The organism is Halobaculum saliterrae (assembly GCF_009831625.1).
Taxonomy (GTDB): domain Archaea; phylum Halobacteriota; class Halobacteria; order Halobacteriales; family Haloferacaceae; genus Halobaculum; species Halobaculum saliterrae.
The window spans coordinates 1-52551 of record NZ_WUUS01000010.1 but is presented as its reverse complement, the minus strand read 5'-3'; the positions used below and the strand labels follow the sequence as shown (position 1 = coordinate 52551).

Annotated in this window: 66 protein-coding genes, 1 tRNA gene and 1 pseudogene (1 of these 68 only partly in view); 22 read left to right on the top strand and 46 right to left on the bottom strand. The window is 70.6% G+C overall.

Features of this window, described 5'->3' with window-relative positions; all coding sequences use genetic code 11:
* The 9 genes from GRX01_RS15185 to GRX01_RS15145 form a co-directional block, all read left to right on the top strand.
* Positions 1–550 carry the 3' portion of a methionine synthase gene (locus GRX01_RS15185; protein WP_159669445.1) on the top strand. 533 nt of this gene lie to the left of the window's left edge, so the window shows 550 of its 1083 coding nt (coding positions 534–1083); its start codon lies beyond the left edge, outside the window; its stop codon occupies positions 548–550.
* Positions 551–798: 248 nt separating this feature from the next.
* Positions 799–1323 (top strand): BGTF surface domain-containing protein, encoded by a 525-nt coding sequence (locus tag GRX01_RS15180; RefSeq protein WP_159669442.1) that lies wholly within the window; start codon positions 799–801, stop codon positions 1321–1323.
* Positions 1324–1438: 115 nt separating this feature from the next.
* A complete protein-coding gene (locus tag GRX01_RS15175; protein ID WP_159669423.1) occupies positions 1439–1837 on the top strand; it encodes a DUF7522 family protein in 399 nt (132 codons plus the stop codon).
* Between the two features lie 107 nt (positions 1838–1944).
* Positions 1945–2682, top strand: a complete 738-nt coding sequence (locus GRX01_RS15170) for an enoyl-CoA hydratase-related protein (RefSeq protein ID WP_159669420.1) — start codon at positions 1945–1947, stop codon at positions 2680–2682.
* Between the two features lie 88 nt (positions 2683–2770).
* On the top strand, positions 2771–3772 hold the full coding sequence (locus GRX01_RS15165) for a ribose 1,5-bisphosphate isomerase (protein WP_159669417.1): 1002 nt from the start codon (positions 2771–2773) through the stop codon (positions 3770–3772).
* Positions 3769–4746 carry a carbohydrate kinase family protein gene (locus tag GRX01_RS15160; RefSeq protein ID WP_159669414.1) on the top strand — a complete coding sequence of 326 codons (978 nt, stop codon included), beginning with the start codon at positions 3769–3771 and terminating at the stop codon, positions 4744–4746. The genes GRX01_RS15165 and GRX01_RS15160 overlap by 4 nt, the downstream gene beginning before the upstream one ends.
* A gap of 141 nt (positions 4747–4887) precedes the next feature.
* On the top strand, positions 4888–6432 hold the full coding sequence (locus GRX01_RS15155; RefSeq protein ID WP_159669755.1) for an acyl-CoA carboxylase subunit beta: 1545 nt from the start codon (positions 4888–4890) through the stop codon (positions 6430–6432).
* A 1-nt stretch (position 6433) separates the two neighbouring features.
* Positions 6434–6715 (top strand): acc operon protein, encoded by a 282-nt coding sequence (locus GRX01_RS15150; protein ID WP_159669411.1) that lies wholly within the window; start codon positions 6434–6436, stop codon positions 6713–6715.
* A gap of 150 nt (positions 6716–6865) precedes the next feature.
* Complete coding sequence (locus tag GRX01_RS15145) at positions 6866–8728, top strand: acetyl-CoA carboxylase biotin carboxylase subunit (protein ID WP_159669408.1); 1863 nt, start codon at positions 6866–6868, stop codon at positions 8726–8728.
* Between the two features lie 26 nt (positions 8729–8754).
* On the opposite strand, the gene GRX01_RS15140 is transcribed toward GRX01_RS15145, so the two are convergent.
* The 11 genes from GRX01_RS15140 to GRX01_RS15095 form a co-directional block, all read right to left on the bottom strand.
* The gene (locus tag GRX01_RS15140; protein WP_159669405.1) at positions 8755–9858 is read right to left on the bottom strand and encodes a DUF63 family protein; all 1104 of its coding nucleotides are present in this window, start codon (positions 9856–9858) and stop codon (positions 8755–8757) included.
* A gap of 97 nt (positions 9859–9955) precedes the next feature.
* Positions 9956–10150 (bottom strand): 30S ribosomal protein S17e, encoded by a 195-nt coding sequence (locus GRX01_RS15135; protein WP_159669402.1) that lies wholly within the window; start codon positions 10148–10150, stop codon positions 9956–9958.
* 64 nt (positions 10151–10214) lie between these two features.
* A complete protein-coding gene (locus tag GRX01_RS15130; protein ID WP_394351394.1) occupies positions 10215–10973 on the bottom strand; it encodes a DUF447 domain-containing protein in 759 nt (252 codons plus the stop codon).
* Positions 10970–11863: a triphosphoribosyl-dephospho-CoA synthase gene (locus tag GRX01_RS19230; RefSeq protein ID WP_321168144.1), complete on the bottom strand. Its 894-nt coding sequence runs from the start codon at positions 11861–11863 to the stop codon at positions 10970–10972. The genes GRX01_RS15130 and GRX01_RS19230 overlap by 4 nt, the downstream gene beginning before the upstream one ends.
* Positions 11860–12654: a dihydropyrimidine dehydrogenase gene (locus tag GRX01_RS19225; RefSeq protein ID WP_321168159.1), complete on the bottom strand. Its 795-nt coding sequence runs from the start codon at positions 12652–12654 to the stop codon at positions 11860–11862. The genes GRX01_RS19230 and GRX01_RS19225 overlap by 4 nt, the downstream gene beginning before the upstream one ends.
* A 107-nt stretch (positions 12655–12761) precedes the next feature.
* Positions 12762–13754, bottom strand: coding sequence for a 2-phospho-L-lactate transferase (gene cofD, locus GRX01_RS15120; RefSeq protein ID WP_159669396.1), 993 nt, complete (start codon positions 13752–13754; stop codon positions 12762–12764).
* Between the two features lie 194 nt (positions 13755–13948).
* Positions 13949–14419, bottom strand: a complete 471-nt coding sequence (ndk, locus tag GRX01_RS15115; protein ID WP_159669393.1) for a nucleoside-diphosphate kinase — start codon at positions 14417–14419, stop codon at positions 13949–13951.
* Entirely contained in the window at positions 14416–14592 is a 177-nt protein-coding gene (locus GRX01_RS15110) for a 50S ribosomal protein L24e (protein WP_159669390.1), read from the bottom strand. Before GRX01_RS15110 ends, ndk begins: the two co-directional genes overlap by 4 nt.
* Before the next feature lie 4 nt (positions 14593–14596).
* Entirely contained in the window at positions 14597–14821 is a 225-nt protein-coding gene (locus GRX01_RS15105; protein ID WP_159669387.1) for a 30S ribosomal protein S28e, read from the bottom strand.
* A gap of 6 nt (positions 14822–14827) precedes the next feature.
* Positions 14828–15190: a 50S ribosomal protein L7Ae gene (rpl7ae, locus tag GRX01_RS15100; protein WP_159669356.1), complete on the bottom strand. Its 363-nt coding sequence runs from the start codon at positions 15188–15190 to the stop codon at positions 14828–14830.
* Between the two features lie 209 nt (positions 15191–15399).
* Positions 15400–16074: a cyclase family protein gene (locus GRX01_RS15095; RefSeq protein ID WP_159669354.1), complete on the bottom strand. Its 675-nt coding sequence runs from the start codon at positions 16072–16074 to the stop codon at positions 15400–15402.
* 101 nt (positions 16075–16175) lie between these two features.
* Here GRX01_RS15095 and GRX01_RS18930 point away from each other — a divergent pair, with 101 nt between their 5' ends.
* Positions 16176–16340, top strand: a complete 165-nt coding sequence (locus GRX01_RS18930; RefSeq protein ID WP_201289619.1) for a hypothetical protein — start codon at positions 16176–16178, stop codon at positions 16338–16340.
* A 1-nt stretch (position 16341) separates the two neighbouring features.
* Here the strand turns inward: GRX01_RS18930 and GRX01_RS15090 are convergent, their stop codons facing one another.
* From GRX01_RS15090 to GRX01_RS15065, 6 genes are all read right to left on the bottom strand, one after another.
* A complete protein-coding gene (locus GRX01_RS15090) occupies positions 16342–17076 on the bottom strand; it encodes a GNAT family N-acetyltransferase (RefSeq protein ID WP_159669351.1) in 735 nt (244 codons plus the stop codon).
* Between the two features lie 89 nt (positions 17077–17165).
* The gene (locus GRX01_RS15085) at positions 17166–17528 is read right to left on the bottom strand and encodes a hypothetical protein (RefSeq protein WP_159669340.1); all 363 of its coding nucleotides are present in this window, start codon (positions 17526–17528) and stop codon (positions 17166–17168) included.
* 7 nt (positions 17529–17535) lie between these two features.
* Entirely contained in the window at positions 17536–19242 is a 1707-nt protein-coding gene (locus GRX01_RS15080; RefSeq protein WP_159669337.1) for an FAD-dependent monooxygenase, read from the bottom strand.
* Positions 19235–20998 carry an electron transfer flavoprotein subunit alpha/FixB family protein gene (locus GRX01_RS15075; RefSeq protein WP_159669334.1) on the bottom strand — a complete coding sequence of 588 codons (1764 nt, stop codon included), beginning with the start codon at positions 20996–20998 and terminating at the stop codon, positions 19235–19237. The genes GRX01_RS15080 and GRX01_RS15075 overlap by 8 nt, the downstream gene beginning before the upstream one ends.
* A gap of 2 nt (positions 20999–21000) precedes the next feature.
* Positions 21001–21852 (bottom strand): electron transfer flavoprotein subunit beta/FixA family protein, encoded by an 852-nt coding sequence (locus tag GRX01_RS15070; RefSeq protein ID WP_159669749.1) that lies wholly within the window; start codon positions 21850–21852, stop codon positions 21001–21003.
* Between the two features lie 119 nt (positions 21853–21971).
* On the bottom strand, positions 21972–22301 hold the full coding sequence (locus tag GRX01_RS15065) for a 4Fe-4S dicluster domain-containing protein (RefSeq protein ID WP_159669331.1): 330 nt from the start codon (positions 22299–22301) through the stop codon (positions 21972–21974).
* 96 nt (positions 22302–22397) lie between these two features.
* On the opposite strand from GRX01_RS15065, the gene tmcA reads away from it, so the two are divergent.
* Positions 22398–24695, top strand: coding sequence for a tRNA(Met) cytidine acetyltransferase TmcA (gene tmcA / locus GRX01_RS15060; protein ID WP_159669328.1), 2298 nt, complete (start codon positions 22398–22400; stop codon positions 24693–24695).
* A 55-nt stretch (positions 24696–24750) separates the two neighbouring features.
* Positions 24751–25242, top strand: a complete 492-nt coding sequence (locus tag GRX01_RS15055; RefSeq protein ID WP_159669325.1) for a DUF456 domain-containing protein — start codon at positions 24751–24753, stop codon at positions 25240–25242.
* 33 nt (positions 25243–25275) lie between these two features.
* On the opposite strand, the gene GRX01_RS15050 is transcribed toward GRX01_RS15055, so the two are convergent.
* From GRX01_RS15050 to GRX01_RS15005, 10 genes are all read right to left on the bottom strand, one after another.
* The gene (locus GRX01_RS15050; RefSeq protein ID WP_159669322.1) at positions 25276–26121 is read right to left on the bottom strand and encodes a BKACE family enzyme; all 846 of its coding nucleotides are present in this window, start codon (positions 26119–26121) and stop codon (positions 25276–25278) included.
* Positions 26118–26312: a hypothetical protein gene (locus GRX01_RS15045; RefSeq protein WP_159669319.1), complete on the bottom strand. Its 195-nt coding sequence runs from the start codon at positions 26310–26312 to the stop codon at positions 26118–26120. Before GRX01_RS15045 ends, GRX01_RS15050 begins: the two co-directional genes overlap by 4 nt.
* Before the next feature lie 102 nt (positions 26313–26414).
* Positions 26415–26810 carry a dehydratase gene (locus GRX01_RS15040; RefSeq protein ID WP_159669317.1) on the bottom strand — a complete coding sequence of 132 codons (396 nt, stop codon included), beginning with the start codon at positions 26808–26810 and terminating at the stop codon, positions 26415–26417.
* A gap of 37 nt (positions 26811–26847) precedes the next feature.
* Entirely contained in the window at positions 26848–27945 is a 1098-nt protein-coding gene (locus GRX01_RS15035) for an amidohydrolase family protein (protein WP_159669314.1), read from the bottom strand.
* Positions 27942–29189: an HD domain-containing protein gene (locus GRX01_RS15030; protein ID WP_159669312.1), complete on the bottom strand. Its 1248-nt coding sequence runs from the start codon at positions 29187–29189 to the stop codon at positions 27942–27944. Before GRX01_RS15030 ends, GRX01_RS15035 begins: the two co-directional genes overlap by 4 nt.
* A 100-nt stretch (positions 29190–29289) precedes the next feature.
* Entirely contained in the window at positions 29290–30465 is a 1176-nt protein-coding gene (locus GRX01_RS15025) for an HD domain-containing protein (RefSeq protein WP_159669309.1), read from the bottom strand.
* Between the two features lie 177 nt (positions 30466–30642).
* Positions 30643–30978: a HalOD1 output domain-containing protein gene (locus tag GRX01_RS15020; RefSeq protein WP_201289618.1), complete on the bottom strand. Its 336-nt coding sequence runs from the start codon at positions 30976–30978 to the stop codon at positions 30643–30645.
* A gap of 95 nt (positions 30979–31073) precedes the next feature.
* The gene (locus GRX01_RS15015; RefSeq protein WP_159669306.1) at positions 31074–31718 is read right to left on the bottom strand and encodes a helix-turn-helix domain-containing protein; all 645 of its coding nucleotides are present in this window, start codon (positions 31716–31718) and stop codon (positions 31074–31076) included.
* A 212-nt stretch (positions 31719–31930) separates the two neighbouring features.
* On the bottom strand, positions 31931–32380 hold the full coding sequence (locus tag GRX01_RS15010; protein WP_159669304.1) for an Lrp/AsnC family transcriptional regulator: 450 nt from the start codon (positions 32378–32380) through the stop codon (positions 31931–31933).
* Between the two features lie 74 nt (positions 32381–32454).
* Positions 32455–33276 carry an inositol monophosphatase family protein gene (locus tag GRX01_RS15005; RefSeq protein ID WP_159669301.1) on the bottom strand — a complete coding sequence of 274 codons (822 nt, stop codon included), beginning with the start codon at positions 33274–33276 and terminating at the stop codon, positions 32455–32457.
* A 235-nt stretch (positions 33277–33511) separates the two neighbouring features.
* On the opposite strand from GRX01_RS15005, the gene GRX01_RS15000 reads away from it, so the two are divergent.
* Both GRX01_RS15000 and GRX01_RS14995 read left to right on the top strand, forming a co-directional pair.
* The gene (locus tag GRX01_RS15000) at positions 33512–33829 is read left to right on the top strand and encodes a hypothetical protein (RefSeq protein WP_321168143.1); all 318 of its coding nucleotides are present in this window, start codon (positions 33512–33514) and stop codon (positions 33827–33829) included.
* 147 nt (positions 33830–33976) lie between these two features.
* Positions 33977–34228, top strand: a complete 252-nt coding sequence (locus GRX01_RS14995) for a hypothetical protein (RefSeq protein ID WP_159669299.1) — start codon at positions 33977–33979, stop codon at positions 34226–34228.
* Between the two features lie 135 nt (positions 34229–34363).
* Here the strand turns inward: GRX01_RS14995 and GRX01_RS14990 are convergent, their stop codons facing one another.
* The 3 genes from GRX01_RS14990 to GRX01_RS14980 form a co-directional block, all read right to left on the bottom strand.
* Positions 34364–34633, bottom strand: a complete 270-nt coding sequence (locus GRX01_RS14990) for a hypothetical protein (RefSeq protein ID WP_159669296.1) — start codon at positions 34631–34633, stop codon at positions 34364–34366.
* A 252-nt stretch (positions 34634–34885) separates the two neighbouring features.
* Positions 34886–34969: transfer RNA gene (locus GRX01_RS14985), tRNA-Leu, on the bottom strand.
* Between the two features lie 99 nt (positions 34970–35068).
* On the bottom strand, positions 35069–35266 hold the full coding sequence (locus GRX01_RS14980) for a hypothetical protein (RefSeq protein ID WP_159669294.1): 198 nt from the start codon (positions 35264–35266) through the stop codon (positions 35069–35071).
* Positions 35267–35469: 203 nt separating this feature from the next.
* Here GRX01_RS14980 and GRX01_RS14975 point away from each other — a divergent pair, with 203 nt between their 5' ends.
* The 3 genes from GRX01_RS14975 (at position 35470) to GRX01_RS14965 (ending at position 38065) form a co-directional block, all read left to right on the top strand.
* A complete protein-coding gene (locus GRX01_RS14975; RefSeq protein WP_159669291.1) occupies positions 35470–35955 on the top strand; it encodes a DUF309 domain-containing protein in 486 nt (161 codons plus the stop codon).
* A 108-nt stretch (positions 35956–36063) separates the two neighbouring features.
* Positions 36064–37158 (top strand): M42 family metallopeptidase, encoded by a 1095-nt coding sequence (locus GRX01_RS14970; protein WP_159669288.1) that lies wholly within the window; start codon positions 36064–36066, stop codon positions 37156–37158.
* A gap of 52 nt (positions 37159–37210) precedes the next feature.
* A complete protein-coding gene (locus tag GRX01_RS14965) occupies positions 37211–38065 on the top strand; it encodes a succinylglutamate desuccinylase/aspartoacylase domain-containing protein (protein ID WP_159669286.1) in 855 nt (284 codons plus the stop codon).
* A gap of 18 nt (positions 38066–38083) precedes the next feature.
* Here the strand turns inward: GRX01_RS14965 and GRX01_RS14960 are convergent, their stop codons facing one another.
* Entirely contained in the window at positions 38084–38356 is a 273-nt protein-coding gene (locus GRX01_RS14960; RefSeq protein ID WP_159669283.1) for a hypothetical protein, read from the bottom strand.
* 133 nt (positions 38357–38489) lie between these two features.
* Here GRX01_RS14960 and GRX01_RS14955 point away from each other — a divergent pair, with 133 nt between their 5' ends.
* On the top strand, positions 38490–39554 hold the full coding sequence (locus GRX01_RS14955) for a M20/M25/M40 family metallo-hydrolase (RefSeq protein ID WP_159669281.1): 1065 nt from the start codon (positions 38490–38492) through the stop codon (positions 39552–39554).
* A 77-nt stretch (positions 39555–39631) separates the two neighbouring features.
* Here GRX01_RS14955 and GRX01_RS18925 read toward each other — a convergent pair whose 3' ends face one another.
* From GRX01_RS18925 to GRX01_RS14945, 3 genes are all read right to left on the bottom strand, one after another.
* On the bottom strand, positions 39632–39796 hold the full coding sequence (locus tag GRX01_RS18925) for a hypothetical protein (RefSeq protein ID WP_201289617.1): 165 nt from the start codon (positions 39794–39796) through the stop codon (positions 39632–39634).
* Positions 39797–39911: 115 nt separating this feature from the next.
* Positions 39912–40949, bottom strand: a complete 1038-nt coding sequence (trmB, locus tag GRX01_RS14950) for an HTH-type sugar sensing transcriptional regulator TrmB (protein ID WP_159669278.1) — start codon at positions 40947–40949, stop codon at positions 39912–39914.
* Positions 40950–41055: 106 nt separating this feature from the next.
* The gene (locus GRX01_RS14945) at positions 41056–41904 is read right to left on the bottom strand and encodes a proteasome assembly chaperone family protein (protein WP_159669276.1); all 849 of its coding nucleotides are present in this window, start codon (positions 41902–41904) and stop codon (positions 41056–41058) included.
* A 129-nt stretch (positions 41905–42033) separates the two neighbouring features.
* On the opposite strand from GRX01_RS14945, the gene GRX01_RS14940 reads away from it, so the two are divergent.
* Entirely contained in the window at positions 42034–43092 is a 1059-nt protein-coding gene (locus tag GRX01_RS14940) for a mechanosensitive ion channel family protein (RefSeq protein WP_159669273.1), read from the top strand.
* 13 nt (positions 43093–43105) lie between these two features.
* Here the strand turns inward: GRX01_RS14940 and GRX01_RS14935 are convergent, their stop codons facing one another.
* The 8 genes from GRX01_RS14935 to hisD form a co-directional block, all read right to left on the bottom strand.
* Positions 43106–43306, bottom strand: a complete 201-nt coding sequence (locus tag GRX01_RS14935; RefSeq protein WP_159669270.1) for a dodecin — start codon at positions 43304–43306, stop codon at positions 43106–43108.
* A 121-nt stretch (positions 43307–43427) separates the two neighbouring features.
* Positions 43428–44102 (bottom strand): hypothetical protein, encoded by a 675-nt coding sequence (locus GRX01_RS14930; protein WP_321168142.1) that lies wholly within the window; start codon positions 44100–44102, stop codon positions 43428–43430.
* On the bottom strand, positions 44099–44737 hold the full coding sequence (locus tag GRX01_RS14925) for a hypothetical protein (protein ID WP_159669267.1): 639 nt from the start codon (positions 44735–44737) through the stop codon (positions 44099–44101). The genes GRX01_RS14930 and GRX01_RS14925 overlap by 4 nt, the downstream gene beginning before the upstream one ends.
* Positions 44738–44811: 74 nt before the next feature.
* Positions 44812–45807, bottom strand: coding sequence for a metal-dependent hydrolase (locus GRX01_RS14920; protein ID WP_159669265.1), 996 nt, complete (start codon positions 45805–45807; stop codon positions 44812–44814).
* Between the two features lie 122 nt (positions 45808–45929).
* A complete protein-coding gene (locus tag GRX01_RS14915) occupies positions 45930–46520 on the bottom strand; it encodes a mechanosensitive ion channel domain-containing protein (protein WP_159669262.1) in 591 nt (196 codons plus the stop codon).
* An 83-nt stretch (positions 46521–46603) separates the two neighbouring features.
* Positions 46604–46846 (bottom strand): DUF5816 domain-containing protein, encoded by a 243-nt coding sequence (locus GRX01_RS14910; protein WP_159669260.1) that lies wholly within the window; start codon positions 46844–46846, stop codon positions 46604–46606.
* A gap of 151 nt (positions 46847–46997) precedes the next feature.
* Positions 46998–47366 carry a HesB/IscA family protein gene (locus tag GRX01_RS14905; protein ID WP_159669258.1) on the bottom strand — a complete coding sequence of 123 codons (369 nt, stop codon included), beginning with the start codon at positions 47364–47366 and terminating at the stop codon, positions 46998–47000.
* A gap of 106 nt (positions 47367–47472) precedes the next feature.
* A complete protein-coding gene (gene hisD / locus GRX01_RS14900; protein WP_159669255.1) occupies positions 47473–48753 on the bottom strand; it encodes a histidinol dehydrogenase in 1281 nt (426 codons plus the stop codon).
* 72 nt (positions 48754–48825) lie between these two features.
* On the opposite strand from hisD, the gene GRX01_RS14895 reads away from it, so the two are divergent.
* A complete protein-coding gene (locus GRX01_RS14895) occupies positions 48826–49461 on the top strand; it encodes an NUDIX domain-containing protein (protein ID WP_159669252.1) in 636 nt (211 codons plus the stop codon).
* 41 nt (positions 49462–49502) lie between these two features.
* On the opposite strand, the gene GRX01_RS14890 is transcribed toward GRX01_RS14895, so the two are convergent.
* Positions 49503–50270 (bottom strand): protein sorting system archaetidylserine synthase, encoded by a 768-nt coding sequence (locus tag GRX01_RS14890; RefSeq protein ID WP_159669249.1) that lies wholly within the window; start codon positions 50268–50270, stop codon positions 49503–49505.
* 99 nt (positions 50271–50369) lie between these two features.
* Here GRX01_RS14890 and GRX01_RS14885 point away from each other — a divergent pair, with 99 nt between their 5' ends.
* Positions 50370–50789, top strand: coding sequence for a cupredoxin domain-containing protein (locus GRX01_RS14885; RefSeq protein ID WP_159669246.1), 420 nt, complete (start codon positions 50370–50372; stop codon positions 50787–50789).
* Between the two features lie 118 nt (positions 50790–50907).
* Entirely contained in the window at positions 50908–51084 is a 177-nt protein-coding gene (locus GRX01_RS14880) for a hypothetical protein (protein WP_159669243.1), read from the top strand.
* A gap of 123 nt (positions 51085–51207) precedes the next feature.
* Here GRX01_RS14880 and GRX01_RS14875 read toward each other — a convergent pair whose 3' ends face one another.
* The 3 genes and pseudogenes from GRX01_RS14875 to GRX01_RS14865 all read right to left on the bottom strand — a co-directional run.
* Positions 51208–51849 carry a 30S ribosomal protein S3ae gene (locus GRX01_RS14875; protein WP_159669240.1) on the bottom strand — a complete coding sequence of 214 codons (642 nt, stop codon included), beginning with the start codon at positions 51847–51849 and terminating at the stop codon, positions 51208–51210.
* Entirely contained in the window at positions 51846–52226 is a 381-nt protein-coding gene (locus tag GRX01_RS14870) for a KEOPS complex subunit Pcc1 (protein WP_159669237.1), read from the bottom strand. The genes GRX01_RS14875 and GRX01_RS14870 overlap by 4 nt, the downstream gene beginning before the upstream one ends.
* A pseudogene (locus GRX01_RS14865) lies at positions 52223–52551 on the bottom strand (hypothetical protein); the annotation flags it as partial. The gene GRX01_RS14870 and the pseudogene GRX01_RS14865, both read right to left, overlap by 4 nt.

The following is a 52551-nucleotide window of genomic DNA, read 5'->3' as shown; positions in this document are numbered from 1 at the left end:
CGAGGAGGTCGAGAAGCTCGTCGAGGCGGGCGCCCGCTACATCCAGATCGACGAGCCCGCGCTGGCGACGACCCCGGACGACCACGCCATCGTCGGCGAGTGTCTCGAACGCATCGTCAGCGACATCGACGAGGAGGTCCGCATCGGCCTTCACGTGTGTTACGGGGACTACTCGCGCGTCTACCCCGAGGTCAACGAGTTCCCGATCGACGAGATCGACGTCGAACTCGCCAACGACGAGTACAAACAGATCGGCGTCTTCGCCGACGGGAACTTCCAGCCCGACCTCGCGCTGGGCGTCGTCGACGCCCACGTCGCCGACGTGGAGTCGGTCGAGCAGATCAAGGAGAACATCCAGCAGGGGCTCAAGGTCGTGCCGCCGGAGAAGCTGACGATCAGTCCGGACTGCGGCCTGAAGCTGCTTCCCCGGGAGGCCGCCTACGCGAAGATGGAGAACATGGTGCAGGCGGCCCGCGAGGTCGAGGCCGAACTCGACGCCGGCGAGATCGACGTGCCCGCCGTCGAGGACGTCGCGCCCGCAGACGACTGAGGCGAGCCGACTTCGCAGCCCGCGACCGAGGCGATCGAAGCGAGGCGACGGGAGAGCGACGACACTCCGGATGACGTGCCGGAGACGGCCGGGGAGCCCGCAAGGACAGGTGGGTTTCCCGAACCCACGTCCGTGACACGGGGGATGCGCGCTTGCAACTCCCAACGATCGTGTGCCGTGGTGACAAAAACGAGATTCGTCGTTACCGACCGGTTTAGGACATCGGCCGGTGCAGGGACTCACGTCGCATGTTGCCCTCCATCGACGGACGACTCGTGGTTATCGGCGTAGTACTACTCGCGGTTTCGGGCCTCGCCGGCGTCGCCGCCGGCGCGTCGGACGCGTCGCTGTCGACGGTGAACGAGACGGTCCGCGTTCACGCGGTCGAGGACGCGACGATCGAGGGGGCGACCGACCTCGACGCCGGCGAGACCGTCACGATCCGGGTACAGTCCACCGGTGACACCTCCCCCCGGTTCTTCAAGAGTGCCGACGTGGGCGTGGGCGAGAACGGGACGTTCGTCGGCGAGTTCGACCTCGCCGACCTGTCGTCCGGCGCCACCTTCAGCGTGAGCGTCACGCACGACGGCTCGTCGATCGCCGAGGCCGACGGGACGGTCGTCGCCGCCGACGTTCCGGTGACGGCCACGCCGACCGAGACGTCGACCGGGACACGGACCGAGACGAGCGGTCCCGGCTTCGGGGTGGCGACCGCCGCCGCGGCCCTGTGTGCTGGGGCGGGACTGGCTGCCCGTCGGCGTCGTCATCACTGACCGTCGACCGCGGGCTGACCCGAACGCGTTCCGAGCGGAACGGACGCGCCTCGACGGATTGTTCCGACCCGAGCGACGCGAAAGGTTTGAGTATCGTGGTGTGATACCATGTCACATGGATTCCGGGAACGGGGTCGCCTCCGCGGATCTCGATCGGCAGCTTCGACGATCGGCTCGCACGGCCGCGGGTGAACGGCTACGCAGTCTGACGTACTTCACCGACGACGACCACGAGCAGGTGTACCTCCGGTCGGATCTCGACGCGGACGCGGACCTCTCGGCGTTCGTCGACCGCGCCCGCGACGGGTTCGACGCCGCGGACGCGTACCGGGGAACGGAGCTCGGCGACTACCGCTACACGATCCGGCGGTTCGAACGGGGCTCGGTCGTTCGGGTGACGGCCGAGGAGGCGGGGGCGATCGCGACCGCCGAGGGGCTGACGGTCGAACGGTGTGAGGAGATCGCGAGCGCGCTGCACTCCGTGTTGGACGCTCCCGACTCGCGGGAGGCCTGAACCGGGCGCTGTCGTCGAAACGGACGGACGAGTCCCGCCGCAACGGTCGGTCGGGTCGACCTCGCCGTCGCGTCGTTTTTTGTCCCCGCTCCGCCGCACTCGGGGTCGTGATCCGATACGATCTGGACGGCGAGATCGCGACGGTGACGTTCGACCGCCCGGAGAAACGCAACGCCCTGACCCTCGACGGGCTCGCCGAGTTCCGAGAGGCGCTCGATCGCGGCGCCGAGGAGGCGCGCGCGATCGTGCTCAGGGGTGCCGGCGAGGCCTTCTGTGCCGGCGACGACATCGCGTCGGTCGCGGGGCTGGGCGACGACGTGGCGCCGGGAACGCTGGCGACCCGGCTGTACGACGCGCTGTTCGGTCCAGAGCAGGTCGAGGTCCCCGTGATCGCCGCTGTGGACGGGCCGGCGTACGGCGGCGGGTTCGAGGTCGTCGCCGCGGCGGATCTCGCGGTCGCCTCCGCCGACGCGACGTTCGCCCTGCCGGAGGCGACGATCGGGGCGTATCCACCGTACGCCGTCGCGCGCGTCGGGGAGGCGTGCGGCCGGAAGCGGCTGCTGGAACTCGCGCTCACCGGTGAGCCGATCGATGCCGCGACCGCCCGCGAGTGGGGGCTGTGCAATCGGGTCGTCGACGACGGGGAACTGGACGGCGCCGTCACGGAGCTGACCGAGGCGGTTTGTACTTCGCCCGCGCCGTCCGTGGCGCTGGTGAAACGGTACGTGCGGGCCGCATCGGCCGACCCGGACGAGCGCGCTCGGCTCGTCGAGGGGTTCTCGGCTGTCGCGGACGAGCCCGATTGTCTCGCCGCGGCCGAGCGGTTCCTCTCCGAGAGGGCGTGACCGCCCCGTTCGCTCGGGTCCCGGTACGGAGTTCCGCGTCGATCGATCACCCGACAACTGATAACCCGCCGTCGCCAACCGGGAGGGCATGACCAGCGACCCGCCGATCTCGGACTCGGTCGAGTCCACCGCAGCCGACATCGCCTCGATGGAGACCCGCGGCGCGGCGACTATCGCGGGCGCGGCCGCCGACGCTATCGCGGCGCAGGCCCGCGAGACGGCCGACGAGACCGCGGACCCCGAGGCGTTCGAACGGACGATGCGCCGCGCCGGTCGCCGGCTGTACGACACGCGGCCGACCGCGGTGTCGCTCCCGAACGCCCTCCGATACACGCTCGGCCGGATGGAGGGTGACGACGTGGACACCCTCCGCGACTCGGTGGTCGCGGCCACCACCGCCTTCACCGACCGCCTCGACCGCGCCCAGCGGGACCTCGGGCGTGTGGGCGCGAACCGCCTCCGCGACGGCGACACGGTGATGACCCACTGCCACTCGACCGACGCGCTCTCGTGTGTCGAGCACGCCGTCGAGCAGGGGAAGGACATCTCGGCGATCGTCAAGGAGACGCGCCCGCGGAACCAGGGGCACATCACCGCGGCCCAACTGCGCGAGTTGGGGGTCGACGTGACGCTGATCGTCGACTCGGCGGCCCGCCGGTACCTCGACGACGCCGATCACGTGGTCGTGGGCGCCGACTCCATCGCCGCCGACGGCGGCGTCGTCAACAAGATCGGCACCTCCGGGCTGGCCGTCAACGCCCGCGAGCGCGGCGTCCCGATCATGGTCGCGGCCCAGACGATCAAGCTCCACCCCGACACGCTCACGGGGCACACCGTCGAGATCGAGATGCGCGACGAGGCGGAGGTCATCGACGCCGACGCTCGCGAGGAGATCGGCGAGATCACCGTCGAGAACCCCGCCTTCGACGTGACGCCGCCGCGGTACGTCGACGCCATCGTCACCGAGTCGGGGCAGTTCCCGCCCGAGAGCATCGTCACGCTGATGCGCGAACTGTTCGGCGAGAGTGCGGACAGACCGTGGGAGGAGCCCGACGCGACGACGACCGATACGGCGGGGCCGACCGCATGAGCGGCGGCGGTCACGGCGGCGACGATCCCGACCGTATCGACGACGAGCCGTCGACTCCCGAACCGAGCGTGTTGTGCGTCGGCCACGTGAACTGGGACGTGACGCTGATCGTCGACCGGCTCCCCGCCCCGGACGGCGAGGTGAAGATCCGGCGTCGCCACCAAGCCGGCGGCGGCAGCGCGGCCAACGTCGCCGCCGTGCTCGCCGGACTCGACCTCGACGCGTCCCTGTTCGGCTCCGTCGGCGCCGACGAGTCGGGCGAGCTCGCCGAGCGGGAGCTGTCGGGCGCGGGCGTACGGACGCACCTCGTCGAGGCCGACGGCGAGACCGCGGTGAAGTACCTGATCGTCGACGCCGACGGCGAGGTGATGGTACTGTCGAACGAGGGGGCCAACGAGGCGTTCACCGCCGAGGACCTCCCCCCCGGCGCGCTGACGGAGGAGACGGACCACCTCCACCTGACGAACCAGCCGCCGGCGGTCGCCGCCGCGCTCGCCGCGCGCGCACGCGAGGGCGGGGCCACCGTGAGCGTCGCGCCCGGCCGCCAGTTCGCCGAGCGCGACTTCACCGAGGTGCTTTCGCGTGCGGATCTCGTCTTCTGTAACCGTCGGGAGGCGGCCGCGCTGCTCGACGAGGACGACGACGGCGCGACCGCCTACGGCGTGCTCCGGGAGGACGCGACGCTGGTCGTCACCCACGGCGGCGACGGCTCGGAGGCGCACGACAGGGGCGGGGACCGGACGATCGTCCACGACGGCTTCGACGCCGACGTGGTCGACACGACCGGCGCGGGCGACGCCTTCGCGGCGGGCTTCCTCGCGGCGCGACTCGACGGGGCGGAACTGGAGCGGGCGCTGGCGGTCGCGAACGCCTGCGGCGCCATCGCCGCGGGGGAGGTCGGCGCGCGCGTCGAGATCACGTGGGAGCGGATCGAGTCGGCGCTCGCCGCCGCCGCCGACGGCGGAACGCTGTAGTCGAGCGGCGGTCGATGCCGCCGAGACATCGGTCCCGGACGCCTGAGGGGACGTAGCCTGTTACGGAACCCCTAAGGGCCGCCTCGCCGCACAGTGCATCCAACCAATGACTGCTCCGACCCGAGGTGACCTGCCGTGACGATGGAGGACCGCATCGAGGAGCTCCGCGAGAAGCGTGCGGACGCCGAGAAGGGCGGCGGAGAGGCCCGGATCGAGGCCCAACACGAGAAGGGGAAGATGACCGCGCGCGAGCGGATCGACTACTTCCTCGACGACGGTACGTTCCACGAGTTCGACCAGTTCCGCACCCACGACACCCACAAGTTCGGGATGGAGGAGAAGCGGATCCGCGGCGACGGCGTCGTCACCGGGTACGGCGAGGTCAACGGGCGGAAGACGTTCGTGTTCGCCCACGACTTCACCGTCTTCGGCGGCTCGCTGGGCGAGGTGTTCGCCGAGAAGGTGTGCAAGGTGATGGACAAGGCGATGGACGTGGGCGCGCCGGTCGTCGGGCTCAACGACTCCGCCGGCGCGCGCATTCAGGAGGGCGTCGGCTCGCTCGCGGGCTACGCGGAGATCTTCCGGCGCAACACCGAGGCGTCGGGCGTCATCCCGCAGCTCTCGGGGATCATGGGGCCGTGTGCCGGCGGCGCGGTGTACTCCCCCGCCATCACGGACTTCACGTTCATGGTGAAGGAGTCGAGTCACATGTTCATCACCGGCCCGGACGTGATCAAGACCGTCACGGGCGAGGAGGTCACCTTCGAGGAACTCGGCGGGGCCCAGACCCACGCGAGCACCTCCGGCGTCGCGCACTTCGCGGAGGACTCCGAGGAGGAGGCGCTCGACGACATGCGTCGCCTGCTGTCGTATCTCCCGCAGAACAACGTCGAGGACCCGCCTCGCGTCGACCCGTGGGACGACCCCGACCGCCGAGACGAGGAGCTGACGGAGATCGTTCCCGACGAGCCACGCAAGCCCTACGACATCACGAACGTCGTCGACCGCGTCGTCGACGAGGGGTCCTTCTTCGAGACACACGCGGACTTCGCGAAGAACATCGTCACCGGGTTCGCCCGCCTCGACGGCCACTCGATCGGCGTCGTCGCGAACCAGCCCAGAGTCAACGCCGGAACGCTCGATATCGAGTCCTCCGAGAAGGGCGCCCGCTTCGTCCGCTTCTGTGACGCGTTCAACGTCCCGATCCTGACGTTCGTCGACGTGCCCGGCTTCATGCCCGGCACCGACCAGGAGCACAACGGGATCATTCGCCACGGCGCGAAGCTGCTGTACGCGTACTCGGAGGCGACCGTCCCGCTGCTGACCGTGATCACGCGCAAGGCGTACGGCGGCGCGTACGACGTGATGGCCTCGAAGCACATCGGCGGCGACGTGAACTACGCGTGGCCGACCGCGGAGATCGCGGTGATGGGTCCCAAGGGCGCGGTGAGCATCCTCTACGACGACGAACTGGAGGACGCCGACGACCCCGAGGCGAAGCGTCAGGAGCTGATCGACGAGTACCGCGAGGAGTTCGCCAACCCCTACACGGCCGCCGACAAGGGGTTCCTCGACGACGTGATCGAGCCGACGGAGACCCGCCCGCGACTCATCGACGACCTGGAGATGCTGCTGTCGAAGCGCGACTCGCTCCCGGACAAGAAACACGGCAACATCCCGATCTGAGATGGCTGACGACGACGAACCCGCGGTCGCCGAACGCCTGACGCTGCCCGACGACGCCGACGACGATGAGGCCGCGGCGATCCTCGCGGCCATCGGCGCGCACGTCCGCGACAGCGAGGCAGCCGCCGCGGCCGCGGCCGCCGAGGACGGCGAGGAGACGTGGGACGGCAAGCGCTGGGCGTTCGCCGGTCGACTCGAGGCGCTGGGCGGTCGAGGCGCACGCGTCCCCCGGGGCGCGCCCACCGACGCGTGGACTGCCAGCGGGCGGACGGACCGGTTCTAAGCGGCAACCTGGAGCGCCGCTCGGCGTCCGTCGACGCCGGAATCGTACTCGTGGTCGAGTAGTAGTTCCGCCAGCGTCGGCTTTCTCGCCCTCGTGGCCCATTCCGAACCGACGGTTTGAGTAGACGGCCTGCGGAAGGACCTCGCAAGAATGACCGAAACCACTCCGTTCGACAAGGTGCTCGTCGCCAACCGCGGGGAGATCGCGGTGCGCGTGATGCGCGCGTGCGAGGAGCTCGGCATCGACACGGTCGCGGTGTACTCCGAGGCCGACAAGCACGGCGGTCACGTCCGCTACGCCGACGAGGCGTACAACGTCGGCCCGGCCCGCGCGGCCGACTCCTACCTCGACCAGGACGCGATCGTGGAGGCCGCCCGGAAGGCCGACGCCGACGCGATCCACCCCGGATACGGCTTCCTCGCTGAGAACGCCGACTTCGCGGCGAAGGTCGCCGACGCGGAGGGCATCACGTGGGTCGGCCCGGACGCCGAGGCGATGGAGTCGCTCGGCGAGAAGACGAAGGCCCGGAAGATCATGGACGAGGCGGACGTGCCCATCGTGCCGGGGACGACCGACCCCGTCACGGAGGTGGCGGAGGTCACCGACTTCGGCGACGAGTACGGCTACCCGGTCGCGATCAAGGCCGAGGGCGGCGGCGGCGGTCGCGGGATGAAGGTCGTCCAGTCCGCCGACGAGGCCGAGGACCTCCTCGAGTCCGCCAAACGCGAGGGCGAGGCGTACTTCTCGAACGACTCGGTGTACCTGGAGCGGTATCTGGAGAACCCGCGCCACATCGAGGTGCAGATCGTCGCCGACGAACACGGCAACGTTCGCCACCTCGGCGAGCGCGACTGCTCGCTCCAGCGGCGCTACCAGAAGGTCATCGAGGAGGGGCCGTCGCCGGCGCTGTCGGACGAACTGCGCGAGCAGATCGGCGAGGCCGCCCGACGCGGCGTCCGCGCGGCCGACTACACGAACGCCGGCACCGTCGAGTTCCTCGTCGAGGAGGACACCGACCGCGGGGACGGCGAACTCCTCGGCCCGGACGCGAACTTCTACTTCCTCGAGGTCAACACCCGGATACAGGTCGAGCACACCGTCACCGAGGAGCTGACGGGCATCGACATCGTGAAGGAGCAGCTTCGGGTCGCGATGGGCGAGGAGATCGGGTTCTCGCAAGAGGAGGTGGAGCTCGAGGGGCACGCGATGGAGTTCCGCATCAACGCGGAGAACGCCGCGAACGACTTCGCGCCGGCCAACCAGGGCAGCCTGGAGACGTACGACCCGCCGGGCGGAATCGGGGTCCGCCTCGACGACGCGCTCCGACAGGGCGACGACATCGTGACGGACTACGACTCGATGATCGCGAAGCTGATCGTCCACGGGAGCGACCGCGCGGAGTGTATCGCCCGCTCGAAGCGCGCGCTCGCCGAGTACGACATCGAGGGCGTCGTCACCATCGTGCCGTTCCACCGGCTGATGCTCACCGACGACCGCTTCGTCGCCGGCAAACACACGACGAAGTACCTCGACGAGGGGATCGACCGCTCGCGCTTCGCGGAGGCCCAGGAGACGTGGGGAACCGGCGACGCCGACACCACCGGGGACGACGGCGAGGAGTCGACCGAGCGCGAGTTCACCGTCGAGGTGAACGGCAAGCGCTTCGAGGTGAGCCTGGAGGAGCGCGGCGCGCCCGCGATCCCGACGCCGAGCGGCGGTGGTGGCGGCTCCGGCCGGATGGAGCGTCCCGACGTGGCAGAGTCGGACGACGGCGGCGACGAGGTCGTCGTCGAGGGCGACGGCGAGGCGATCGCCGCGGAGATGCAGGGTACCATCCTCTCGGTCGACGTGAGCGAGGGCGACGAGGTCGCCGCCGGCGACGTGGTGTGCGTGCTGGAGGCGATGAAGATGGAGAACGACGTGGTCGCCGACAAGGGTGGCGTCGTGAGTCAGGTGCTCGTCGGCGAGGGCGACTCCGTCGACATGGGCGACGTGCTCGTCGTGCTGGAGTAGGCGGCCGTCGGCCGACTGCCCCCGATTCAGATCCCGAACGTCGCGCGTAACATGTCCCGCGTCCCGGGACCCATTCCGACCGCCGTCACCGCGATGAGTAGCAGGACGGCGTAGCGCGGCGACTCCTCGAACAGTTCCTCCTCGAAGATCGCGAGCACGAATACCGCGGCGACGAGCTTCACGACGAGGAACGGCCACGCCGCGCCCGTGGCGTCGACGATGAACTGGTTGACGGGGTGTTTCGGGACGAGGTTCGGCCCGGCGCCCAGCGCGACCATGTAGTCGAGGCCGATCACGTTCGCGACGCCGTCGAGCGCGTGGGCCGCGAGGACGACGATCCCCGCCGTGCCCGTGCCGGAGTGGACCCACGGGATCCACGCCCTCGTCGCGTACCACGTCGCCGCCGTCGCGACCGCGGTGCCGACGAGGATGACGCCGATCACCTGCGGGTAGAACGTGACGGGGTTCCCCGGCGTCATCGCCAACGCGGCGAGGAACCCGACCGTGACGACGTCGAGCGCGATCCCTCCGAACAGGATCGGGCGTTCGATCCCGTCGACGGTCCCGCGGCGGTCCAGCCAGACGGCCGCGACGACGAGCGCCAGCGTGATCCCGAAGACGGTGAAGTAGATGAACGGGCTGATGATCAGCGTGTCCCACGGATACGGGAGCAGCGCGTCGGACATCGCGTTGTCGGCGTCCTCGACGACGCGGAGTGCCCCGCCGAAGACGAACAGCGGGACCAGCGCGAGGAAGAAGTCGGTCGTCCGCGCGATGTCCAGCCGGCGAAGAAACAGGGAGACGCCCGCGAGCGCGACCAACAGGATGACGACGTATCCGACCTCAGAAACCAGCGTATAGCCGGGGTACGCGACGGGCTCGGCCGCGGCCGAACACTCCGCGCTGGAGTAGAGGTACTCGACGGTGCTGCCGGGACGGATCGCACACACCGCGGAGTTCGCGTCCGCCTGCACCGGTCCCCAGAAGTAGTGCCAGACGAAGCCGTCGTACACCGCCTCCGGGAACGCGAGCGCGGCCGCGGCGATCGCGACCACGGCCGCGGAGACGCCCCCGAGGTACGCCGCCTCCGGGGACGTTCCCAGCCGGTCCGCGAACGAGGAACTCGACATATCGGGGACGGGCGGCCCGCGTCGTTCAACCTGTCGATTGTGGCCGGCGGCGGCGCCGCTGTCCGGCTACGGCTCGCGTGAGAACTCGACGACTCCCTCAGGCCGACGCCGCGCTGCCGGCCTTCTTGCGCGTGATGTAGCCCGCGATGCGGTTGCGGACGCCCTTGGACTCCACGTTGGTCAGCTTCGTGACGTTCTCCTTGTTGGTCTCGAAGTCGGTGTTGAACGACTGCGGATACTGCTCCAGGAGCAGCGTCGCGAGCTGCTTGACGTACTTCGGTTTGATCGCCATGTCGGACAGTACAGGAAACGCGAACTAAAAGCGTTCGTTCCGGGTCGACACGGGCGCTCCCTCGCTACTCGCGGTCAACGTCGTCATCGTCGCGGGCTGCCTCGTCCTCACGGCGGTCACCGTTCACGTCGTGGTCCCGGCGATCCCACCCGCTCGCCTCGCGTAGCGTCTCGAACGCCTCGCGTTCGGCGGGTCCGCCGCACCGGTCGACCACGTCCGCGAAGTAGCGGAGCCGCGCGAGCAGATCCTCGGTGTCGTACGAGGGCACGTCCAGCCGGGAGGCGGCGACCGTCGCGTCGATCACGGCGCCGAACCCGCGGTTGATCGTCCGAACGCCGGTCCGCTCGACCGCCGCATTCCTCACGTGGAGGTGCCAGTCGACCCACTCCGTGCCGCCACGCTCGCCCGAGTCGACCTCCTCGACCTCGACCTCGACCCACGCGTCCGCCGAGTCGAGTACCGGGGTCTCCTCCTCGCGGACCGTCGCCGCGGCGTCGACGAAGTCCCGCGGGTCCGTCACGAACTGCACGACGCCCCCGCCGCGCTCCGTGAAGTTCCGCCACGTTCGGGTCCGTCCCCACGTCCGCGCGCGCACCGGCGCGTCGGCGGGTCGGTCGTCGTGCTCGGGGGCGTGGAGCCCGAGCGCGGCGAGGTTCCACAGCCCGTTCGGGCCCAGGGTCGCGACCACCGACTCGGTGACGCCTGTGAGGTCGACGGGCCAGTCGGCGGCGGCATCGGCGTCAGCGTCGGCGTGGCCGGTATCGTCGCTGTCGCCGTCCGCTTCGTCGCCGTCGCCCACCCCCTCGGACGGGTCGTCGCTCACACCGACACCCCGCGCTCGAGCGCAACGAACAGCGCCGCGGCCGTGACGTCGGCGGTCGTCCCGGGGTTGATCCCCCGCTCGACAAGCTCGTCGGCCCAAGCCTCCGCCTCGTCGAGCGAGCCGATCCCCGCCGCCCGCTCGCGGACCTCTCGGGCGACCTCGGGGCCGTGCTGCGTCCGGACCAGCGTGTCCTCGGCCTCCGCGAGCAGGTCGAGGAACGCGCGGGCCGCGCGGTCGACGATCGGCCCGTCGTCCGCGCGGATCGCCTCGGCCGCCCGGAACGCCCGGGGGAACCCCTCGACCCACTCGCGGGCGTTCGCGTCGCCCGGAGTCCCGTGGTCGTCGACCGGTGCGGCCGACTCGCGCATCACCTCGAACAGGGTCACACCGCGATCGCGCAACGCCGGCACCGCCTCGGCGCCGCGGCGCACTTCGAGCGCGTCCATCCCCTCGGGCGGGTCCGCGACCGCCACGTCGACGTGCTCGAACGCGCGGTAGAAGCCTGCCGCGTCGTCGACGGTCGTCGCCTCACACACCGCGGCGACGCCGTCGGGCGAGAGCGTGCGGTCGTCGTCTGTGGCCGCGCGCACCAGCGGCGTCAACAGGAGGAGGCAGCCGAACTGCGTGTTGCCGCCGGACTGCTCGCTCATGCCGGCGACGGCCGCCTCGAACGCCTCGCCGACGGGGTCGCCTGCGGCCGCGCGCTCCAGTCCCGGTCGGGCGCCGACCGCGCCCGCGAGGAAGTGCTCGAACCGGAGGGCCGCGAGGTCGCGAGCGCGGTCGACGTTTCCGGGTTTTGGGGTTCCAGCCACCTCCAGTAGCAGGGCGAGTTCGGCGTTCGCCGCCGGGCCGCGTCGCGGGACGTCCGCGGCGACCCCCGGGTCGGTCACCGCGACACCCCCGCCGGATCCGTACCGGGTGTCGCATCGGGCGGACCCTCCCCGTCGGGCCACTCGTCGACAGCCGCCCGGACCCGGCGCATGACTCTCGGGTCGTCGCTCGGCCGGCCGACGCTCACCGCGTCGGCGCCGGCAGCGAGGTACTCTCGGACCGTCCGTCGGTCGCGGACGCCGTTGTTCGCGATCACGACCAGCTCGGGGGCGGCGTCCTTCACGACTCCCACGACGTCCTCGGTGTCCATCGCGTCGACGTGGATCGCGTCCGCGCCGGCGTCGGCGACCGCCCGGGCCGTCCCCGCGAGGTCGACGCCGTCGACCTCCGCGCGGACCTTCACGCTCACGGCCGCGCCCTCGTCGGCCGCCGCGGCGACGTACCCGGACAGCCGGCCGGTGTCGGCGAGCAGCGTCTCGCCGCAGCCGGCGGCGCGCAGTTCGGCCTGCCGGCAGTGGGCGTTCACCTCCAGCACCGCACCGCGGTCGGCACAGACGGCGGCCGCGTCACGGATCGCCCCCGCGTTCGTCGCGCGGACGTTCACGCCGGCTCGGAGCCCGAGGTCGTCGCCCGCGAGCGAGTCGAGTTGCTCGTCGATCCACGCGAGCGGGTCCTCGGGGAGGAACTCCGAGCGGTCCCGGTCGGCGACCATCGCGCGGACGGCCTCCCGGCTCGTGGCGTCGAGCGCGATACCCCCGAGGAACGCCGCGCCGGCGTAGTCTGCGCCCGCCCGCGCCCACTCGGCGTCCGCCTCGCCCGAGAGGCTCGCGAGCGCGACGGGCGGATCGATCCCGAGATCGGCCGCGGTCGCCGTGGCCGGCTCGGCTGCGTCTCCCGCCTCGACCGATCCGCCCGCCTCCTCCGTCGCGACCGTCGGCGCCTCCCTCGTGTCTTCGGTCACTCGGCCACCTCCAGCGCCTCCCGACAGGCTCGCGCGACGCGCTCGGCGTCGTCCGGCCCGTCGATCCGCGTGTCGGTTCGGACGACCGGCCGGTCGAGGTCGGTGCCGTCGTCGTCGTCGAGCACGAACGCGTCCGCGAACGGGTACGCGTCGGCGACGCCGGCGGTGCTCGGCTCGCGGCCGACGCCGCGCATGAGATCCGCCGCCGGGCCGGAGAACACCCGGTCCTCGACGAACGGGGAGACCGCGACGACGGTCGTCTCCGCGAGCGCCTCACGGACGCCGTCGAGCGCGAGCATCGGGCCGATGCTCGTCACCGGGTTCGAGGGGCCGATCACGACGTCATCGCGAAGCGCCGAGCGGACCGCGTCCGTGGCGGACGCCGCGTCGCTGCCGCGGAACTCTACGTCCTCGACGGCCGGCTCGCCGCGGTTCGCGACCCAGTACTCCTGGAAGTGCATCGACCCGTCCGCGGTGTGGACGATCGTGGCGACGGGGTCGTCGCTCATCGGGATCAAGTCGATGTCGAGGTCGAACGCGTCGGCGAGCGTGCGCGTCACCTCGGTGAGGGTGCGGCCCTCGTCGAGCAGCGACGTGCGGGTGACATGGACCGCACGATCGCGGTCGCCGATCTCCATGAACTCCGCGACGCCGGAGAAACGCCGCCAGCGGGCGATCTCGCGGCCGGTGATCTGCGCCTCCTCGGGGAGGTAACGGGGGCCGTTCCCGAGGTCCGCGGCGTCCGCGAGCCGCGCGAGCTCCTCGTGGGTCTCGGTGGTGTCGCCGGCGATCCCCCACCACCGCTCCGTGTCGAGGACGCCGCCGCCGTGGAACAGGACCGTGTCGACGTCGGGGCAGACGAGGTGCCCGCCGATCTCCACGTCGTCGCCAGTGTTCCCGACGACCGTCGTCTCGGCGGGCGCGAAGACGTCGGCGGCGCCGTCGAGGAGCTTCGGCGTGCCGGTGCCGCCGGCGAGGAACGTGACCATGGGCGGAATTACACGGGGGCGGGCTTGTATGCTGTCGTTGGAGTCCCGAGACGAGGGCGCGAGGTCGCTTCACGCCGTCCGAGACGTATCGATCACGGAAACTGACGCGGACGGACCAGCCGCTCCGAGTCGAGGGTCCATGAAAATCGGGTGCCGCAAACCGCAGTCGAGCGACGCGTCCGTCGGTCGGCTCGTTACTCGTCCTCGTAGACCCAGTCGGCGGCGTCGAGGTCCCAGTCGACGAGCTCCTCGTCGTCGAAGAAGAGGGCGATCTCGCGCTCGTTGGCGCCCTCGTCCTCGTGGTCGGAGCCGTGGATGACGTTGTGACCCAGATCGAGGCCGAAGTCGCCGCGGATCGTCCCCGGGGCGGAGTCGGCGGGGTCGGTCTCGCCCATCATCTTGCGGACCTGCCGCGTGGCGTCCGCGCCCTCCCACACCATCGCGAAGACGGGGCCGGAGGTGATGAACTCGACGAGGCCCTCGAAGAACGGCTTGCCCTCGTGCTCGCCGTAGTGCTCGTGGGCGAGCTCCTCGTCGATCTGCATGAACTTCGCGCCGACGAGCTTCAGGCCGCGGTCCTCGAACCGGGAGACGATGTCCCCGATGAGGCCGCGCTGGACGCCGTCGGGCTTGACCATCACGAACGTTCGCTCGTCGTGGCTCATTCGCGACCCTCGGCGGTCCAGTCGAGGTCGCGCGCCTCGCGACCCAGATCCGCGTTCTTCTCGCACTTCGCCGAACAGAAGTGCGTGACGCTGCCGTTGACGGCGACGAACATCGTGCCCGTGCCGGGCTCGATGTCGGCGCCGCAGTAGTCACAGTCTCGTTGCTGGGGCATTGGCTTACTGACCTCCGATGGAGTCGGCGTCGCGCTGGGTCTCTCGCAGCTGGAGGATGTCCCCCATCTGGACGGGGCCCAGGACGTTCCGCGTAATGATGCGGCCCTGGTTTTCGCCCTCCTGGATGCGGCACTTGACCTGCATGGCCTCGCCGTGCATCCCGGTCTTGCCGACGATCTCGACGACCTCGGCGGGCGTGGAGCCGCTCTCTTGCTCTTCAGCGGACATGGTGGCTTACCGCAGTTCCTCGACCTTGCCGGCGATATCGTCGATGTCCTCCTCTGCGTCGCCCGTCTCGGTGACGGCCGCGGCCGCGGAGCCGACCTCGAGGCCGGCGGCGTGGCCGACATCGTCCTGCGTCTCGATGAAGACGTAGGCGATGCCCTTCTCCTCGCAGAGTTCGGGGAGGTGCATGACGATCTCCTCGGGCTCGACGTCCTCGGCGATGTACACGAGCTTGGCGTTGCCGCGCTCGACCGCCTTGGTCGTCTCGTTGGTTCCTTTCTTCACGATGCCGGTGTCGCGGGCGACCTCGAGCGCGTCGAGGCTTCGTTCCGCGAGGTCCGCAGGGGTCTCGTAGTCGACGTAGACTGACATTGTTGTGTGGCTTCCCGCTCGGTGGCTCGACACCTCCGCCGGTCGTAAGTCCCTGACGACGGAGCGGGTCACGACCCCGAGCAGGTCGTACTGACTGGGTACTCGGGACGGCTGTATAAACGTGTTCAATGCTTCGTGCCCGTGTGAGGGCCCACCACGACACTTCCCGGCACGTGCGATCGGGGGACGGTGGCGGTCTCGATTCCCGATCAGTCCGCCCTCGACGATCGCTCGGCGACCGCCCGCACGGGTGCGCCGTCGCCGTCGACGCGGAGCGGGTAGGCCCGAAGCGTGAACCGCTCGGGCAGATCCGCGGTGAGGTCGAGGTTCTCGACGATGAACGCGCCGGCCCCGAGGAGCTCGTGGTGCGCGGGCGTTCCCGCGGGCTCGTCGTCCCCCGCCCGCTCCGTCGGCGTGGGGTCGGGGTTGATCGTGTCGAGTCCGACGGCGCAGTCGAGGTCGGCGACGTGGCGCGCGGCCCCGGGCGTGAGATACGGGTGATCGAAGTAGCGGTCGTCGCCCCAGTGGTCGCCCCAGCCGGTTCGAAGGACGAGCATGTCCGCGTCCGGGGTGCCGTCCGGGAGGGTTCCGGGCTCGATCGGCTCGCGCGCGTCCAGCCCGCCGTCGCCGCGTTCGCCCGTCAGGTCGACGAGCCGCGCGTCGAAGCGGAAGTCCCCGACGTCGTACTCGTCCAGCGTCGATCCCTCGGGCTCCATGTGTGCCGGCGCGTCGATGTGCGTCCCGACGTGGGTCGTGAACGAGAGGTGCGTGACGCGGTAGCCGTCCGACTGCATCGTCGCGCTCGACTCGGCTGAAACGCCCGGGTCGCCGGGGTACACCGGCATCCCGGGCTCGATTCGGCGCGTGAGGTCGATCGGTTCCATACCCGAACGCCGCCGGCGGGGGACCTGAACGTGACGACCGGCGTCGCCCGTGCCTCCCCGGCGGTGGACTGAACTCCCGGAGGGTCGAACACCGACCCGCGATGACGAACTGCGCGGAGGACGGCTGTGCGCGCGAGGCCGCGGTTCGCCTGCACGTCCCCTGGGACGCCGACCGCGACGTCTGCGTCGCGCACGCGAGATCGCTGGCTCAGCGCGACGGGGTCGTCGCGGAGCCGCTGGAGGGGAGCCAGGCGGAGTGGCCCTGAGTCACTCCAGCCGCCTGGCCAGCATCAACTCGTCGACGTACTCCCCGTCGATCGTGTAGTGGCCCTCCCGAACCGCCTCCCGCTCCCAGCCGTGGTCCGTGAGAAACGCCACGGCGCCGTCGTTGGTCGCGGGGATGCTGTTGTACAGCTTCTCGAACCCGTGGCTCGCCGCCCACGACTCCCCCCGCTCCAAGAGCGTCGATCCGATCCCCTTTCCACGGTACTCCGGGAGGATGCCGACCGTCAGGACGGCCGTGTGGCTCAGCTTCTCCGCCTCCGGAAGGTCGAGGTGCACCCACCCGATCACCTCGTCGTCCACGGTCGCCACCATGAACAGTCGCGACTCCAGTTCGTTGTGGCGCAACACCACCTCGTCGTGCTCGATGACGTCCGCGACCGTCTCCGCCTCGATGTACGTCCCCTCGCCGGCGACCTGCCGGATGACGCCGACGAGCCCCGACAGGTCCCGCTGGGTCGCGATGCGGACGACGTACTCCAGCCCGTCGGCGGTGTGTTCGGTCGCGCCGTTGTCCTCGTAGGCGACGCTGAGGTGGTCCTCCTCCCAGTCGAGGTAGCCGTCACGCACCAGCACTGTCGCGTGATGGCCGAACGCCGTCCGGTCCAGGTTGAGCGCCCGCCGCGCCTCGCGCTCGTGGACCGTCCCGTGCTCCTCGACGAACTCGTACAGGTCCCGCCTGTCGGTGTGGCTGAACGTGAGATTCTCTGTCAGCTCCATGGTGTTCGGTAGCACACCACAACACATAAGTGTACGCCGACCTCCAGGGTCGCCCCGACGGTCGACCGGGGACGGCCTGAGTTCGGGCCTCACCAGTCCGCATCGACCCCGGTGAGTAGCTCCGCCGCCGCGACGACGTCGTGGGTGTCGATCACCGCCTCGGCGGCGGTCCGAACGGGGACGCCGGGATCGCACTCCCGGCCCAGCCTGCGCGCGTACACGGCCAACCAGTCGTTACAGGCGGCGTCGAGCCGGTCGAGCTGCTCGGCGGAGAGACGCTCCCGGTCTCCGGTACGTGCCTCGATGTAGCGCGCGACGACCGGGCCGAGTCCGTCGCAGGCGGCCCGCCGGGCCGCCATCGCGTCCGGCGACGCCGTCGACTCGGCGCGCCTCGCCCGCGCCGCGCCCTCGGCCAGCGCCGCGATGTCGTTCGCTCGGGTTCCCCGGGTCACCCGCGGATCACCCCTCGTGGAAGTCGACGCCCTTCCCGCCCCGGGGGTGCGTCCACTCAGTCTCCGCGACGACGGCACAGGTACCACACTCGATGCAGGGCTGGGTGTCGAGGCTCACGACGCGCTCCTCGTCGCCGTTCGCCCGAACGGTCTCCTCGCGGTAGCAGCCGCCGCCGAACCCATCGGCGCTCACCGGGCACGCGGTCACTGCCGCGCCGCTCGCGTCGTAGCCGTCGTCGACGAGTTCGATGTGGGCGTTGCCGACGTCGGTGTCGTAGGTGAGGTCGCCGATGCGCTCCTCCAGCGACGGCGGCTCCGCCCCGTTCTCCGCGTCGACCGGCGCGCCCAGCTCCTCCGCGAGCACGGTCGGGACGGTCGCGTACGCGGATCGGGTGTCCGGGAGCGCCCCGAGCAGGAACGGGGAGTTGAACGCGCGCCCGACGACGCCGCCGGCGACGCGCACGCCGAGCCGACCCAGCCGGGAGTCGACGAGGTCGTCGACCGCGTCCGCGACGGCCTCCCGCTCGCCCAGGCGGCCGACTGCGCCGTATCGTCGGGGCTTGAGCTTGCTGAACAGCCCCGAGCCGTGCAGCTTGCGCTCGTAGCGCTCGCCCGCGGCGTCGGTGTCCCGACGGTTGCGCGCCTCGAGGAACGCCTCGGCGGCGAGCCCGCCGGCGGAGACGGCGTGGTTCATCCCCTTGATGATCGGCCCCTGCGCCTGCATCTGGCCGGCGGCGTCGCCGACGAGCAGCAGCCGCCCCCTGTGCGGCGAGGGGTGAGCGGCCTTCTTCGAGTCGGGGACGAGCTTCGCGGCGTACTCCCGCTCCTCGTACTCGTCGGGGAGCCACCGCCCGAGGTGGGGGTGGGTGAGCAGCGCGTCGAGCAGCTCGTGCGGCTCCGCGCGCTCGGCCGCGAGGCTGTCGAGGTGGAACACCGTCCCGATCGACAGCGAATCGCGGTTCGTGTACAGGAAGCCGCCGCCGCGGACGCCCTCGAACAGGTCGCCGGCGAACAGCCGTGCGACGCCCTCGTTCTCGTCGATGCCGAACCGCTCGTTCACCGCCGCGGGCGGCACGTCGACGGTGGCTTTCACGCCCTGGAACCACTCCTCCGGCTCGTCCCAGTCCATCAACCCCGCCTCTCGGGCGAGCTCGCTGTTCACGCCGTCGGCGGCGACGACCAGGTCCGCGCGGATCGGGTCGAGCTCGTCGCAGGTGACGCCGACGATCTCGCCGTCCTCCCAGAGCAGCCCGTCCACGTGGACTCCCGTGAGGAGGCCGGCGCCGGCCGCGGCCGTCCGCTCGTGGACGCGCTCGGCGAGCCACGAGTCCAACCGTCGCCGGAGCACCGAGTCGCACCAGGCGGTGTCGTGCTCGTGGACGCCGGAGAGGTCGATCGTGTGGACGTTCCCGTCGCCGAGACAGTCCATGTAGTTCCGGGTGACCGGGCGCTCGGTCGCCGCCTCGCGCACTCCCGGGAACAGGTCGTCGAGCGCGAACGGCGCGGACTCCTCGGCGTACAGCAGGCCGCCGGAGACGTTCTTCGATCCGGCCTCGACCCCCCGCTCCAGCACGAGGGTCTCGACGCCGTTGTCCGCGAGGACGGCGGCGGCGGCCGCGCCGCCGGGGCCGGCACCGACCACCACCGCCTCGAACGCCTCGCCGCCGTCGACGGCGGCGGCCGAGTCGAAGCCGACGTCCGGCTCGCTACTCATTCGCCCCACCCCCGTCGGTCGCGGGGTCGGCGCCCGGAGTCACCCCACCCCCGCCGTCCGCGATCGCCTCGGCGTCGAGCCCGCCCGCCTCGACGGCGTCGGTCAGCCGCGGGAGCACCTCGAAGAGGTCCCCCTCGACGAAGTAGTCGCACCAGTCGCGGATGCGGGCGTCCGGGTCGGTGTTCACGGCGACGATGGTGTCGGCCTCGTCACAGCCCACCTTGTGCTGGACCGCCCCGGAGATGCCGGCGGCGACGTAGACATCGGGCGTCACCTCCTGACCCGTCTCGCCGATCTGGCGCTCCTCGGCGGTGTACGACTCGACGTGCGCGTCGAAGCTGTACGACCCCGTGACGATACCCCGTGAGACGCCGACCGCGGCGTCCTCGAATGCGTCCGCCAGCTCCAGCGCGAGCTCCATCCCGCCCGTCGGGTCGGCTCCGATCCCCCGCCCGACGGCGACGACGACGTCGTGGCCCGAGAGGTCGACGCCGCCGGAGAGCCGGTCGAACTCCGTCACCTCGACGCGGAACCAGTCGTCGTCGAGGTCGGTCTCGTGGTCGACGACCAGCCCCTCGCGTCCCGGGTCCGGCTCGGGGGCCTCGAAGCTCCCCGGGATCACCGACGCGCCCTGCGGGTGGAACTCTCGGTCGGGGTTGTCGAGACAGAGGATCGTCGAGTACTCGAACCCCGAGAAGTCCGGCCGCTTCATGTGAAGCACGCGCTCGAACGTCCGGGTGCTCCCGGGGTCGCCGGTCTTCACCGGGTTGGAGATGCCGGCGTCCTCGATGGACAGCCCCGAACAGTCCGAGGCCAGCCCGGAGTCCAGTTCCGCCTGTACCTGCGCCGAGAGGTCCCTGCCGTTGTTCGTCGCCGGGAACAGGAGGTACCTCGGCTCGTCGTAGTCGCGCCAGTCGGCGTCGGACGGCGGCGTGGGCGCGCGGTCCTCGTCGCGGGCGGGCGGGTCCGCGCCCCACCGAGCCATGTCCGCGACGACCTCCGCGTACGGCTCGTGCCTGAACCGCGCGAGCCGGTCGTCCTCGTGGACGACGACGACGTCGGCGCCGAGCGCGATGCACTCGTCCGCGTGGTCGGCGACGTCGTCGCCGACGAGCATCGCGACGACGCGCTCGTTCGCCTCGCCCCCGCCGTCCTCGCCGGCGTTCCCGTCGACGTACTCCTCGTTGTAGCCGTCCATCAGCTCCCGGGCCTTCCCGAGCAGCTCCCGCGAGACGTCGAGCAGGTCGCCCGCCTGCGTCTCACAGTACACCCACATGTCGCGGTAGGTGCCGTCGTCCAGCGCCGTCACGTACTGTTTGTCCGCCGTCGGGTGGTCCAGTTCGGGGTGGCGTTCCTCCGGCGGCTCGCGATCGGTCACCGCTCCGCCGGTGTCCCCCTCGTCGCCCCCTTCGACGGAGTTCAGGCGGCGCTCGACGAGTCGGACCACGGGGTCGCGGTCCTCGCCGTTCGTCTCTCGATCCAGCAGGTCGCGCAGTCGCTCCGGGTCCTCGACGTCCTGGAGGGCGTTCCCGATCTCCGCGACGGACATCGCATCGAGGTCGATGTCGCCGTCCCCGCCGCCCTCGTCGTCGGCGATCCGGTCGAGCCGGCTCTCGATCACCGTGATCACCGCGTCGCGGTTCTCGCCGTCGCGTTCGGCCGACAGGAGCGCCTCGAGCTCCTCCGGGTCCTCGATCGACTGGACCTTCGGGCCGAGCTCCGAGACGTCGTGCTCCGCGGGGTCGATCTCCGGCATCGTCAGTCACCCCCCGCGTACGGCGTCAACTCCTCGACGACCGACCCCATCGCCTCCGGGTCCGTCGGGTCGACCTCGGTCGCCTCCCGCTCGGCGGGCGCCCGCGGGATCGGGTCGACCCCCGAGACGATCGTCGGCGAGCCGTCGAGACCCACGTAGTCCGGGTCGAGGTTCAGGTCCTCGTGGTCCCAGTAGGTTAGGTGGTCGTCGATGTCCTCGGCGCGCTCCCGGGCCTCCGCCCGGAGGCGCTTGCGTTCGAGCCGGTGGCGCGCCGTCCGGTAGCTGGGCTCGAACTCCGGGTCGGCGACGACGAACGCCGGCAGCGACGTCTCCACCGTCTCGATCTCCTCGACGTCGCCCTCGACGAGGCGCTTGGCGCGCAGCGTGCGATCCTCCGGGTCGATGTCGAGCGCGACGACGTGGGTGACGACCGGGACGTCCAGACACCAGCACGTCTGTGGACCGGTGTGGCCCGTCTCCCCGTCCGCGGTCTTGAACCCCGCGAACACGAGGTCCGGGTCGCCGAGGCGTTCGAGCGCCGTCGCGAGCGTGATCGCCGTCGCCCACGTGTCCGCGGCCGCGAACTGCTTGTCGGAGACGAGCACGCAGTCGTCCGCGTACACCGACGCCATCGCCTCGCGCAACACGTCCTCGTACCCCGGCGGACCCATGCTCATGACGCTCACCCGACCCCCGTGTCTGACACGGGTCTGGAGCGCCGCCCGCAACGCGTGTTCGTCGTTCGGATTCATCACCGTCGGCGTGTTCCCCCGTTCGAGGTGGCCCTCCTCGTCGAACGCGACCTTCCCCTCACGGAAGTCCGGGACGCCCTTCGTCAGTACGGCCGTGTGCATCGGTGCCATTCACCAAACTAATGTCACGTGGGTAAGGTATAACGGTTTCTCCGCCGTCCGTCGGCCGCGTCGCTCACGAGAGATCGGGAGTATACGCCCCGAAATGACAGATACAGACGCTATAGTCGGCCCGCGCGCCCAGCGTCCACGTCGATCGCGTCCACCGGACAGACGTCGACGCAGATCATGCAGTCGATGCACTGATCCTCGTGTGCGGGGTCGGCCTTCAGTTCGCTCTCCGGGTGACCGGGCGTGTCGACCCACTCGAACACGTCCACCGGGCAGTCCTCGATGCAGGCCCCGTCGGCCAGACAGATGTCGAAGTCGACGGCGACGTGAGTGCCGTGGATGCCCCGCTCCTCGGGCTTGTCGACCGGGCCCCACACCGCGTGCCCCTCGTGCTCGTCAACCTGTTCGCGGGTCTCCTCGAAGTTCGGGTCGATGGGCATTGCTACCATTTGACATCATTCCGGACGAAGGTAAAACTCCCGGCCGCTGGACGTGGAGACGGAAAGACCCAACTCCGGGCGTCGGGACATCGAGGTATGGAGCTCGCCGAGCTCGCGGCCGCCCTCCGCGCGGAGGCTCGCCGGACGAACCAGCGGCGCCTCCTCGTGCTCCACGGCGAGCGCGACGCCTGCCTCGACGCCGCCTTCACCGTCGTCGAGGCCGCCGACGTCGACGACGGGACTGCGCTGTTGTCGACGCGCGAGGGGTTCCGCTTCGAGCGCCACCGCCCGAAGCACGCATCGCGGCTGCTCGGGACGACCCGCGAGGCGGTGATCCTCGACGCGTTCGCGGAGTTCTCGCCCAACGCGGTCGGCCGGTCGGTCGGCGCCGTCGACGGCGGCGGGCTGTTCGTCCTGCTCGCGCCGCCGCTCGAGGAGTGGCCGGACCGCCGAGACGACTTCGACGAGTCGCTGGCGGTGCCGCCGTTCGGCCTCGACGACGTGTCGGGCCGCTTCCGGAGGCGGTTCGTCGAGACCCTCCGTACCCATCCGGGCGTCGCGATCGGTTCGGTCGATCCGGACGGCGGCCCGGACGACGGGATCGAACGCGACGGCCTGACCGGCGGCGAGGCGCCGCCGCCGGAGCCGGGGCCGACGACCCCTGCGAGCCCGCTGTTCCCCGGCGTCGCCTACGAGTCATGCCTGACCCGCGATCAGTCGCGTGCGCTGTCGTCGCTGGAGGCGCTGTCCGATCCCGGCTCGGCCGTCGTCGTCGAGGCGGACCGCGGGCGCGGGAAGTCGAGCGCCGCCGGCCTCGCCGCGGCGTCGCTCGCGGCCGCCGGCCGCGACGTGCTCGTCACCGCCCCGTCGTTCGCCGGCGCGAGCGCGCTGTTCGAGCGCGCCCGCGCCCTGCTCGCGGATCTCGACGTGGCCGTCCCGGTCGACGGGGACCGACGGATCGAGGTCGCGTCGTCGGGGGTCGGAGCGTCCGGAACCGAAGTAACCGACGGGGCGACACGCCGAGGCCGAATCCGCTATCTCCCGCCCGCGGAGGCGGTCGACGCCGCCGGCGACGCGGACGTCGCGGTCGCCGACGAGGCCGCCGCGCTCCCGGTGCGGCTGCTCGCCGGCCTGCTCGACGCCCCGGCGGCCGCGTTCGTCACGACCGTCCACGGATACGAGGGCGCCGGGCGCGGCTTCTCCGTCCGCTTCCGCGACCGCCTCGACGAGTCCGACCGCCGCGTGACCGACGTGCGGATGGACGACCCGATCCGCTACGCTCGCGGCGATCCGGTCGAGGGATGGGCGTTCCGCGCGCTCATGCTCGACGCCCGTCCGGCCGTCGCCGCCGCTGTGGAGGACGCGACGCCCGAGACCGTCGACTACCGCGCCGTCGACGCGGACGACCTGCTCGCGGACGAGCACCTGCTCTCGGAGGCGTTTGGGCTGCTCGTGCTCGCACATTACCGGACTGAGCCGGACGACCTCGCGCGCCTGCTCGACGCGCCGAACCTCTCGCTGCGGGCGCTGACCCACGAGGGACACGTCGTCTCGGTCGCGCTGCTGGCGCGCGAGGGCGGGCTCGACGCGACGACCCGGGAGGCGATGTACGACGGCGAACGCGTCCGCGGCAACATGCTCCCGGACGTGCTGACGAGCCAGCTCCGCGATCCCGACGCGGCGGCGCCGACCGGGATGCGGGTCATGCGCATCGCGACCCACCACGCCGTGCGGAGTCGCGGGCTCGGCTCTCAACTGCTCCGTACGATCGAGCGGGAGGTCGGGGACGACGTGGACTACCTCGGCACCGGCTTCGGCGCGACGCCCGACCTGCTCGACTTCTGGGCCGACAACGGCTACCGAACGGTCCACCTCGCGACAACGCGCAACGCGGCCAGCGGCGAGCACTCGGCGCTCATGGTGACCCCGACGAGCGACGACGGGCGGGCGTTCGCGCGTCGACACGGCCGTTGGTTCCGCGAACGGATCGACGCGGTACTTTCGGACGCGCTGTGCGATCTGGATCCGGACGTCGTCCGCGCGGCGCTGGCCGCCTGCGACGCCGCCGGCCACGCGGTCGTCGACGTCTCCGAGTACGAGTGGCGCCTGACCGTCGCCGCGGCGTACGGCCCCGGGCTCGCGGACATGGCGCCCCGTCCGTTCCGACGCCTCGCCCTCGCGCACCTGCTCGACGGCGAGTGCGACCTCGCGGCGCGGGAGGAGCGCCTGCTCGTCCGGAAGGTGTTGCAGGCGCACGACTGGGTGTCCGTGACCGACGAACTCGACTACGTCTCGACCGCCGAGTGCATGCGGAGCCTCGGACGGGCGCTCCAGCCGCTGGTGGACCGCTACGGCGACGAGGTCGCGCTCCACGAGCGCGAGCGGTACGAGTGAGGCCGGCGCTCGTGACGACGACGGAACTTATCGGTCCTCGTCGCGGATCCTCCCCATGGTCGACCTGATCACCGCGGCGGCCGTCCTCGTCCTCGTCGCCGGCGTGGTCGGGAGCGTCGTGCCGCTGGTGCCGGCGGGACCGCTCTCGGCCACCGGCGTCCTCGTCTACTACTTCCTCGCGCCACCGTCGGCGCCGGCGCTCGGCGTCGGCTGGGTCGTCGTGTTCGTGCTCGTCGGGTTGATCGCGTTCGCCGTCGAACACCTCGGCGGCGCGTTCGCCTCGAAGGCCGGCGGCGCCGAGACGACGACGATGGTGGTCGCCGGCGTCGCGTCGCTCGCGCTGTTCTTCGTGCTCGGCCCGCTCGGAATCGTCGTCGGCACCGCGCTCGCCGTACTCGGCGCCGAGCTGTACGCCGGCAAGGAGCCGGTGGCGGCGGCCCGGGCCGCCGGCTACACGCTCGCGGGAATGCTCGCCTCGTCGGTCGCGCAACTCGCGTTGACGCTGTCGGTCCTCGTCGGGTTCGTCGCGGTCGTGTTCGTCCGCTGAACCGCATTCCCTCGCGACTCGCCCCCTCCCCGGTCAGCGCCGAGACTCGACGCCGAGCAGGTCGCGCGCCTCCGCGGGCGTCGCGACCGGCCGGCCGAGTTCCTCGGCGATCCGCGCCGCCCGCGCGACGAGCGCCTCGTTCGTCGCCAGCTCCCCCTTCCGGAGGTAGCTGTTGTCCTCCAGCCCGACGCGGACGTGTCCGCCGAGGATCAGCGACTGCGTCGTCAGCGGGAGCTGATGCGGACCGAACCCGATCACGTTGAACTCTGCGTGCTCGGGCAGTTGGTCGACCATCCGCTGGAGGTTCGCCGGCGACGGCGGCGCGAGGGTTCCGGGACCGAAGATGAGGTTGAGGTACGGCGGCTCGTCGAGGTCGTCGAGGATCCGGAACGCCTCGTTGAGGTGGCCGTTGTTGAACACCTCCAGCTCCGGCTTGATCCCCCGCTCGCGCATCTCGGCGTGGAGGCCGTCGATCGTGTCGCGGGTGTTCTCGCTCGTGAGTCGCCGACCGCGGTTCATCGGCCCCATGTCGAGGCTCGCCATCTCGGGTGTCGGATCCGTCCGCAGCGGCTCCGCGCGGAGGGCGTCCGGCGCGGCGGTGCCGCCCGTCGAGTGCTGGACGATGACATCGTCGGTCGCGTCGCGGACGGCGTCCGTGACCCCCTGAAACCGCTCGGTCGAGAACGCGCGCTCGCCGTTGTCCCGGCGGGCGTGCAGGTGGACGACCGCCGCGCCGGCGTCCTCGACCGCAGCGGCTGCCTCGGCGATCTCTGCCGGCGTCTCGGGAAGGTCGGGATGTGCCTCCTTCCCCTGAATGCCCCCCGTGAGCGCGGCGGTGATGACGACGGGCTTGCCGTCGAGGTACTCCTCGTAGGTCATTCGTCCCAGTCCAGTCCCGCGTGCTCGCGGAAGATCTCGCAGTCGGACTCCGGATCGAGTCCGTAGCGCTCGTTGCAGATGTCGGCGTGCACCGGCTGGACGAACTCACCCGTGACGGTGCAAAACGCCCGGGCGGTGTCGAACTCCCGATCGCCATCGGACTCGCGGTACTCGAGGTGTGGACAGGCCATACGCGACGCACGGCGCCCGGCGTCATCAAAGCGCGCGTCGGTGACGCCGGCGTAACCGGGCGGCCTCACGCTCGAACCGTGACCGACCGGCGGCCGGAGCGGTCACGCCAACACGACGCCCTCGAACCCGCCGGTGAGCACGACCTCGTCGCCGTCGCGGTGACAGACCACGTCCGCCTCGACCTCCGCTCGGTCGCCGTCGTCGCCGTGGTCGACGGCCTCGACCGTGACCTCACAGCCGATCCGCTGGCCGGTGTAGACGGGTCGGTGGAAGTCGAACGTCATCGTCCGCGCGAGCACGTCGAGGTCGCCGCCGATCTTCGTCGCCATCGTCGCCGTGAGCAGGCCGTGGACGAGCAGTCGACCGTCCTCGTCGGGCACCTCGTGGTGCTCGCCGCGGTCCTCAGAGAGGTCGGCGAAGGCCTCCACCTCCTCGACGGAGAAGGTCCGTTCGTACCGCAGGGTCGTCCCCGGTGACGGCAGGTCGTCGGGATCCATGGTCGTCGCGTCGGAGGCTCGACCCGTGAACGTGTTGCTACGGGCGAACCGCCTTCACGTCGCCCTCGCCCGCCCGCCGAACCACCGCGCGGACGGGATCGCGGACGCCCGCGAGGTTGTCGCTGTCGCCGTCGAGGACGACCAGGCTGGCGGGTCGGCCCTCCGCGAGCACGCCGCAGTCGAGCCCCGCGATCTCGGCGCCGTTGACAGTCGCCATCCGGAGCACCTCGACGGCGGAGGCGTCGGTGAACTTGGCGGCGAACTCCATCTCGCGGAACATCGAGGGGGCGTTGAGCATCACGTTGTCCGTGCCCAGCGCGACGGTCGTGCGGTCGAGCAGTTCGCGAACGGGGGGAACGCCGACCCCCGTGACGAGGTTCGAGCGCGGGCAGACGACGACGGGCCACTCGGCGTCCGCGAGCCGGTCGAGGTGCGTCTCGTCGGGATGGACCATGTGGACGATGTGGTCCGGGTCGAGATCCATCGCGGCCCCGACGTCCAGCGAGTCGCGCTCGCCCGCGTGGATGCCGAACAGCTTCCCCGCGCGCCGGGTGGCGTTGCGCTCGGCGTCGAAGTCGGCGTCGCGGGCGCCGCTGGCGCCGAAGCCCGCGGCGAACGGGTGCTCCATCGCCTCGACCGTCTCCCGGCCGAGGACGACCGACTCGACCGGCAGGCCGTCGCTTGCGGCCTCGATCGCTTCGACGCCGGCGACGCCCCCCTCGCGGAACTCCACGTGCGCGGTCGTCCCCGTCGCGTGCATGTACCGCAGCGAACGCCGCATCGCCGCCACCTTCTCCTCCGTGGGCGTGTCCCGGAGGATCCGGTGTTTCAGCCCGTCCGGCGGCGCCACGAGGTCGTCGAGGTCGAGCCCACCGCCGGCCTCCTTCGCGACGGAGTCGCCGATGTGCGTGTGGGCGTTGACGAACGCCGGGCAGACGATGTCGTCGCTGGCGACCGACGCCTCCTCGATCGCCGCGACCGTCCCGTCCTCGACCACGAGTCGCCCCTCGACCGCCTCGAAGTCGCTGCCGACGAGGATCGTCCCCTCGTAGGTGGTGACACCGGAGGTGTCGACGGTCTCCCCGTCGGTACTCCCCCGTTCGGCGGTTGCCTCCCCGTCGCGCTCGCGGCTCATTCGCCGGTCCCCGCGCCGCCGGTCTCGAACTCGTCGAGCGTCGCGTGGACTCGCTGGCGAACGTCCGAGACGAGCGTTCCATCGATGTCGAGACCGAGCACGTCGACGGCCGCCTTCCCGACGCGGTCGGTCGCGTCGGCGAGGGTGTACACGCCCATGCGCCACTGCTGCTCCTGAGCGGTCCGCAGTGCGCTCACCAGCGGCGAGTGGTCGCCCAGCCGGCGGACCTTCCCCCCGACGAGCACCTCCGAGGTCGACTCCGTCATCGACGGCGCCGCCGGCACGTCGAGGACGACCTCCGACGGGTCGACCGCGGCGCGCTCGGCGATGTCGGCCTCCAGATCGCGGATCGTCCCGTGGTCCCCCTCGCGAAGCGAGTCCGGGGTGTCGTCGTACTCGGCCCAAACGGCGCGTTTGAACAGGTCGCGTCGGTCGTACCGGTCGGCGAACGCCTCCGTCTCGGGGGTCATCCGCAGCGCGCCGATCAGGTCGTAGTCGTCCATCCGACGGACGCGCTCGGCGGAGATGTCCGGCGTCGCGATCAGGCGCTCGGTCGCCCGGCGGAGCATCGCCTTCGAGATCCGCGCGACGGGGTGGGCGTACACGGTCGGCGTCATCAGCGCCCGCGCCATCAGCAGCGACTCGGCGGTCTGGACGTTCCCCTCGTCGAGCACGAGGTTCCCGTCGGCGAACGTCAGCTCGCGGACGAGGCGCTCGTGGTCGATGGTGCCGTAGGGGACGCCGGTGTGGTGGGCGTCGCGCACCAGGTAGTCCATCCGGTCGACGTCCAGTTCCCCCGACACCAACTGTCCGTACTGCCCCTCGCCGGCGATGAGTCCAGCGACCCGCTCGGGGTCGAGGTCGTGGTCGGCGAGCACGTCGCCGACCTCGGTGTCGACGAGCAGGTCGGTCACGTCGTCGTGATAGAGCCCGGTGTGACGGTGGATCAGCTCCTCGACGTTGTGCGAGAACGGCGCGTGGCCGATGTCGTGCAACAGCGCGGCCGCGCGGACGCGCTCCGCCTCGATCCCCCCGACGCCCAGCGAGTCGAGCGCGCGGTCGGCGAGGTGGTACACCCCGAGGGAGTGCTCGAACCGGGTGTGGTTCGCGGAGGGATACACCAGCTTCACCGTCCCGAGCTGGGCGACCCGCCGAAGCCGCTGGACCGGCCCCGTGTCGAGGAGGTCCTCGGCGACCCCGTCCACGGAGATATGGTCGTGGACGGAGTCCTTGATCGTCGTCATTGACCCGCGCTTCGCCGGCATCGTTCATAAACTGTGGGCGACGCGGCCCCCGACGACCCGACCGAGCCGCGAGCGGTGGCGGGCGTCGCCCGGCCCCGGGTCAGTCCCTGATCGGTCCCGCCCGGACGCCGAGCACGTCCTCGGCGGCGGCCGCGACCGCGTCGGTGTGCTCGGCGGGCGCGTACACGCCCATCCGCCAGCCGGCACGTTGGGACGCCCGGAGTCCGGGGACGAGTTCGGACGCGTCCTCGAGGCGCTGTGGGACGCCGTCGACGACGACGCGGCTGCCGGCCTCCGTGAACGTCGGCCGGCCGGGCACGTCGACGATCACCTCGCGGTCGTCGACGTCGGCGAGGTCGGCGATCTCGCGCTCGGCCGCGCGCTCGTCGGCGTGATCGAGCTCGACCACGTCCGCGGGCGTCGCCGACAGGTCCGCCCAGATCGCGCGCTTGTACAGGTCGCGGTACTCGATGCGCTCGCCGAGCTCGGGCACGTCCTCGCGCAGCGCGACGAGCAGATCGTGGTCGGCCATCCGACGGAACCGGTGCACGTCGATTCCGGCGTCCGATTCGAGGAGTCGCTCGGAGGCGCGTTCGAGCATCGCGCCTGCGACGCGAGAGACGTGGTGTCGGTAGACGGTCGCGTCCATGAGCGCCCGCGCGAGCAGCAGCGACTCGGCGGTCTGGACGTTGCCCTCGGCGAGCACGAGCGCCCCGTCCCGGTACGTGAGTTCGCGGACGAGGCGCTCGTGGTCGATGGTGCCGTAGGGGACGCCGGTGTGGTGGGCGTCGCGCACCAGGTAGTCCATCCGGTCGACGTCCAGTTCCCCCGACACGAGCTGTCCCAGCTCCCCCTCGCCGCGAACGATCGCGGCGACGCGGTCGATCGAGAGGCCGTGGTCGCGGAGCACCTCGCCGGCGTCCGTGTCGCCGAGGAGGTCCCCGAGCTCGTCGTGGTCGACGCCGGTTCGGCGGCGGATCACCTCCTCGGTCTGGTGGCCGTAGGGACCGTGGCCCACGTCGTGGAGGAGGGCGGCGGCCCTGAGGTGTCGCGCGCGGTCGCCGTCGACACCGAGGTACTCGAGCGCGCGGTCGGCGAGGTGGTATACCCCGAGCGAGTGCTCGAAGCGGGTGTGGGACGCGGAGGGGTAGACGAGCCGGACGGTGGAGAGCTGCTTGATGTGGCGCAGCCGCTGCACGGTGCGCGTGTCGAGGAGATCGGTGGCGACGGGGTCGAGGGTGATGTAGTCGTGGACGCTGTCCTTGATCGCCTTCATGTCGGTCTATCGAAGAAGGCGGGGGTGGGCGTGTAGTCGTGTCGGTGTCGAGCCCGATATTCCCGCGGTCGGAACTGTCGGCTTCACCGCACCCGCGTCCGGGACCGGTTCCAGAGCGACGCTCTCACGAACCGCTCACCACCGTCACAGCGGGCCGTCGGAGGCCGTGTACCGTCGCTACTTCAGGGGAGTCGCGGTCGCGGTTCCGCACCCGGAAACGCGCACGCGATGATCCGCGTACTCGAAGGAGACCGTGACCCCGCCGTCGGATCCGTCCTCCGCTCGACCGGAGAATATCGCGTTCAACGCGTCGGGATCGATCACGTCGTACAGCGGAGGGAGTTCGAGTGGATCCACTCCACTGACGGAGGCGACCCTGGCCACTACCGCGAGGATCGCGGTCGCGTCGGTCCCCTCGATGGCCGTCCGATCGACTACCGCCATCCCGTTGCTGACATCGACGGCGCTTCCGACAGCGGAACCGGTCTGCCTCCCCATGTCTTTGTACCGCATACGAGCCGTACTACGAGAGGTCCCGGGTTGAACTGTTCTCCTTCACATGAAGAAGGTATTTAGACGGGTCACCCACAGGGGACCCGGTTGTCACCTCAGAGGTCGACGAGGGCGGCTTTGATGAGCCGGTTCGTCCCTCGTCGAAGGCGGGACCCGAAGGACTGTCCCGTGATTCCGAACTCCGATCCCAACTCCTCGAGGGTTACCCGTCGCGGCGAGTCGAAGTACCCTCGCTCGTATGCGGCGATCAGCGCGTCGCGCTGTCGTTCGGTGAGGGTGTACTCGTCGGACCCCACGAGCGGCATCAGCGTATGGAGTGTCCGTAACTCCAGGTGGATCGAGGACTCCCTGCACTTCGCTTGAAACTCCTTGATCGCATCGGCGTCGTCTCCTCTGACCTCCAGTGTCCACCCCTCGTCCGTTCCTTCCGCGGACACGAGGGTGACGTTCGTCTCACGGGTGACACGTATGATCCCGTCGGCGCTGGGGTTCCATTCGACGCGGACGAGGAGCTCCCCGTCCACGTCATCGACCACCTGGGTCCGTTTCACCTCGGGGCTGTCCCGGAGGGCCTCGACGATCTCCTCGGAATCGGAGCCGTACACCCAGAAGTACGGGATCGGGTCGGAACGGGTCGGCACGACCTGTTCCAGACGTATCCTCACCTCCGGTCGGTTCGCGATGAGGCTCCCGAGGGGGAAGTCGTCGGGGACGATAGTGAACTCAGCGACAGTCGACATGGAGGACGGCGGCACTCCGGATGGATTAGTAGCCGGGGCGTACGACGCGACCCTGCTTCCGTACGGGCACGATACTCACCTATGGAGGCGATACGCGATGGAGGCGATATGCGCACGAGCCCGCGGTGTGGGTACCGGCCGGCCGCCACCCGACGCGGGCATCGATATACGGATTCGATGGGCGCCCGTCGCGCACCCCTGACTGGCGAACCTCAGATCGGCACGCCGACTTCCTCGTAGTCCGTGCCGAGGATCACCATCGTCTGCGACCGGTCGAACCCGTCCATCGTCGCGATCTGGCCGAACATCAGGTCGCGGAGGTCGTCGGTCGACTCCGCGTACACCCGCATCATCACGTCGTACTCGCCCGTCGTGAGGTGCACCTCGCGGACGCCCTCGACGGCCCGAAGCGTCTCGAGCGCCTCCTCCTCGTGGCCCTGTCGCACCCGGAGCCCGACGAACGCCGAGACGCCGTAGCCGAGCGCCTTCGGGTCGACCTCCGCGCGGTACCCTCGCAGCACGCCCGCCTCCTCCAAGCGCGAGACCCGGTCGTGGACCGTCGCGCTCGACATGTCGATCCGACGCGCCACCTCGCTGAACGGCGTCCGCGCGTCCTCCTGGAGGATCCGGAGGATCTCTCGGTCGGTGTCGTCGAGTTCCATAGCGGCATCTGCCGCCTCTGCACCTTTGCGGTTTGGGTTCGCGTGACCCGTGCCGCTCGTTCGCGTTCGACCGGCTACTGCTCGGCCACCGACCGGACCGCCCGCGCGGCCGCCAGCGCCTCCTCGTGCACGCCGCCGTTCGAGGCGACCAGTCCCGACGAGTCGTGGCGCCACGGCTCGCCGTCGAGATCGGTCACCGTGCCGCCGGCGGTCCGAACCATGTGGACGCCGGCGACGGTGTCCCAGGGGTTGCAGTCGACGTTCGTGATCGTCGCGTCGAGCGCCCCCTCGGCGACCATCGCGAGCGTCACCTGCGCGGAGCCGAACCGCCGCATGTCGCCGAAGCGCTCGACGATCTCGGCGCACGCGCGGGCGTACTCGTCGCGGGCGTCGAAGTCCCACCAGACGGTCGGCGACACCGCCGCCGTCTCCGGGTCCGTCCGGTCGCTGACGGTCACGCGCGTCCCGTTCCGGGACGTTCCATCGGCGTCGGCGACGTACACGTCGTCCATCGCGGGCAGGACGTTCGCGGCCGCGACGGGCTCGCCGTCGACGACCGCGGCGACGGCCGTCGCGAACGCCCTGATGTCGCGGACGTAGTTGTTCGTCCCGTCGATGGGGTCGATCACCCAGACGGCACCGGTGTCGGGCACCGACTTCAGCTCGTCCTCCTCCTCGCCGACGATGGCGTCGTCCGGGTAGTCCTCGCGGATCCGTTCGATGACGGCCCGCTGTCCCGCCCGGTCCGCCTCCGTCACCACGTCCGTCTTCCCGTTCTTCTGCTCCACGTCGATGCCGTCGCGGAACCGCTCGCCCGCGACGGCCGCCCCCGCCCGCGCGGCCGCCTCCGCGACCGCCGCTCGGTCGGCCTCGGATTCGGAGCCCTGCGCTGTCATGCGCACCCCCTCGGGCACCAGCCCGGAATAGCCGTCGGTTCCGGACGGCGTGTCGAGGTCGAGTCGCGGGGCATCGCCGGATTCGGGTCGACGAGGCGGTCGCGGGCCCACCTCGGACGCGGGTCTCCGATGGTCGACGACTCGATCGGTGGGTCGTTCGACCGCCGGATGCCGGCCGCGGTCGCGCCTCGCGTCCCGCGAGAGTTTTATTCTCGGGTGTGACTACCTCTCGAACGTGTCCGACGACGACGAGGTCGAGCGGAGCGACATCCCCCGACTCCCGGCCCCCGTGGACCCGGACGATCTCCCGGCCGACGTCGAGTCGGTGCTCACGCAGTTGGTGGAGTCGGCCCGCGTCGCCGTCCGGGACGGACGACCCGAGGAGGCCGTCGCCGCCGTCGAGACGGTTCGAACGGTGGCTCGCAACAAGCTGCCCGACGGCGAGCACAGGCGACGGCTCGTTCACGGGTGCGACCGCGTCGCCGACCTCGCGGCCGACGATCCGCCGGTCGCCGCCGAGTACCTCGACGCGATGCGCAGGCGGCTCCCGTGAGGGGTTCGGCGTCGCGGGATCGACTACTCGAACGCGAGTTGTGGTTCGACACCGATCAGGCGATATCCGCCGGGAGCGGGGCTGAAGACTGTTTACTCGAATACGACTCAGACCGAACTTAAGCCGCAGTACGTGGATCGATCCTCCATGCGCCCAGGCGAGGCGGTCAAGCAGATCGAGTACGTCATCGACGCGACGACGACCGACGGCGGACGACGCTGTGCGGCCGGCTACCGACCGGCGTTCGAGCGCGTCCACGCCGCCGGCGGCGGCGACGACGTCGCCGACCTCGCGACCGTCCTCGGCGACGAGGTCCGCGACGGCTCGCGACCGGATCCGGCGGAGGCGGGACGCGTCGCCGACGAGCTGCTCGGCGTCGCGACCGACGGCGGCGAGTAACGGCTCCGATCGACCGTCCGACGAACGCTCGGCTGAACCCGACACCGCCATCCGTCGACCGCGTTCTCTCGATCGCCCGCGAACGGTACGTGCAATCGACGGGCACCGACCGTGATGAGGTGGGTTCCTCCCCGATCAGCGTCGCGCCCGAACGGGGTTCCCGGCGCTGATGAACGGTTCGCCCCCTTCCTCCGGGAGGAACGACAGCCGACCACCGGTCCGGCCGACACCCCACTCGGGGAGCTCCGGGATCCCGTGGTCGGCGGGATCGTCGTACCGACCCGTGATGGCCCACGTCCGCGCGAGCATCGTGGACCGACCGTCCGCCGGTCGTTCCGTCGATCCGTCGGGATCCTCATTGCCGGTCGAGAACGGGCCCTCGGCCCGGTTCGCTCTCCGTGACATAGGTTTAGGCCAACCTAACAATACAAGTCGCTTTCGGAATTTAGGCAAGCCAAAACGCAGGTTCGACCGCGGCGGGTCACGCCGCATTCTTCACGTTCCCGTTCGGCAGTCGGTCGCCGCGATGGTGGGGCGGCTACAGGGACGGATATCGAGTCCACGGTACACCTGTCGCTCACCGGTGTTCCGAGTGAGTTTTGCGAGGGAAGAGCGCTCCGCGAGCGTCTTCCGCATCACGGGGGTGGACCCCGGCGATGCGAGGGAAGGGATTTGAACCCTTGGACCTCTACAGGAGCGGATCTTGAGTCCGCCGCCGTTTCCGAGCTTGGCTACCCTCGCACGCAGTTCCGCGGACGACTCCCCGGCGGGTTAATGCTCCGGTTTTCGACGGCTGCCGGCGACGCCTCGTCCATGTGCTCCCGTGCTGTCGACGCCCCGTCACCGACCCCGGCGAGGTGCGGATCCCGCCTGTCGCAGCGACATGTACAACACGGTCCCGAACGACCCCATGAGGAGTCCGAACTCTACACCGTCGGGGCTCCCGCCGTCGCCCGTGAGAAACAGGAGGAAACTCGCCCCCGCGGCGGCGAGCGCGAGGGCGTACAGCACGGCCGGGCGCGCCCCGGGATCGCTCAACACGCGCCACGTCCGGGACGCGTCGCGTCGGGCCCGTCTCCCTATCGACCGCACCCACGCCGCCACTCGTCGCAGTAGAGCCATCGGATACGAACCACTCGGCGCCGACGACAGTAAAACCGTTCGTCGGGTTCCCCGACCGCGTCGACCCGTCTCCTCCGATCGACGATGGTGTTAGGGCCCTCGCGCGCGGACTCCTCCACATGGACGACCACACGCGCGATATGAGCGTCGCGCCGCCGTTGGGGAACCCGACCGGCTGGCGCGCCGACGAGCGCGTCTGGGAACACGCCACCCTCCGCCGAGCCACCGAACACGGCGTGCGGCTGTTCAACGCCGGCGACTACCACGAGTCGCACGACTGCTTCGAGGACGAGTGGTACAACTACGGCGGCGGTTCCGTCGAGAGCGCGTTCCTCCACGGGATGGTGCAGGTCGCCGCCGGCGCGTACAAGCACGTCGACTTCGAGAACGACGACGGCATGCGCAGCCTCTTCGAGACGGCGCTGGGGTACCTCGAGGGGGTCCCCGCCGACTTCTACGGCGTCGCCGTCGACGACGTGCGCGGGACTCTCGATCGCGCGTTGGACGACCCGACGGCACTCGACGGCTGGGAGATCGAACTCGACGGACAGCGCGCGACCGCGTACGAGGCGGATTACGAGTACGTCGAGTCGCTGGAGCACTGAGCGAGGGAGCGCACTCCGTCCCCGTCCGGTCCGGTCCGGTCTTGTCCGGCCACCACCCTCGACAGCCGCGACCCCCGCACTTTTCGCCACGCGGACGGTTCGACCGCCATGAACGGCTTCGGCCTCCTCCGCGAACTCACGGAGTCCCACGGTCCCGTCGGCTTCGAGACGGAACCGCGCGAACTCGTCGCCGACGAACTCGACGGACACGTCGACCGCCTCCGGACCGACGCCATGGGGAACGTCGTGGGTACGGTCGAGGGCGACGAGGACGCCCCGGAACTCCTGATCGCCGCGCACATGGACGAGATCGGGTTCATGGTTCGCCACGTCGACGACGACGGGTTCGTTCGGGTGAGCCCGCTCGGCGGCTGGAACCCCGAGATCCTCCGCTCGGCTCGCGTTCGAGTCCACGCCGACGACGGCGAGGACCCGGTCGACGGCGTCGTCGGCGCGGTCCCGGCACACGTCCGCGACACCGAGTCCGAACAGGACGTCGAGGACGTGGCGATCGACCTCGGACTCGACGCCGAGGCGGCGCGCGAGCGCGTCTCGGTCGGCGATCCGGTGACGATGCGCGCCCCGACCGAGCGCATCGGCGAGTGCGTGAGCGGCAAGTCGCTCGACGACCGCGCGGGCGTGTGGGCGGTGCTCCGGGCGGCGGCCCGTGCGGAACCGGACGCGACTGTCCACTACGTCGCGACGACACAGGAGGAGGTCGGCCTTCGCGGTGCCGAGGGCGTCGGCGTCGACGTCGACCCGGACGTGGCGATCGCCGTCGACGGGACGCTCGAACGCGCCGTTCCGGGGGTCGCCCCCGCCGACCGCGTGACGACGCTCGGCGACGGCGTCGCGATCAAGCACAAGGACGCGACCGTCGTGCCGACGCCGTCCGTCGTCGAGCGGCTCGAGGAACTCGCGGACGATCGGGACGTGTCGTTCCAGCGCGAGGTCGCCGGGAACATCGGGACCGATACGGGCGCGCTCCAGACGGCTGCGGGGTCGACGCCCGTCGGCGCCGTCTCGATCCCGGTTCGATACCACCACTCGACGGTGGAGACGGCCCACGTCGGCGACCTCGCTGCGACGGTCGACCTGCTCGTGACGGTCGCCGAGGCGGGGGCGACGGGTCTGTGGTCTGCCACGGGCACCGCCGCGAGCGACGTCGACGACGGCGGGATCAACGGCGGATTCGAGCCCTGAGCGCCGGCTCCGGAACCACGACGCTCAAATGCGTCCCCGACCGACAGACGGTATGCAAGTTCACCAGCTCGGCGAGGGCGTTCCCGAGGTGGCCGTCGTCGCCGGGATCCACGGCGACGAGCCCTGCGGACCGCGGGCCGTCGACCGACTGCTCGCGGCCGACCCCGACGTGGAGCGTCCGGTGAAGCTGATCGTCGCGAACGAGGCGGCCATCGAGGCGGGCGTCCGCTACACCGAGGAGGACCTGAACCGCGCGTTTCCCGGAGACCCGAACGGCGACACCCACGAGTCACAGCTGGCACACCACCTCATGGCGGAACTCGAGGGGACCACGGTGCTCGCCCTCCACTCGACCCAGTCGACCGCCGAGCCGTTCGCGGTCGCCGAGACCGTCGACGAGATCGCCCGCGCCATCGTCCCGCACCTCTCGGTGTCGAAGCTGCTACAGACGGAGGGGCTCGCGGAGGGCCGGCTCGTCCAGCACCCGCACACGATCGAGGTCGAGTGCGGGCTCCAGGGGACCGACACCGCCGCCGAGAACGGCTACCGATTGGTACGCGAGTTCCTCGCCGCGACCGGCGCGCTCCCGACGGCGCCGCCCACGGGGACCGGCCCCGAACACGCCGCCGACGGCGGCGAACTCAAGAGCGAACAGTACGGGGGCTCGAACTCGGTCGACGTGTTCGAACTGGTCGACGCCGTGGCGAAGCCGGCGGCCGACGAGTACGAGGTGTTCGTCGAGAACTTCGCCGAGGTGACCGTCGGCGAACGGTTCGCGGCCGCCGACGGCGAGGTGTTCACCGCCGACGAGTCGTTCTATCCGGCGCTGATGTCGCCGTACGGCTACGACGACGTGTTCGGCTACGCGGCCGACCGCGTCGGCGTGCTGGCCGATCGATCCGCGTAGGCCTCGGGGCGGTCCGGCTCAGATCTCGTCGTCCAGATCGTCGAGCTCCTCGATCGGTTCCAGGTCGTCGCTCAGCACCTTCTTCGCGCCGACGGCGAGCGCGACGAGTACCGCGACGACCGCGAGGACCCCCACGGCCTTGCCCAGTCCGGACGACCCGTCGTCCCCGTCCGCGTCGTCCGCCTCGAGGGGTTCCGCCTCGTCGTCGTCGCCCGTCGCGCCCCCAAGCGAGGAGGAGCCGACGTCGATCCCGTCGTGGAAGTGCAGTTCGAACAGCGTGTAGTTCGCCATGCCCTACAGATGGTCCGGTATCCGGTTATTCGTTTGGATCGTGTCACCCCGCCGGGAACTGGCCCGATCGCCCGTCCCGCAGTCGGTCGCCGGGACCGGCGGCTTCATTTGGGCTCGGACGCGGACCTCCGGTATGGATTCAACCCGCAGGGCGTTCCTCGATGACCTGCTCACGACCCCCTCACCCTCGGGGTTCGAGACCGACGGTCAGCGCGTCTGGGTCGACTACGTCCGGCAGTTCGCCGACGACGTGTGGACCGACGCGTACGGCAACGCCGTCGCGGTCCACGAGGGCGACGGCGACGGGCCGCGCATCGCGTTCACCGGTCACGCCGACGAGATCGGGTTCATGGTCCGGCGGATCACCGACGAGGGGTTCCTTCGCCTCACCCGCGTCGGCGGCTCCGATCGGACCGTCTCGAAGGGGCAACACGTCACGGTCCACGCCGCCGACACCCCGGTGCAGGGCGTGATCGGGCAGACCGCCATCCACCTCCGGGACCCCGAGGACGACGAGATCGAGGACGTGGCCGAGCAGTTCGTCGACGTCGGCGCCGAGGACGAGGCAGAGGCGAGGGAGCTCGTCGAGGTCGGCGACCCCGTGACGTTCTCCTCGACGGTCCACGACCTCCACGGCGACCGGGTCGCCGCCCGCGGGATGGACAACCGCGTGGGGACGTGGGCCGTCGCCGAGGGGCTCCGGCGGGCCGTCGAGGCGGGCGTCGACGCGACCGTGTACGCCGTCTCGACGGTTCAGGAGGAGATCGGGCTCAACGGCGCGGAGATGATCGGCTTCGACCTCGATCCGGACGTGGCCGTCGCCGCGGACGTGACCCACGCGACGGACAACCCCGACGTGAACGACGAGTACCGCGGGCCGGTCGAACTCGGGGGCGGGCCGGTCGTCGCCCGCGGGTCCGCGAACCACCCCCGCGTCGTCGAGTTGGCGCGCGCGGCCGCCGACGCCGACGACATCGACACCCAACTGCAGGCGTCGGGCATCCGCACTGGGACCGACGCCGACGCGTTCTTCACCACCCGCGGGGGGATCCCCTCGCTGAACGTCGGGATCCCGAACCGCTACATGCACACGCCCGTCGAGGTGATCGACGCCGCCGACCTCGTCGCCGTCGCGGATCTGTTCGGCACGATGGCCGAACGGGCGCCCGACTACGCGCCGTTCACGGTCGACATCTGACCGTCGGTCGACGACGCGTGCCCGTGGACCGACGGTCCTTCACCGGAACGGGGGCCCCGCGGGGGACGGCGCGGGGGTCACGGACGGTCCCACTCGTAGAACCACCACGCCGCGCCCAACAGCAACAGTCCGGCTCCGAACGCCGAGGTCGCCGGCTCCGGGAACACGAACAGCAGGAAGCCGACGACGAGGACGGTGGAAGGGGCGATGTCGTCCGACAGGGATGACCAGGACAGACCCATCGACTGACAGGTCGTCGCCGACGCACTTGTCGGTTTCCGCCGTTCTCACGGCGACAGGACGTTCGGCCGGTTCGACCCCCCTCGGTAGCGCACGACCGCCGCAGGTGCGGTTCGACTACCGCCGCCGCAGTTCGATCTCCTGTCCCTCGACGTCCTCGAAGGCGGCGACGAGGCCGCCGACGCTGACCCGGCCGCCGTCGGGGTCGTCGACGGTGAACGAGGCGACCTGCTCGGAGGCGTCGTACTCGTAGTCGACGACTGGCCCCTCGACGCGGATCTCGTTCCCGGTCTCCACGTCCCGACCGGAGATCGAGGCCTCGAACTCGCCGCCGACCTCGTGAATGTCCTTCACCGCCCGGCGGATCGACGCGTACGTGCGGGGGAACGGCCGTTCCTCCCCGTCGGTCGCGACGGTCTCCGCGGTGGACCACAGGACGGTCCCGAAGAAGCCGCTCACGAGGAACCCCAGCGCCGAGCGGTTGAAGATGACGCCGTAGCGGTCGCGATCGTCCCTGAGGGCGTCCTGGGTCGCGTACACGGAGTACTCGCCGTCGGCGACCGCGATGACGGGCGTTGTGATCCCGCGGCGGCTCCGCGTCTCGGTCGCGACCGCGTCGTAGTCGAACTCCGCGGGCGACGGGGCTCGCGAGGCCGGCGTCACGAGCAACTCGACGGCGACGCCGTCGTCGACGCGGCGCTCGAGCGCGTCGCGGAACCGTCGGAGCAGGTCCGGCGTCAGCGAGACGGCCAGCTCGTACTCGGCCGACTCGATCACCTCCTCCAGATACCGCAGGATCGTCGAGCGCGACTTCACCAGCGACACCGCCTCGGTGTCCCGCGTCGGGGCGGTGTATCGCGCCTCCAGTTCGTCCACCATCTCCGACAGCGACGATCGGATGTCGCCGAACGCCTCGTCGGGGTCGACCGCGACGATCTTCATCGGCCGCGACTCCCGCAGCTCCACCAGACCGCGGTCCGAGAGGCTCCGGACCGTGTCGTACACGCGCGGCTGCGGGATGTCGGTCTCGGTGGCGATCTCCGACGCCGTGAGCTCGCCGTGTTCCAACACGGCGAGGTACGCGTCGATCTCGTACTCGCCGAGGTTGAACCGCTCGCCGACCCGCTCCATCGTCGTCCTGAGATCGTCGGTCATACCTCCCTGTTTGCACCCGCCCCTAAGGGTTTTACTGAAATGCGAGTAGTATCCGTTTTCGAAAGGTCGTACCAGAACGTCGTCGGAGCTGTGTCGTCCTCGCCGGCTACATGTACATGCGGTCGGACGGCTGCTCCTCCTCGGCCTGTTCCTCCAGCCGGTCGGCCAGCGATCGGTAGTAGTCGCCGACCTGCGAGGCGAACGCCTCGAGGGGGCCGGTGTCGACGTCCAGTCCGTACACCTCCTCGACCGCCTCGACGAGCCGGATGGCGGCGTCGACGTCCGGGGTCTGCGGGTGGACGGGCGTGACGTACACGCACCCGCGAAGGTCCGACTCCATCGACCGGGCCAGCAACGCCGCGTTCGTTCCGTCGAGGAAGCCGTTCGCCATCGGGCGAACGGTCCCCGGGTCCACAGAGTCGGTCGTATCGGTCGCGTGGGTCGTGTCCGTCGCATCCGTCGCACCGGCCGTGTCCGGTGCGGCGGCCTCCCCGCGATCGTCGTCGGGGTCGCTCTCGGGGAAATGCATCGCCCGATAGTCGTCGCTGGCGACGTAGAACGTGTGGTGCTCCGTCGGCTCGTGGGGGAAGGGCGCGCCCGACAGGACGGCGATCTCGTCGACGTTCGCCCGCTCGGTCCAGTCGAGGACCGCCCGCGAGAACGGCTCCGCGAGCGAGTTCGGGACGAACAGCTCCCCCACGAGGAGGGTCACGTCGAGGTCGTCCCGGGAGAACAGCCGCGTTGGGTGCCGCGGTCGTCCGTTCTCGAACGGGGTGATCGTCGGGAGCCCCTCCGCGCTGAGGTGTCCGGTCTGTTCGAGTTCGAGGTGATCCACCAGGAAGTCGACCGCCGTCAGCCCCGCGAGACCGAACTGGGAGAACCCACCGATGACGGTACTTGCGGGCTCACGCTCGGTCGCGACGTGGAACGTCGTCCCCTCGACGGTTTCTCTCATGGAGTTCGGTACGGGCGAGCCCGTGTTAGCAGTACCGGGCGTTCCGTTCGCCGGGCGATCGAACGGCCGACGACCCCGCCCGACGGCGTTAGGGGAACGCTTTTTCGGGTCGGTGCCGACCCCCGCGATATGCACCCGGGGACGACCGCGGCAGTGGCGACCGCGACGCCGCTCGCGACCGCGATCACGAGTCTGTTCGATCGGCTGGGGGACGCCTACCAGTCGGCGCTGGCCGTTCCCGGGGTCGCGATCGCCGTGGTCGTCCTGTTTCTCGCGTTCGGGACGGTCGTCTCCACCTACGCGCTCCGCCTGCTCGGGCGGCCCGTCGCCCGCCGGTTCGCCCGCGAGTCGGTCGCGCACGTCATCCTCAGGGGGATCCGGCTGGTGGTCGTCCTGCTGTTCGGCGCGGCGGGCCTCTCCGCGGCGGGCGTGGAGCTGGGCAACATCGTCCTCTCGGTCACGGTGTTCTCGGCGGTCGTCGCCGTCGTCCTCGCCCCGATCGTGGGGTCGATCATCAGCGGCGTGTTCGTGCTCGCGGACCAGCCGTTCGAGATCGGCGACATGGTGGAACTCCCGGACGGCACGCGGGGGTTCGTCGACGACATCACCCTCCGCTACACGAAGGTGTTCACCGTCGACAACACCTTCGAGGTGATCCCCAACTCCTACATCCGCGACCACCGGGTCACGAACCTCTCGGCCGAGGACGAGCGCACGCGACTCTCGCTGCCGATCCTCATCACCTACGAGTCGGACGTCGACCGCGCCCGGAGCCTGATCGAGCGTGCGGCCGCCTCCTGTGAGGCCGTGATCGAGGGCGGCCCCGACATCCGGATCGGCGTCGCACGGTACCCCGCCAGGCCCACCTGCTACATCGACAGCTTCGGCGATCACGGCGTCGAGATCACTCTGCGCTACTGGGCCAAGAACCCGTTCAAGCCGCTGACCGTCCGATCGCAGGTCCAGACCGCGGTCTGGAACATCCTCGAGGACGACAACTCCATCGACGTGGAGTTCGCCTACCCCCACAGTCACCTCGTGTTCGACGACACCAGCGGCGTCGCGCAGGTGGCGATGCGCGAGGAGGGAACCGTCTCACACGAGCGTGCGACCCACGAGTCGCACGTCACGGAGGGCGACGGCGTCGCCGACGGCTCCGGCGCGGGTTCCGGGCCCGGGGAGAACTGAGTCCCCGACGGCCTCACTCCTGCAGTTCGAACGCGACCACGACCTCCGCCTGATACTCCCGACCGTCCGCGGAGGCGACCTCGACGCCGAACTCCTCCACCTCGACCCAGTGGACGTCGTCGATCGTCTCCTCGGCGCGGTCGATCGCGTCGTCCGCGGCGTCGTCGAAACTCTCGTTGCTCCGGCCGATCAACGTGATCTTCTTGAAGACCATCTCACAGGAACGATCTCCGGCGGGACCCAAAAAGGTGTCCGCGGGCTCGGTCGAGCCCGGGCACGGCCGGCCGCCGGGGTGCGCCGGGCGGACGAGGTCGCCCCCTCCTGCCGTCCCCTCCTCAGCGCGTCTCGCGGCGACGGTCGATCCGCTCGGTCACCGCGCCCGCCACGTCGGTGAGGTGGGCGGTCCCCCAGACGGCGACGATCACGGCCCCGACGAGGTCGAACACGAGGTCGTAGATCGTGTCCTCGAGCCCGTACTGGGTGAGGACGCTCCCGGAGCCGACGGCGGCGGCGATCCCTCCGATCGCGAACTCGAGCACCTCCCAGGCCACGCCGAAGGCGGCGACGAACGTCAGGATGAACACGAACATGAACCGCGACGGCAGGTACACCGACTCGGTGTGCTCGTCGACGGCCCGGGCGACGGTGTAGCCCACCGCGGCGACGACCGACGCCGACAGCGCGTGGGTGATGTGGTCCCAGAAGGGTATCGGGCTCGCCTCCGCGTAGAGGTTGCCGGTGACGCCCGGCACCCCGGCGACGCCGAGCGCGTGCAGGAAGACGGCCGTGGTGATCCACAGCGTCAGTCCGGCGTCCATCGGGAGGTCGTACTCGCGCTCCAGCGCCGCGGGGAGGAACGTCACCCCGAGCGCGACGAGGCCGTTGACGATCAGCCCCGTCGAGCCGCGCTCGATCCCGATCCCGAGGAACATGACCATCAACACCTGCATCACGCGGGTCGCCTGTCGCTGTCTCTCGGCGGAGACTCCGAGCACGTCGCGGACTCTCACGCCTCGGTCACCTCGAGGTCGACCCGCTCCGCCCCCGTGTTGCGGCGACGGAAGTAGTATTCGAACAGCAGACCGGCGAGGATCCCCGCGACCGTTGCCGCGACGAAGTCCCACATCAGCGCCGTCTCGATCGCGTGTTCCGGTCGCCCGTTGAGCATGTGCATAGTGCCCAGGAGCGTGTCCGAGAAGTACCGCACGACGGCCCACACGCCCGCCGCGGCCATCGTCGCGATGGTCACGAAGAAGACGGCGAACGAGTGGGTCATGCGGACGGGGGTGAACAGGTTCAGCTCGACGGCGACGATGAGCGCGACCGTGGCGACCGCGAGATACGTCGTCACCCGTCCCGAGAACGTGATCCCGCCGACGGTCTCACCGACGATCAGCGTCCGGCCGATCGCCGGCAGCGACGCCAGCCCCAACACCTCCCACGGCAGCATCGCCGTCGCGGAACGGAACGCGACCGGAGGCACGATCGCGATCGCGACCAGCGCGAGCACGAGCGCTCCCCACACCTGTTCTCCCGACAGCAGCTCTCTCGCTCCGCTGGCCGCGAGGAACGCGAGGATCGTCCAGCCGATCACCGCGTTCGTGCGTCGTTCCTCGACGACGGCCCGGAGCCCCGACTGCGTCATGGAACCCGCTAAGGAGGGATGCATTTTAAAAGGGTCGACCTGCCCGCCCGGGGATCCGCCGCCGCTCCGGGAGTTCAGGCGACGCCCGCGAGGTACGCGAGCAGGTAGCCGAGCCACGCGAACGTCACCGCCGTCAGGCCAGTGAACAGGGCGCGCTCGGCCCCGGGACGGGCGAACTCAGGCGAGAGCGCCGCACGGCCTCGGCGGCGGATCCGCACCGGCGCGATCCCGACGGCGCCGACCGCGAGCACCGTGAAGACGAACGGATACGAGAGATCGAGCGTCGGCGCCGGGATGATGAACGCGCCGGCGGCGTAGCCCGCGCCGGCGACCGCGAGCGGGTCGACGCGACGCGGAACGTCGAGCATGTGGGTCTGCCGACCGTCCCGTTCGGCGCGGAGGCGGCTCCACACCAGCGCGGCCGCCCAGATCGTTGCCAACTCCAGCGCGAACGCGCCGAGCAGGTGGAGGGTCGGGTCCGCCGACAGCGACACGCGGGCGGTCACCACGTCGGCGGAGAGGGGGTAGAGGAACGCGGGCGGCTCCCCGGTGAACAGATCGCCGAAGGGATGCGAGGCGAGGCCGGCGAGCGCGAGCGCGAACGTCGCTCGCGGCGTCAGGTCGGTCCGACGCCGGATCGCCTCCGCCAGCGCGAGCGCGGTGACGACGAACGCGACCGTGACGACGGCGCCGAGCGCGCCGCTGACGGTGGCCGTAACCGCGACCAGCCCGGCGACGAGCGCGAGCGCGACCGCCTTGGCGCTCGCGCGGCCGTCGACCCACGCCGCGGCCGCCAGCGCGACGACGGGGGCGACGACCAGCGAGTGGGTGACGGAACGGTGGACGAGGTTCCCCGTCGACCAGAACGACTCGGCGAGTCCGAGCGCCCCCGCCTCGGCGCCGAGGCCGGAGACGACGCCGACGAGCGCGTAGCCGATGTCCACGTCGGGAGCGGCGGCGAACAGCGCCGCGACGACGCCGAACGTGAGCGCACGCGCGGGTCGCTCGCCGAGGCGGCGGGCGACCACAGCGACGAGTGCGAACGCCGCCAGCGCGTGACCCACGAACATAGGGAACACTACCACCTCATCGGATTTAAACTCGCGGCAGAAGGCTTGACATGGTAACACAGGTCACGTTGGTCTGAGCGACGACCGATCCGCTGGTCACGCTCCGTCCGGGGCCCGCCCGTTCAGTCGCCCGCGGACGACGGGATCTCCTGGTCCGTGACGGCGTCGCCGATCTTCGTCCACTTCTTCTCGATCTCGGCGTTCCCGCGGACCACGGTGTCCTCGTCGACCGTGAGGCGGGTCTTGCGGAGCTCGATCGACTTCACGACGCCGACCGTGCCGCCGATATCGACGGTGTCGCCGGGGTTGAAGTCCTCGTCACGCAGGAGATAGACGCCGGCGACCGCGTCGGCGATCATTCCCGACGTGGCGTAGGAGATGCCGAGCGCGACGAACCCCGCGGCCGTGCCCAGCGAGGTGGCGATCCCGTCGAGGCCGACGATGGAGAGAAACGAGAGGCCGACGCCGAACCACAGGAACACCGCGACGATGGTGGCGACGAACTGCCGGTAGACGGGCGATTCGCCGGCGATGGTCCGCTTCAGGGCCTCCCGAAGGACCGTCATGAGCACCTTCATCGCGATGCCGGCGATGAGCAGGAAGACGACGCCGGCGATGACGTTCGGCAGGGCGTCGGCGACGTCGGTGAGGAACCGTTCGATCGCCTCGCGTACGAGTGCTGTTCCCGACTGAGCGAGGGGGAGTTCGAGCATGGGCCGACTGCGACCGGCTGCCACTTATCTTCCGTGTTCGTTCCCCGTAGCTTCGTCCCGCTCGCCTCGCTCCCTCGGCAACGCTACTCGTGGGCGGCGTCCCACTCCTCGGGCTTGCGCATGTTGCCGCACTCGTTGCACTCGATGCGCCCCATCGAGTCCATCGCGTTGTTCACCGTCTCGCAGTTCCCGCAGAAGTATCCCCATCTGGTCTCGCCGGCCTCGTCGGCGTACACGTGGTAGAATGGCGACTTCGATCCGCGCTCGCCGTCAGCGCGGTCGACGTACAGCTCTCCGGCGGCCGTTTCGACGGCGTCGAGAGTCATATCCTACAGAGGCGGCGCCGGCTGTTAAACAGTCTGGGTCGACGTCGCTCGGACGAGAACAACGCCGCGCACGGACGAGAACAGCGTCCGCGAGCGGACGAGGGTCGGCGTCGAAATGCGGTCCGAGGAAACGAGGGGCTGACCGGTCGGCTTACGTCCGGAACGACTCGCCGCAGCCGCACTCGGCCTCGACGTTCGGGTTCTCGACGTGGAAGCCCGCCGCCTGCAGCCCGGACTCGTAGTCGAGCGTCGACCCGCCGATGTAGTTCATCGACGCCGGGTCGACGAACACCCGAAGCCCGTGCTGTTCGGTGATGCGGTCGTCCTCCTCGGGCTCGTTGTCGAAGCGCATGCCGTACGACAGCCCCGCACAGCCACCCTGTTGGACGAACAGGCGAAGCCCACCCACGTCCACGTCCATCCCCTCGCTCTCCATCAGCGAGACCGCCTCCTCCGCCGCCGACGGCGTGACCGTGACGGCGGTGTCGAGCTCGCCTCCTCCGGACGCGTCAGTACTCATGTCTAGGCGATCCCCGTACTCGGGTAAAACCTTGACGCCGACTCGCACGCCTCGCCGGTAGCGACGTTTCGGGGGCAGCGCTGCACACTCGTGGGTAAGGGTCCGGCTAATTCTCGTCCTCGAAGCGCGTCCGGACGCTCTCGGCGTGGGCCTCCAGCCCTTCGGCCTCGGCGAGCGCCGTCACCGTCCCCGAGAGGTCACGAAGCCCGTCCTCCGAGAGCCGCTGTACGGTCGACGAGCGCAGGAACGTGTCCGTGGACAGGCCCCCGAACGCCTTCGCGCCGCCGTTCGTCGGCAGCACGTGATTCGTCCCCGAGGCGTAATCCCCCGCCGCAACGGGGGTGAACCCGCCGAGGAACGCCGAGCCGACGTTCGAGATCCGGTCGAGCAGCGCCTCGTCGTCGTCGGCCTGTATCGAGAGGTGCTCGGCCGCGTACTCCTCGGCGAACAGCACCGCCTCGGACATCGAGCGGGCGACGAGCACGCCGGAGGCGTCGTTGTCGAGGGCGGACTCGATCGTCTCGGTCCGCTCGCGCTCGGGGACCCGCGTGTCGATCTCCGCACAGACGGCGTCGGCCGTTGCCTCGTCGTCCGTCACCGCGACGACGGAGGCGTTCGGGTCGTGCTCCGCCTGCGCGATCAGGTCGGCGGCGACCGCCGCGGGGTCGGCGGTCTCGTCGGCCAGCACCAGCACCTCGGAGGGGCCGGCGAGGAAGTCGATCTCGACGTCGCCGCGGACCTCCGCCTTGGCCGCGGTGACCCACTTGTTGCCCGGCCCGACGACCTTTCGAACGCTCGTGACCGTCTCGGTGCCGTACGCGAGCGCGGCAACCCCCTGGGCGCCGCCGGCCGAGTAGACGGCGTCGGCGCCCGCCTCGTGGATCGCCGCAAGCGTCGCCGGGTTGATCTCCTCGGCGGGGGGCGTCACGACGGCGACGTGGTCGACGCCGGCCACCGTCGCCGGCACGACGCCCATGATCGCCGACGACGGGTACGCGGCGGTGCCGCCGGGGACGTACACGCCGACGCGGTCCAGGGGACGGAACCGCTTTCCGAGCACGCGGCCGTCCTCGAACTCCCGGGTCCAGTCCTCGGGGAGTTGTGCCTCGTGGAACTCGCGGACGTTCGCGATCGACTCGCGGATCGCCGCGAGCACGTCGTCGTCGACGGCCTCGACCGCGCGCTCGGCCTCGTCGGTGATGTCGATGTTCGCCACCTCGACGCCGTCGTACTCGCGGGAGAACTCCCGGAGCGCGGCGTCGCCCTCGTCGCGGACGCGCTCGACGATGTCGCGAACGTCCCCGCGGACGGCGTCGACGCCGGCGTCGCGCTCGAAGAACGCCCGCCGCTCGTCCGGCGAGAGGTCGGCGACCTGTCTCGGGTTCATGTGTACGTTCTGGAGGGGCGGGGGTAAACCGTTCCCGGAACGCGTATCCGAGTCGCGCCGGCTGGTCGATGCATGAGCGACGACCCCGCCTCGGCCGGTGCCGACCCTGTGGGTCCCGGCGACCCCGACGATCCCCGCGAACCCGCGGAGGGTTTCCCCGCACGGGACCCGCGCCGCGAGCACGACGACCTGATCGTGAACAGGGTCGAGTCGACGCGCTCGCCCGAGGCGCTTCGCCGGCTTCGGACCGAAAACGAGGCGATCCGGGAGGGCTGGGTCGCCGCCGGCGTCGTGCTCGACCCGGCCGACCGCGTGCTCGTCGTCGACCTCGCGGACCGAGGCTGGGCGCTCCCCGGCGGCACGGCCCTCCCCGACGAGCCGCTGGCGTCGACGGTCGAGCGCGAGGTCCGCGAGGAGACCGGCGTCGCCGCCGACGCGGTTCGGCCGCACGCGATCCACGACGAGGTCATTGCGGCGGCGGACGGACCGGCCGCCGACGAGGCGTCCCCCGCCGAGGCGGTCCCGGACACCCCGTTCCGCGTCGTGCACTTCGAGCTCCGGGCGACCGAGTCGACGCTTCCGGTGGACCTCGCCGCGTTGGGTGACGACGACGAGACCGTCCGCGGGGTTGAGTGGCGCGAGTGCCTTCCGGAGGGGATCTACGGTGGTGACTGGACCGAGCGGGTGTACGACCGGATCGTCGGATAGCCATTCGCGTTCGACGAGCGGCCGTTCGACACGCGGCCGAGCTAGGCGCCGGGTTCGGGATCGGCCCCGTCGCCATCTGGCGATCCGTTCGCGCCCTCGTCGGGTTCCCCCACCGACTCGCTCACGTCGCGCCAGTAGAAGCGCGGTCCGAGCACGAGGTAGCCGAGCGCGAGAAACAGCAGGGCGAACGCGAACGACTCGCCGGCCATCCCCGCGAACAGGATCGCGCACGCCTGCACGACCCCCATCACGAGGGCGTCCTGCGGGTGGAGATCGGGATACCTGACGGGCGTCACCATCAGCGGCGCCGACACTGCGGCGAGGCTCAACACCACCACGGGCGAGTCCAGCCCCGCGAGCACGGACGCAGCGATCACCGTCGCCGCGAGCGTCGTCTGGACGCCGTGGGTCGTTTTCGCCCCCTCGTCCTCGACGTTGTACACGGCCAACCGGATCACCGCGAGCGCGACGTAGACAGCGGGGACGACCAGCCCGGCGACGAACAGCAGGGGCGACGACTCGAACGGGTAGGCCCCGGTCACCGTCGCGGCGACGATCAGCGCGGGGGCGACGCCGAAGGAGGCCACGTCCGCCAGCGAGTCGAGGTGGGGGCCGATCGCGGTCCCGCCGTACCGGCGCGCGACCACGCCGTCGAGTCCGTCGGCGACCGCCCCGAGGAGCACCAGCCGCGCCGCGATCGTCGGGTCGAACGCCACCGCGGCCGCGGCGAGCGTCCCGAGGGCGGCGTTCCCGGCGGTGACGGCGTCAGCCAGCCCCAACCGGGAGAGGAAGCGCGGCCGGTCGCTCATGGTTCAGTCGGGCCGACGGCGTGGCCGGTCGTATGGCTTTCCATCCGATCCGACGCCCGGACCGATCGGCATAAAGCGATCCGCTCCTACCGTTCGACCATGGACCGACGCCGCTTCCTCGCGACCGCCGGCGCCGCCGCCTCGCTCCCGCTGGCCGGGTGTGCGGCCGTTCTCCCGGGATCCGCGGGCGACGACTACGACGTCGGCATGACCGCCGAGGCGTTCCGCCCGTACGAGATAACGGTGTCAGTCGGCGACACGCTGGTCTGGGAGAACACCTCGACGCGTGCACACTCGGTGACGGCGTACGAGGAGCAGATCCCCGAGAACGCCGACTACTTCGCCACGGGCGGGTACGACTCCGAGGCGGCCGCCGCGGACGCGTGGGACGGGAACCGGGGAGCCATCTCCGCGAACGAGCGCTTCGAACACACCTTCGAGGTCCCCGGGGACTACACGTACTACTGCATCCCGCACGAACAGGCGGGAATGGTCGGGGTCGTCCGCGTCGAGGAGTAACGCTCGGAATCCGCCGTTCCGGACTCGTCTTCGGACGTGACGATCGGGTCCCCCGGTCCAATCGAGCTCCGGTCCGGCACAACACGTTTATCCTATCGTGTTGAATGTTAACAGTGCTATGTCAACCGGGATCGTCGACCGGATCGCCACCCTGCTGGTCCCCGAGCGCGCGGACCTGTACCGGTGCCGCGGCTGCGACGAGCGCGTGCGGGCGCCGGTCGGCGCCGTCGTCGACGAGTGCCCGGAGTGCGGGTCGGCGGACGTGGCGCTCATCACCCGTCACGTGGCGTTGTAACTCGCCTACGTGGTGTCACCTCGGACAACGCGGCGCTGGCACGCTCGGGCGTCGCTGTTCGAACGCGACCGCGCGTCGCTGTCCGGGAGAGTTCCGCCGGCAAAAACGTCGGTGGTCGGTCGTCTACTCGTCGACGGCGACGTCGTCGTCGTCCACGTCGACGGCGGTCTCCTCCTCCGCGGCGATCTCCTCGGGCCGCGCCTCGAGTGAGAGCTTCTGGACCTCGACGCGGCGAAGCGGGTACACCGTCTTCGCCTCGCCGTAGATCGCCGACGAGAGGCGACCCTCGACGACGGAGTCGATGAGCTCCGAGAAGGAGCGCTCCTCGGCGGCGTCCTCCACCAGGTCGATCATGATCTGGCGGATGGCCTGCTCCTGCGAGCGGTCGGCCTTCTTCGTCGTGAACGCGACCGGGCTGACGCGGACGCGGTAGTCGTCGGTCGTGCGCACGGTGATGTGCAGGTCGACCTTCGAGGCGCCGCGGCGGACCATCGAGCGGAGGTAATCGCGTGTGAGCTCGTGCTGAATGAACTCCGTGTACGCGGCGTCCGACCCGACGTCCGTGATCTTGAACGTCAGCTTGACGTTGTCCTGTCCCTGGTCACCGGTGATCTCGCCCAGCGTGGTCTCGACCGTGCGGCCGACGACCTGTTCGGGCTCCTCGGCCATCGTGTCGCCGAGCTCGGCTCGGTCGAACTGCTCGGGCGCGAGGACGGTGTACCAGCGTTTCCCCTGTCGTTGTCGTGAGACTGATCGTTCGCTCATGTGTCGTGTGTGTCCGTGTCTGCGGTGTCGCTGTCGTTGGTGTCGCGGATGCCGTCCGCGTCGTTGGTGTCGCGGATGCCGTCCGCGTCGTTGGTGTCGCGGAACCGTTCCGCGTCGTTCGCGTCGTCCTCCGTTCCCCGTCCCGTCGCGACCACATCGTCGGCCACGGCGAGGTTCACGAGGTAGTCGTCCACCGAGGCGAGGAAGCCGCCGGTCGTCTCCCGCGTGATTCGGGTCGTGACCGTCGTTCCGTCCGCCTCCGTCCGAATGTCGTCAGTGTTGTCCGGCGAGGTCGCCGCGGCGATCGTCGACGCGACGTCGGCGTCCGCGTGCGTCGTCTCGACCAGCGCGGTGCGCGCGAGGTCGTCCCCGGTCATCGCAGGGCCTCCCTGAACGCGCCGATGAACGCCTGTACGTCGCCGCCGGCGAATCGGGCCTCGCCGAGGCGGTCGTCGCCGATCACGTCGATGGACTCGCCGTCACGGTCCGTGTCGTCGGGGCCGCCCGACCCGTCCGGGTCCTCGGCCGTCGTCGCCTCGACGCCGGCTCGAAGGGCCGCCGTCACGTCGACCGTCCCGTCGCCGGCGGCGGCGGCCGCGTCGTCGGAGACGACGAGCGCGACCGGCTCGGGGGAGGCGTAGTCGCGGACGAGCCGCGCGGCGGTGGCGAGCGCCGGCGCGTCGGCCGGCGACGCCTCCACGC

Bases quoted from the DNA above. Each gene is read 5' to 3' on its own strand.
- GRX01_RS15180 (WP_159669442.1), top strand. From the start codon at position 799: ATGTTGCCCTCCATCGACGGACGACTCGTGGTTATCGGCGTAGTACTA.
- GRX01_RS15175 (WP_159669423.1), top strand. From the start codon at position 1,439: ATGGATTCCGGGAACGGGGTCGCCTCCGCGGATCTCGATCGGCAGCTT.
- GRX01_RS15165 (WP_159669417.1), top strand. From the start codon at position 2,771: ATGACCAGCGACCCGCCGATCTCGGACTCGGTCGAGTCCACCGCAGCC.
- GRX01_RS15160 (WP_159669414.1), top strand. From the start codon at position 3,769: ATGAGCGGCGGCGGTCACGGCGGCGACGATCCCGACCGTATCGACGAC.
- GRX01_RS15155 (WP_159669755.1), top strand. From the start codon at position 4,888: ATGGAGGACCGCATCGAGGAGCTCCGCGAGAAGCGTGCGGACGCCGAG.
- GRX01_RS15150 (WP_159669411.1), top strand. From the start codon at position 6,434: ATGGCTGACGACGACGAACCCGCGGTCGCCGAACGCCTGACGCTGCCC.
- GRX01_RS15145 (WP_159669408.1), top strand. From the start codon at position 6,866: ATGACCGAAACCACTCCGTTCGACAAGGTGCTCGTCGCCAACCGCGGG.
- GRX01_RS15140 (WP_159669405.1), bottom strand. From the start codon at position 9,858: ATGTCGAGTTCCTCGTTCGCGGACCGGCTGGGAACGTCCCCGGAGGCG.
- GRX01_RS15135 (WP_159669402.1), bottom strand. From the start codon at position 10,150: ATGGCGATCAAACCGAAGTACGTCAAGCAGCTCGCGACGCTGCTCCTG.
- cofD (WP_159669396.1), bottom strand. From the start codon at position 13,754: ATGGTCACGTTCCTCGCCGGCGGCACCGGCACGCCGAAGCTCCTCGAC.
- ndk (WP_159669393.1), bottom strand. From the start codon at position 14,419: ATGAGCCACGACGAGCGAACGTTCGTGATGGTCAAGCCCGACGGCGTC.
- GRX01_RS15110 (WP_159669390.1), bottom strand. From the start codon at position 14,592: ATGCCCCAGCAACGAGACTGTGACTACTGCGGCGCCGACATCGAGCCC.
- GRX01_RS15105 (WP_159669387.1), bottom strand. From the start codon at position 14,821: ATGTCCGCTGAAGAGCAAGAGAGCGGCTCCACGCCCGCCGAGGTCGTC.
- rpl7ae (WP_159669356.1), bottom strand. From the start codon at position 15,190: ATGTCAGTCTACGTCGACTACGAGACCCCTGCGGACCTCGCGGAACGA.
- GRX01_RS15095 (WP_159669354.1), bottom strand. From the start codon at position 16,074: ATGGAACCGATCGACCTCACGCGCCGAATCGAGCCCGGGATGCCGGTG.
- GRX01_RS18930 (WP_201289619.1), top strand. From the start codon at position 16,176: ATGACGAACTGCGCGGAGGACGGCTGTGCGCGCGAGGCCGCGGTTCGC.
- GRX01_RS15090 (WP_159669351.1), bottom strand. From the start codon at position 17,076: ATGGAGCTGACAGAGAATCTCACGTTCAGCCACACCGACAGGCGGGAC.
- GRX01_RS15080 (WP_159669337.1), bottom strand. From the start codon at position 19,242: ATGAGTAGCGAGCCGGACGTCGGCTTCGACTCGGCCGCCGCCGTCGAC.
- GRX01_RS15075 (WP_159669334.1), bottom strand. From the start codon at position 20,998: ATGCCGGAGATCGACCCCGCGGAGCACGACGTCTCGGAGCTCGGCCCG.
- GRX01_RS15070 (WP_159669749.1), bottom strand. From the start codon at position 21,852: ATGCACACGGCCGTACTGACGAAGGGCGTCCCGGACTTCCGTGAGGGG.
- GRX01_RS15065 (WP_159669331.1), bottom strand. From the start codon at position 22,301: ATGCCCATCGACCCGAACTTCGAGGAGACCCGCGAACAGGTTGACGAG.
- tmcA (WP_159669328.1), top strand. From the start codon at position 22,398: ATGGAGCTCGCCGAGCTCGCGGCCGCCCTCCGCGCGGAGGCTCGCCGG.
- GRX01_RS15055 (WP_159669325.1), top strand. From the start codon at position 24,751: ATGGTCGACCTGATCACCGCGGCGGCCGTCCTCGTCCTCGTCGCCGGC.
- GRX01_RS15050 (WP_159669322.1), bottom strand. From the start codon at position 26,121: ATGACCTACGAGGAGTACCTCGACGGCAAGCCCGTCGTCATCACCGCC.
- GRX01_RS15045 (WP_159669319.1), bottom strand. From the start codon at position 26,312: ATGGCCTGTCCACACCTCGAGTACCGCGAGTCCGATGGCGATCGGGAG.
- GRX01_RS15040 (WP_159669317.1), bottom strand. From the start codon at position 26,810: ATGGATCCCGACGACCTGCCGTCACCGGGGACGACCCTGCGGTACGAA.
- GRX01_RS15035 (WP_159669314.1), bottom strand. From the start codon at position 27,945: ATGAGCCGCGAGCGCGACGGGGAGGCAACCGCCGAACGGGGGAGTACC.
- GRX01_RS15030 (WP_159669312.1), bottom strand. From the start codon at position 29,189: ATGACGACGATCAAGGACTCCGTCCACGACCATATCTCCGTGGACGGG.
- GRX01_RS15025 (WP_159669309.1), bottom strand. From the start codon at position 30,465: ATGAAGGCGATCAAGGACAGCGTCCACGACTACATCACCCTCGACCCC.
- GRX01_RS15020 (WP_201289618.1), bottom strand. From the start codon at position 30,978: ATGCGGTACAAAGACATGGGGAGGCAGACCGGTTCCGCTGTCGGAAGC.
- GRX01_RS15015 (WP_159669306.1), bottom strand. From the start codon at position 31,718: ATGTCGACTGTCGCTGAGTTCACTATCGTCCCCGACGACTTCCCCCTC.
- GRX01_RS15010 (WP_159669304.1), bottom strand. From the start codon at position 32,380: ATGGAACTCGACGACACCGACCGAGAGATCCTCCGGATCCTCCAGGAG.
- GRX01_RS15005 (WP_159669301.1), bottom strand. From the start codon at position 33,276: ATGACAGCGCAGGGCTCCGAATCCGAGGCCGACCGAGCGGCGGTCGCG.
- GRX01_RS14995 (WP_159669299.1), top strand. From the start codon at position 33,977: ATGCGCCCAGGCGAGGCGGTCAAGCAGATCGAGTACGTCATCGACGCG.
- GRX01_RS14990 (WP_159669296.1), bottom strand. From the start codon at position 34,633: ATGTCACGGAGAGCGAACCGGGCCGAGGGCCCGTTCTCGACCGGCAAT.
- GRX01_RS14975 (WP_159669291.1), top strand. From the start codon at position 35,470: ATGGACGACCACACGCGCGATATGAGCGTCGCGCCGCCGTTGGGGAAC.
- GRX01_RS14970 (WP_159669288.1), top strand. From the start codon at position 36,064: ATGAACGGCTTCGGCCTCCTCCGCGAACTCACGGAGTCCCACGGTCCC.
- GRX01_RS14965 (WP_159669286.1), top strand. From the start codon at position 37,211: ATGCAAGTTCACCAGCTCGGCGAGGGCGTTCCCGAGGTGGCCGTCGTC.
- GRX01_RS14960 (WP_159669283.1), bottom strand. From the start codon at position 38,356: ATGGCGAACTACACGCTGTTCGAACTGCACTTCCACGACGGGATCGAC.
- GRX01_RS14955 (WP_159669281.1), top strand. From the start codon at position 38,490: ATGGATTCAACCCGCAGGGCGTTCCTCGATGACCTGCTCACGACCCCC.
- GRX01_RS18925 (WP_201289617.1), bottom strand. From the start codon at position 39,796: ATGGGTCTGTCCTGGTCATCCCTGTCGGACGACATCGCCCCTTCCACC.
- trmB (WP_159669278.1), bottom strand. From the start codon at position 40,949: ATGACCGACGATCTCAGGACGACGATGGAGCGGGTCGGCGAGCGGTTC.
- GRX01_RS14945 (WP_159669276.1), bottom strand. From the start codon at position 41,904: ATGAGAGAAACCGTCGAGGGGACGACGTTCCACGTCGCGACCGAGCGT.
- GRX01_RS14940 (WP_159669273.1), top strand. From the start codon at position 42,034: ATGCACCCGGGGACGACCGCGGCAGTGGCGACCGCGACGCCGCTCGCG.
- GRX01_RS14935 (WP_159669270.1), bottom strand. From the start codon at position 43,306: ATGGTCTTCAAGAAGATCACGTTGATCGGCCGGAGCAACGAGAGTTTC.
- GRX01_RS14925 (WP_159669267.1), bottom strand. From the start codon at position 44,737: ATGACGCAGTCGGGGCTCCGGGCCGTCGTCGAGGAACGACGCACGAAC.
- GRX01_RS14920 (WP_159669265.1), bottom strand. From the start codon at position 45,807: ATGTTCGTGGGTCACGCGCTGGCGGCGTTCGCACTCGTCGCTGTGGTC.
- GRX01_RS14915 (WP_159669262.1), bottom strand. From the start codon at position 46,520: ATGCTCGAACTCCCCCTCGCTCAGTCGGGAACAGCACTCGTACGCGAG.
- GRX01_RS14910 (WP_159669260.1), bottom strand. From the start codon at position 46,846: ATGACTCTCGACGCCGTCGAAACGGCCGCCGGAGAGCTGTACGTCGAC.
- GRX01_RS14905 (WP_159669258.1), bottom strand. From the start codon at position 47,366: ATGAGTACTGACGCGTCCGGAGGAGGCGAGCTCGACACCGCCGTCACG.
- hisD (WP_159669255.1), bottom strand. From the start codon at position 48,753: ATGAACCCGAGACAGGTCGCCGACCTCTCGCCGGACGAGCGGCGGGCG.
- GRX01_RS14895 (WP_159669252.1), top strand. From the start codon at position 48,826: ATGAGCGACGACCCCGCCTCGGCCGGTGCCGACCCTGTGGGTCCCGGC.
- GRX01_RS14890 (WP_159669249.1), bottom strand. From the start codon at position 50,270: ATGAGCGACCGGCCGCGCTTCCTCTCCCGGTTGGGGCTGGCTGACGCC.
- GRX01_RS14885 (WP_159669246.1), top strand. From the start codon at position 50,370: ATGGACCGACGCCGCTTCCTCGCGACCGCCGGCGCCGCCGCCTCGCTC.
- GRX01_RS14880 (WP_159669243.1), top strand. From the start codon at position 50,908: ATGTCAACCGGGATCGTCGACCGGATCGCCACCCTGCTGGTCCCCGAG.
- GRX01_RS14875 (WP_159669240.1), bottom strand. From the start codon at position 51,849: ATGAGCGAACGATCAGTCTCACGACAACGACAGGGGAAACGCTGGTAC.
- GRX01_RS14870 (WP_159669237.1), bottom strand. From the start codon at position 52,226: ATGACCGGGGACGACCTCGCGCGCACCGCGCTGGTCGAGACGACGCAC.